The 57671-nt window shown below is 56.4% G+C and carries 52 protein-coding genes (1 of these 52 cut by a window edge); 36 read left to right on the forward strand and 16 right to left on the reverse strand.

The window, feature by feature from the left end; all coding sequences use genetic code 11:
- The 18 genes from F3I44_RS03830 to F3I44_RS03915 form a co-directional block, all read left to right on the forward strand.
- The coding region (locus F3I44_RS03830; protein WP_223817518.1) for a type VI secretion system Vgr family protein at window positions 1-1143 on the forward strand (1143 nt) is incomplete at its 5' end.
- Between the two features lie 2 nt (window positions 1144-1145).
- Window positions 1146-1940 carry a DcrB-related protein gene (locus tag F3I44_RS03835; protein ID WP_150015442.1) on the forward strand — a complete coding sequence of 265 codons (795 nt, stop codon included), beginning with the start codon at window positions 1146-1148 and terminating at the stop codon, window positions 1938-1940.
- A 3-nt stretch (window positions 1941-1943) separates the two neighbouring features.
- On the forward strand, window positions 1944-3203 hold the full coding sequence (locus F3I44_RS03840; RefSeq protein ID WP_150015443.1) for a PAAR domain-containing protein: 1260 nt from the start codon (window positions 1944-1946) through the stop codon (window positions 3201-3203).
- On the forward strand, window positions 3203-3460 hold the full coding sequence (locus F3I44_RS03845; RefSeq protein WP_150015444.1) for a hypothetical protein: 258 nt from the start codon (window positions 3203-3205) through the stop codon (window positions 3458-3460). The genes F3I44_RS03840 and F3I44_RS03845 overlap by 1 nt, the downstream gene beginning before the upstream one ends.
- A gap of 140 nt (window positions 3461-3600) precedes the next feature.
- Window positions 3601-3960 (forward strand): immunity protein Tsi6 family protein, encoded by a 360-nt coding sequence (locus F3I44_RS03850; RefSeq protein WP_150015445.1) that lies wholly within the window; start codon window positions 3601-3603, stop codon window positions 3958-3960.
- Window positions 3961-4101: 141 nt separating this feature from the next.
- Window positions 4102-5193 carry an ADP-ribosylarginine hydrolase Tri1 gene (tri1, locus tag F3I44_RS03855; RefSeq protein WP_150015446.1) on the forward strand — a complete coding sequence of 364 codons (1092 nt, stop codon included), beginning with the start codon at window positions 4102-4104 and terminating at the stop codon, window positions 5191-5193.
- Between the two features lie 101 nt (window positions 5194-5294).
- A complete protein-coding gene (locus tag F3I44_RS03860) occupies window positions 5295-5555 on the forward strand; it encodes a hypothetical protein (protein WP_150015447.1) in 261 nt (86 codons plus the stop codon).
- A 389-nt stretch (window positions 5556-5944) separates the two neighbouring features.
- On the forward strand, window positions 5945-6907 hold the full coding sequence (locus tag F3I44_RS03865; RefSeq protein WP_150015448.1) for a hypothetical protein: 963 nt from the start codon (window positions 5945-5947) through the stop codon (window positions 6905-6907).
- Complete coding sequence (locus F3I44_RS03870; protein WP_150015449.1) at window positions 6907-7488, forward strand: hypothetical protein; 582 nt, start codon at window positions 6907-6909, stop codon at window positions 7486-7488. Before F3I44_RS03865 ends, F3I44_RS03870 begins: the two co-directional genes overlap by 1 nt.
- 268 nt (window positions 7489-7756) lie before the next feature.
- Complete coding sequence (gene dgcN, locus F3I44_RS03875; protein ID WP_150015450.1) at window positions 7757-8764, forward strand: N-acetyltransferase DgcN; 1008 nt, start codon at window positions 7757-7759, stop codon at window positions 8762-8764.
- A 1-nt stretch (window position 8765) separates the two neighbouring features.
- A complete protein-coding gene (gene dgcA, locus F3I44_RS03880) occupies window positions 8766-9731 on the forward strand; it encodes an N-acetyl-D-Glu racemase DgcA (RefSeq protein WP_150015451.1) in 966 nt (321 codons plus the stop codon).
- Window positions 9732-9746: 15 nt separating this feature from the next.
- Window positions 9747-11609, forward strand: a complete 1863-nt coding sequence (locus tag F3I44_RS03885; protein WP_150015452.1) for an ABC transporter ATP-binding protein — start codon at window positions 9747-9749, stop codon at window positions 11607-11609.
- Between the two features lie 25 nt (window positions 11610-11634).
- Complete coding sequence (locus tag F3I44_RS03890) at window positions 11635-13176, forward strand: glutathione ABC transporter substrate-binding protein (RefSeq protein ID WP_150015453.1); 1542 nt, start codon at window positions 11635-11637, stop codon at window positions 13174-13176.
- An 80-nt stretch (window positions 13177-13256) separates the two neighbouring features.
- Window positions 13257-14189: an ABC transporter permease gene (locus F3I44_RS03895; protein ID WP_150015454.1), complete on the forward strand. Its 933-nt coding sequence runs from the start codon at window positions 13257-13259 to the stop codon at window positions 14187-14189.
- On the forward strand, window positions 14186-15070 hold the full coding sequence (locus tag F3I44_RS03900; protein WP_150019297.1) for an ABC transporter permease subunit: 885 nt from the start codon (window positions 14186-14188) through the stop codon (window positions 15068-15070). The genes F3I44_RS03895 and F3I44_RS03900 overlap by 4 nt, the downstream gene beginning before the upstream one ends.
- Before the next feature lie 2 nt (window positions 15071-15072).
- The gene (locus tag F3I44_RS03905) at window positions 15073-16116 is read left to right on the forward strand and encodes a P1 family peptidase (protein ID WP_150015456.1); all 1044 of its coding nucleotides are present in this window, start codon (window positions 15073-15075) and stop codon (window positions 16114-16116) included.
- Window positions 16113-16934 (forward strand): M55 family metallopeptidase, encoded by an 822-nt coding sequence (locus F3I44_RS03910; protein WP_150015457.1) that lies wholly within the window; start codon window positions 16113-16115, stop codon window positions 16932-16934. Before F3I44_RS03905 ends, F3I44_RS03910 begins: the two co-directional genes overlap by 4 nt.
- A 346-nt stretch (window positions 16935-17280) precedes the next feature.
- Complete coding sequence (locus F3I44_RS03915) at window positions 17281-18189, forward strand: LysR family transcriptional regulator (RefSeq protein WP_150015458.1); 909 nt, start codon at window positions 17281-17283, stop codon at window positions 18187-18189.
- A gap of 253 nt (window positions 18190-18442) precedes the next feature.
- On the opposite strand, the gene ychF is transcribed toward F3I44_RS03915, so the two are convergent.
- Window positions 18443-19534, reverse strand: a complete 1092-nt coding sequence (gene ychF / locus F3I44_RS03920; protein WP_013357612.1) for a redox-regulated ATPase YchF — start codon at window positions 19532-19534, stop codon at window positions 18443-18445.
- A gap of 108 nt (window positions 19535-19642) precedes the next feature.
- Entirely contained in the window at window positions 19643-20230 is a 588-nt protein-coding gene (pth, locus tag F3I44_RS03925; RefSeq protein WP_010245882.1) for an aminoacyl-tRNA hydrolase, read from the reverse strand.
- Window positions 20231-20485: 255 nt separating this feature from the next.
- On the opposite strand from pth, the gene ychH reads away from it, so the two are divergent.
- Window positions 20486-20761 carry a stress-induced protein YchH gene (gene ychH, locus F3I44_RS03930; RefSeq protein WP_107319595.1) on the forward strand — a complete coding sequence of 92 codons (276 nt, stop codon included), beginning with the start codon at window positions 20486-20488 and terminating at the stop codon, window positions 20759-20761.
- Here the strand turns inward: ychH and F3I44_RS03935 are convergent.
- The 4 genes from F3I44_RS03935 to lolB form a co-directional block, all read right to left on the reverse strand.
- Window positions 20758-21909 carry a GGDEF domain-containing protein gene (locus tag F3I44_RS03935; RefSeq protein ID WP_150019298.1) on the reverse strand — a complete coding sequence of 384 codons (1152 nt, stop codon included), beginning with the start codon at window positions 21907-21909 and terminating at the stop codon, window positions 20758-20760. The two genes, ychH and F3I44_RS03935, sit on opposite strands and share 4 nt — an antisense overlap.
- A gap of 211 nt (window positions 21910-22120) precedes the next feature.
- On the reverse strand, window positions 22121-23068 hold the full coding sequence (gene prs / locus F3I44_RS03940) for a ribose-phosphate diphosphokinase (RefSeq protein WP_003850825.1): 948 nt from the start codon (window positions 23066-23068) through the stop codon (window positions 22121-22123).
- Window positions 23069-23204: 136 nt separating this feature from the next.
- Entirely contained in the window at window positions 23205-24062 is an 858-nt protein-coding gene (gene ispE / locus F3I44_RS03945; RefSeq protein WP_150019299.1) for a 4-(cytidine 5'-diphospho)-2-C-methyl-D-erythritol kinase, read from the reverse strand.
- Window positions 24059-24682 carry a lipoprotein insertase outer membrane protein LolB gene (lolB, locus tag F3I44_RS03950; RefSeq protein ID WP_150015460.1) on the reverse strand — a complete coding sequence of 208 codons (624 nt, stop codon included), beginning with the start codon at window positions 24680-24682 and terminating at the stop codon, window positions 24059-24061. Before lolB ends, ispE begins: the two co-directional genes overlap by 4 nt.
- A 216-nt stretch (window positions 24683-24898) precedes the next feature.
- Between lolB and hemA the strand changes: the two genes are divergently transcribed.
- From hemA to kdsA, 6 genes are read left to right on the forward strand one after another with little or no spacing between them, the layout of a single operon-like run.
- The gene (gene hemA / locus F3I44_RS03955; RefSeq protein ID WP_150015461.1) at window positions 24899-26155 is read left to right on the forward strand and encodes a glutamyl-tRNA reductase; all 1257 of its coding nucleotides are present in this window, start codon (window positions 24899-24901) and stop codon (window positions 26153-26155) included.
- Between the two features lie 43 nt (window positions 26156-26198).
- Window positions 26199-27281 carry a peptide chain release factor 1 gene (gene prfA, locus F3I44_RS03960; RefSeq protein ID WP_150015462.1) on the forward strand — a complete coding sequence of 361 codons (1083 nt, stop codon included), beginning with the start codon at window positions 26199-26201 and terminating at the stop codon, window positions 27279-27281.
- Entirely contained in the window at window positions 27281-28114 is an 834-nt protein-coding gene (prmC, locus tag F3I44_RS03965; RefSeq protein ID WP_150015463.1) for a peptide chain release factor N(5)-glutamine methyltransferase, read from the forward strand. Before prfA ends, prmC begins: the two co-directional genes overlap by 1 nt.
- Before the next feature lie 23 nt (window positions 28115-28137).
- A complete protein-coding gene (locus F3I44_RS03970; protein ID WP_150015480.1) occupies window positions 28138-28530 on the forward strand; it encodes a SirB2 family protein in 393 nt (130 codons plus the stop codon).
- 1 nt (window position 28531) lies between these two features.
- Window positions 28532-29341 (forward strand): invasion regulator SirB1, encoded by an 810-nt coding sequence (sirB1, locus tag F3I44_RS03975; protein ID WP_150015464.1) that lies wholly within the window; start codon window positions 28532-28534, stop codon window positions 29339-29341.
- Between the two features lie 25 nt (window positions 29342-29366).
- The gene (gene kdsA, locus F3I44_RS03980) at window positions 29367-30221 is read left to right on the forward strand and encodes a 3-deoxy-8-phosphooctulonate synthase (RefSeq protein WP_033732390.1); all 855 of its coding nucleotides are present in this window, start codon (window positions 29367-29369) and stop codon (window positions 30219-30221) included.
- 59 nt (window positions 30222-30280) lie between these two features.
- Here the strand turns inward: kdsA and chaA are convergent, their stop codons facing one another.
- Entirely contained in the window at window positions 30281-31372 is a 1092-nt protein-coding gene (gene chaA / locus F3I44_RS03985; RefSeq protein WP_150015465.1) for a sodium-potassium/proton antiporter ChaA, read from the reverse strand.
- 373 nt (window positions 31373-31745) lie between these two features.
- Here chaA and chaB point away from each other — a divergent pair, with 373 nt between their 5' ends.
- Entirely contained in the window at window positions 31746-31976 is a 231-nt protein-coding gene (chaB, locus tag F3I44_RS03990) for a putative cation transport regulator ChaB (RefSeq protein ID WP_150015466.1), read from the forward strand.
- Window positions 31977-32201: 225 nt separating this feature from the next.
- The gene (locus F3I44_RS03995; protein WP_190285886.1) at window positions 32202-32876 is read left to right on the forward strand and encodes a gamma-glutamylcyclotransferase; all 675 of its coding nucleotides are present in this window, start codon (window positions 32202-32204) and stop codon (window positions 32874-32876) included.
- 94 nt (window positions 32877-32970) lie between these two features.
- Here F3I44_RS03995 and F3I44_RS04000 read toward each other — a convergent pair whose 3' ends face one another.
- The 8 genes from F3I44_RS04000 to F3I44_RS04035 all read right to left on the reverse strand — a co-directional run bounded on the left by F3I44_RS04000 (window position 32971) and on the right by F3I44_RS04035 (window position 41977).
- Complete coding sequence (locus tag F3I44_RS04000) at window positions 32971-34398, reverse strand: serine/threonine-protein kinase (protein ID WP_150015468.1); 1428 nt, start codon at window positions 34396-34398, stop codon at window positions 32971-32973.
- Window positions 34399-34442: 44 nt separating this feature from the next.
- Window positions 34443-35396: a hypothetical protein gene (locus tag F3I44_RS04005; protein WP_150015469.1), complete on the reverse strand. Its 954-nt coding sequence runs from the start codon at window positions 35394-35396 to the stop codon at window positions 34443-34445.
- A 14-nt stretch (window positions 35397-35410) separates the two neighbouring features.
- A complete protein-coding gene (locus tag F3I44_RS04010) occupies window positions 35411-36187 on the reverse strand; it encodes a PP2C family serine/threonine-protein phosphatase (RefSeq protein WP_150015470.1) in 777 nt (258 codons plus the stop codon).
- Window positions 36184-37320, reverse strand: coding sequence for a type VI secretion system-associated FHA domain protein TagH (gene tagH, locus F3I44_RS04015; protein WP_150015471.1), 1137 nt, complete (start codon window positions 37318-37320; stop codon window positions 36184-36186). Before tagH ends, F3I44_RS04010 begins: the two co-directional genes overlap by 4 nt.
- A gap of 36 nt (window positions 37321-37356) precedes the next feature.
- Window positions 37357-38055, reverse strand: a complete 699-nt coding sequence (gene tagF, locus F3I44_RS04020; protein ID WP_150015472.1) for a type VI secretion system-associated protein TagF — start codon at window positions 38053-38055, stop codon at window positions 37357-37359.
- A gap of 13 nt (window positions 38056-38068) precedes the next feature.
- Complete coding sequence (gene tssM / locus F3I44_RS04025; protein ID WP_150019300.1) at window positions 38069-40183, reverse strand: type VI secretion system membrane subunit TssM; 2115 nt, start codon at window positions 40181-40183, stop codon at window positions 38069-38071.
- Complete coding sequence (icmH, locus tag F3I44_RS04030) at window positions 40183-41400, reverse strand: type IVB secretion system protein IcmH/DotU (protein WP_150015474.1); 1218 nt, start codon at window positions 41398-41400, stop codon at window positions 40183-40185. The genes tssM and icmH overlap by 1 nt, the downstream gene beginning before the upstream one ends.
- Window positions 41401-41485: 85 nt before the next feature.
- Window positions 41486-41977: an SH3 domain-containing protein gene (locus tag F3I44_RS04035; RefSeq protein ID WP_190285887.1), complete on the reverse strand. Its 492-nt coding sequence runs from the start codon at window positions 41975-41977 to the stop codon at window positions 41486-41488.
- 487 nt (window positions 41978-42464) lie between these two features.
- Between F3I44_RS04035 and F3I44_RS04040 the strand changes: the two genes are divergently transcribed.
- The 7 genes from F3I44_RS04040 (at window position 42465) to cobA (ending at window position 54446) form a co-directional block, all read left to right on the forward strand.
- On the forward strand, window positions 42465-43676 hold the full coding sequence (locus tag F3I44_RS04040; RefSeq protein ID WP_150015475.1) for a nitrate regulatory protein: 1212 nt from the start codon (window positions 42465-42467) through the stop codon (window positions 43674-43676).
- Between the two features lie 262 nt (window positions 43677-43938).
- On the forward strand, window positions 43939-45189 hold the full coding sequence (locus F3I44_RS04045; RefSeq protein WP_150019313.1) for a CmpA/NrtA family ABC transporter substrate-binding protein: 1251 nt from the start codon (window positions 43939-43941) through the stop codon (window positions 45187-45189).
- 11 nt (window positions 45190-45200) lie between these two features.
- Window positions 45201-46073 carry a nitrate ABC transporter permease gene (ntrB, locus tag F3I44_RS04050; RefSeq protein ID WP_150015476.1) on the forward strand — a complete coding sequence of 291 codons (873 nt, stop codon included), beginning with the start codon at window positions 45201-45203 and terminating at the stop codon, window positions 46071-46073.
- A 10-nt stretch (window positions 46074-46083) separates the two neighbouring features.
- The gene (locus F3I44_RS04055) at window positions 46084-46875 is read left to right on the forward strand and encodes an ABC transporter ATP-binding protein (protein ID WP_003853115.1); all 792 of its coding nucleotides are present in this window, start codon (window positions 46084-46086) and stop codon (window positions 46873-46875) included.
- 10 nt (window positions 46876-46885) lie between these two features.
- Entirely contained in the window at window positions 46886-50950 is a 4065-nt protein-coding gene (gene nirB, locus F3I44_RS04060) for a nitrite reductase large subunit NirB (protein WP_150015477.1), read from the forward strand.
- Entirely contained in the window at window positions 50947-53565 is a 2619-nt protein-coding gene (locus F3I44_RS04065) for a nitrate reductase (protein ID WP_150019301.1), read from the forward strand. Before nirB ends, F3I44_RS04065 begins: the two co-directional genes overlap by 4 nt.
- Entirely contained in the window at window positions 53565-54446 is an 882-nt protein-coding gene (cobA, locus tag F3I44_RS04070) for a uroporphyrinogen-III C-methyltransferase (RefSeq protein WP_150015479.1), read from the forward strand. The genes F3I44_RS04065 and cobA overlap by 1 nt, the downstream gene beginning before the upstream one ends.
- A gap of 642 nt (window positions 54447-55088) precedes the next feature.
- Here the strand turns inward: cobA and F3I44_RS04075 are convergent.
- On the reverse strand, window positions 55089-55901 hold the full coding sequence (locus F3I44_RS04075; protein WP_150012682.1) for a DeoR/GlpR family DNA-binding transcription regulator: 813 nt from the start codon (window positions 55899-55901) through the stop codon (window positions 55089-55091).
- Between the two features lie 351 nt (window positions 55902-56252).
- On the opposite strand from F3I44_RS04075, the gene F3I44_RS04080 reads away from it, so the two are divergent.
- Both F3I44_RS04080 and F3I44_RS04085 read left to right on the forward strand, forming a co-directional pair.
- Window positions 56253-57050: a GolD/DthD family dehydrogenase gene (locus tag F3I44_RS04080; protein WP_150012684.1), complete on the forward strand. Its 798-nt coding sequence runs from the start codon at window positions 56253-56255 to the stop codon at window positions 57048-57050.
- Window positions 57051-57105: 55 nt separating this feature from the next.
- Window positions 57106-57671: the 5' portion of a D-ribose ABC transporter substrate-binding protein gene (locus F3I44_RS04085; RefSeq protein WP_150012686.1), read on the forward strand. Its footprint extends 370 nt past the window's final position; only the first 566 of its 936 coding nucleotides appear in the window; it begins with the start codon at window positions 57106-57108; the stop codon falls past the right edge of the window.

Consider the following 57671-nt stretch of genomic DNA (forward strand, 5'->3'; position numbering starts at 1 on the left):
CACGGCGAGTCCTACGCGCGCATCCGCCAGGAGGTGTGGCAGGCCGAGCACCACAGCGTCAGCGGGTCGGGCACGGCCACCGGCATCGCGCCGGGCTTTACCTTCTCCATCATCAACGCGCCGCACTTCAGCGACAACGGCGGGTACCTGGTCACTTCGGCGACCTATGACTTCGCCGAGAACTCCTACGCCAGCGGCGACACCGGCGACAGTCGCCACAACATCGATTTCACGGTGCTGCCGTCGTCGGTAACCTACCGCACGCCGCCGGAGACGCCGTGGCCGAAAACGCACGGCCCGCAGACCGCGAAGGTGGTGGGCCCCAAAGGTGAATCCATCTGGACCGACCGCTACGGCCGGGTGAAGGTGAAGTTTCACTGGGACCGGCTGGCGAAGGGCGACGACACGAGTTCGTGCTGGGTGCGCGTCTCCAGCGCCTGGGCCGGTCAGGGATTCGGCGGGGTGCAGATCCCGCGGGTTAACGACGAAGTGGTGGTGGACTTCATCAACGGTGACCCGGATCGTCCGCTGATCATCGGCCGCGTGTATAACGAGGCAAGCATGCCGCCATGGGCGCTGCCGGCGGCGGCGACGCAGATGGGTTTTCTGAGCCGGTCGAAGGATGGCACGGCGGACACCGCGAACGCGCTTAGATTTGAGGATAAGGCGGGTGAGGAACACCTGTGGATCCAGGCGCAGAAGAACATGGATACGCATGTTAAAAATGATGAATCACACAGTGTTCTGAACAACCGGACAGTTTCGGTGGGTGCTAATAATGAGACTCGGGTGGAGGGCGATCATACTCTCGGGACTCAGGGAAACAGCAAGACGCTGACAACCGGCAACCGTACTGAACAGGCTTTTGCTTCTTACACAATTGCAGCCGGAGATACTTTACGGATTGAGTGTGGCCTAAGCGCAATAGAGTTAACTAAAGACGGCGCAATTAATTTCATTGGCAAAAATTTTAATCTTACCGTCGATAATAATGGTGAGATTAACACTAAGGGTGGGGAGTTACATTTAAATCCTGAAGGAGGGAGTGCTGCAACAATTGCACCGGGTAGCGGACATAAAGATAAAATAAAAACTGAAATTGAAAGCTACTTCTCATCATCAACAAAAGATAATAAAGGATAAAAATGGCCACCTATACTCTCCAGGAAGCGTCAATTCAATTGCCTGATATATTCAAAGACAGAACAATGAATCTGTTTACGCTCAGCGAAAATAATGCGAGCGAATTTACCTTTGTGGTGTCTCGCGCATCTGCTGTACATGACGATACTGTGCAAAAAGTGGCTGCGAGAATTATTGATGAGATGAGTGTCACTGTTCCCGCTTTCGTAAATGTCACATCACAACTGATCGAGATAGATAATCTACCCGCAGTTGAGCTTTTTTATCATTTTGAAAATGACGGTATTGAGATCTGGCAAAAACAATCCATTGTTTTACTTGATGATGAGGCGGGGAGGAAGAAAATTGTCTGCTATATTGGAACGTGCCCTGGGCGTTTTAGCGATTATTATGCTAAGCAATATCAGGAGATCATTGGCAGTATTAAGTTTAATTCTCTCAAATATGATGATGAGCCGGTGCCGGTCGCAGCAGATTCATCGGGAATCTTCTTTTCTTTGGATAATGATACCAAAGTGCTTACTGCACATGAAACGGTGACATTACTTTATAAGAATGTTGATTTGAGAAGAGCATTGAATGGCAGTTATTTGTTCTTTGACTCAGCGGGAAGCCCACTGCGTATCGCCGCATTAAACAATGAAGAGCCCTTACGCTATGCCTTGTGGACATCACCACACAGAAAAAACTCATCTTTAAGAGATATTCTTGGTATGGCAAAAGCCTTTCAAGGACCCGCAGATCTCGCCAGCGAACAACAAATCCTTGCGTTTCTTCAGAGACATAAGGATGTATAAATTATGGCTGAATTCAATGCTGCCAGAGAGCAGGATGAAATAGCGCATACTGCTTCCAAAGGCTGGATGATCGCCGGTCTCATTGGCGGTGCAATATTAGGTGCAGCAGCCGTTGTTGTTACCGGTGGAGCGGCTCTGGTTGTGGTATCCGCAGCAGCAGCCGGTGCCTGTGCGGCTGGAGGGGTGGGAGAAGTACTTGGAAGCATGTCATGGGCTCCGCGGCATAACACAGGCAAACTGTTATCCGGCTCGCCGAATGTTTACACCAACAGCAGAGCAGCGATACGTGCACATTTGTCCAAAGGCGACTGTGATGAGCACAGCGGCTCATCGCAACGGGTTGCTGAAGGATCAGATAAGGTTTTTATTAACAACTTTCCTGCCGCCCGCATTGGAGACCGTTTGACCTGCAGTGCGGAGATATCTGGCGGTTCCACCAATGTATTTATTGGCGGAGGCAAAGTTCAGACCGACGATATCAACCCTGAAATCCCTGGCTGGGTAAACTGGGTGATGATGGGCGTCGGTACTGCTGCCGTTGCGGTCCTGGCTTCTCCAGCTATTGCGTTACTGGGATTAGCCGGCGCAATGGGCGGCGGTTACGCTGGCGATTGGATCGGTGGCAGACTGTTCGGGGAAGACTCTGACGGACAAAAATGGTCTATGCTGGCAGGCAGTTTTGTCGGTGGGGCATTAGGTGGCAAAGGGGGTATGAAGTTTGACGGTTGGCGTGGTCGTAATAATATTAAGGCTAACAAACTTCCGTTAAATGATGAAAAAATCGCCGAAATACAAAGTATCGAAAAAACATTTAGGCCAGACCCCGAAACATATTTACCTAAGGATTATATTGATTCTCATGCAAAATCCTTTGAAAATGGCGCATCTAGAATAGTCACTAGAAAAAGTTTTGAAGATTATGGTATTGGTAAACCTGATCCGGGGAGGACGGAATTTGTTCTAACCAGGGAGCGCGCTGGACAAATGATTTCTGAATCAAAAGGAGATGTAGGAGTGATTGCAGATAAATTAGGCATTCCACAGGAACAATTGAAAAACGATAGTCTTGTTTTGATTGAATTTAAACCTACAGAGTTGTACTCTCCAAAAATGCCAACTGGTAATGAATGGGGAGCTAATAAGCAATGGATTCCGGGGGGCAAACTACCACAAGGTGATTTTGAGGCTGTAGTAAAAACCGAAGGAATGGTTAAAGGCAGAGATTATACCGCGATCGATTTATTAACAGGGGAGAAATTATAATGAGTAAAAATAAAATAGCAATGAATCCTTGGGATTTTACTCTGTATGAGTGTGAGGATAGCTCATATGTAATGAAGGTTATGTTTAGTGAAGGTGATTACAAAGTTGATGTCGAAAGGTTCTTCATTGTAACTCCATATATTGGTATCCATTCTATCGATATTGAAATGTTAAAAGATCTTTCAAAAAAAATAAGGGAAGGTACAGGGCAGTACGTAATAGATGAAATTAGCAAGGAGGATTTTGAATTAATGTAGTTTTAGTGTTTTCTATTTGATGAATAAAAAGGTCTGTTTTTGGCTTACTTTATACATTCCTTTTGTAATAAGGTAGGCCCAGTGATTTTTGATTCAAGATTTGCCTTTGCTCTTAAACAAGAAGAGTGCATGTTGGTTTTATGATGAAGAAAGAAGAATATACTGCCTTAGACTACATCAATGATGCTATTGATATCACTAATCAAAGAGCCTTAGATAAGCCTGATTTTACAGTTTTCCAGGTTGCTCTGAAACAGCTAATTTATGTAAAAAAAATATTAACTGGTGACGAGAATGATAAAAGTGTCCTGCATAGTATGAATCTGGGGAGTCTGGCTTCCAAAGAGTTTGATACAACTGACCCAGAGCTTGCTAAACATCTTTCAAATGCAAATTATATTGCCTCTCAAATAGGTGCTGGGCTAAAAGTTATCCTTCCTCATCAAAACAATCCGGAATATGAAAAGCGCAAAAAAAGATATTTAAAACCCCAGAATTAAATGGGTATTGATATATTTATGTATAAAAAGAGCGTAAGTAAATAAAATGCGGTGATAATATAAAATTTACCCCTGTTTATTTGATTTCATTTGGTTGTGTTCTTTCAATTTTTTGAGGATGTAAATTTATAAGGAGGTTCTATGATTGATCTTAGGGCTGATGATGATGCGCTTTTCATTTATGCCAGACGTTACGCTCATTTAATACCCCAGGCGTCACGGCAGTTGATGAATAGAATGTCTTATGAACAAAAACCTTTACGCGCTAAACCTGAGGACGCTCTCAAGCCAGAATGGGCGAAATCTTTACCTCAGAAAATTACTGATGAACAGGCATTAGATAAATGTCAGGGTGCTTTAATGGGGTTGGCGGTTGGAGACGCTTTAGGCACAACGCTAGAATTTATGCCAAGGGATAAAGCTCGCGTTGATGACATGGTTGGCGGGGGACCTTTCTCTCTTAAACCCGGTGAGTGGACTGATGACACCTCGATGGCGCTGTGTCTCGCTGAAACTTATATTGAAAGCAATAAATGTGATATTACATTGTTCCGACAAAAGTTACTCAACTGGTATAAGAATGGGACAAATAGTTCTAATGGCGTATGCTTTGATATAGGTAATACAACGCGCTATGCACTTGAGCAGTTTGTCCTTCATGGACCAACTTGGATGGGGAATACTTCTCCTGAAACTGCAGGGAATGCGGCATTAATTCGCCATGCACCTACTGCTATTTTCAGAAGGAAATCGTTTATTGACGGTTGGCGAGATGCGATGCTACAGAGTGAGGCTACACATTGTGCCGCAGAGTCTATAGATAGCTGTCGCTTTTTTAATGCCATGCTTCATTACATCTTAAATGGTTACAGTAAGAGTGAGAGCTTTGCTCCTCATCTTATGGGATCAACATTACGTGTATTAATCATTAATGCCGGTGAATATAAAGAAAAGCATCGAGATCAAATCCGTTCCTCTGGTTATGTCATCGACACCCTTGAGGCAGCATTATGGGCCGTCTGGCATACAGACAATTTTAAAGATGCCATTTTGCTGGCGGCAAATCTTGCTGATGATGCTGATAGTGTAGCGGCGACGGCAGGTCAGCTAGCGGGCGCATTGTATGGACTGTCAGGCATTCCTCAGGAATGGGTTAATAAAATAGTACAAAAAGACAGAATTCTTTCAATGGCAGAAAAACTGTTTCATATGGCGCCTGAAGAACAAGATTAATGATAAAATCCCATATCTGAAGTATGGGATTTTTTTGTGAATGAAAAATTTAGATAAAGGGATAAACTATCAAGTCTATGGCTTAAGAATAGGAGCGATTTTTGATTGAAGCTAAAGTTGTTGAGTCACGCCAGGGTGACTTTAATTTACTGCACTCGGGTAGTGAATGGTTTATAGGCGTTCTTATTCCAAATTTTTATCCAAATTCACATTTTGATGTTAGCAAAATATTTATATTAGATGAAAATGATCTTCTTCATAAAGATGATTATGACTATTTAATAAGGTTGGCCGAGTCTGTTCGTAAGGATTGGACCAGGTTCTCTGATAGAGAGGTTAAAAATATGAAGATCGTGAAATAATTTATAATAAATAAATTAAAAGAATGATTTTTCCTCCAGGGAAGATCGATTTTTTAGTGAGTTAATTGTTAAAGCAGGCACCAAGGCTGTTCATTTTTTCAAAAGTCATTCTTTCTCCTGGACCTATATTTATTACGGTATTTAGCTGGCGAATTAAATTAAGAAGGCAATCAGGCTATGAATGTTGATACGGACTATGCCTTTCACTTTGCGCTGCCTTTATCAAAAAAGAGATCGAACAGTACTTCTGGAAATGTTTGGTTACTTTGGTCAAAGAAGTAATGCTGCATTACCGGGTTGTGCTGACAAAAAGCCTAAATATTTTTTCCATTTCAACTTTCAATTTCTAAAAACTCTCTTTTACCATTTTGACCCTAAAAGGAGATAAAATGAACCTGCCAGGAGTGAATCCCGAAAATAACTTACCGGGTTATGACATCGCGAGAATGACCGGTTATGGGGCACCTGATTTTGATTTCAAAGCGCTGGGTGCAGCAATGGATTGTACTCGAGAGTTTTACCAGGCTGGCATCATCTATGCAGATGGCGCACAGCGTTATCTCGTTCGGCCTGGTCAGCGTCATCCTAATGGCCAAAGTGGTATCGTCACACATCTTATTGTGACCAAAACGCCTAAGCAAGCCACAGCGTCTGATACGGGCAAGTCACTTAGTGAAGCAGTAAGCGCAACCTCAATGGGAACGGAGATTGCCTCGACCGTGCTTTCCTGTGGTGCAATGATTATCACTGCTGGCGTGGCGGTTATCGGCGCTTCAGCAACACCTATAACTGCTGGCAGTAGCGGGGTGCTTGTTGCTATTGGTTATGCCGGCGCTGCCGCAACAGGCGTGCAATGTGTCAATGGTATCTACCGCGTTTATGATCTCGTCGAAAACGGTGGTCAAAACGTCGCGTGGCTGGACTCTCAGGATTGGTACGTTGCCACTTCAACATCCCTTGACCTTATTTCACTCGCCAGCGTTGGCGGTGCGTTAAAAGAAGCCCTGGCAACATGGCGAGCGATGAAATCATTCTCTTCTCTAAAAGCAACGGAGTGGCTCAGGAACTACCCAAGGCAGGACCGGGCTCGCCTGACTGAATTAATCATTAAGGCACAAAACCCTGGTATAAGTAATAAAGAGCTTAAGGCCGCCATCCGAGCAGGACTTTATCCAAAGCGGTTCCCTGTAGAGCCGGTGCAAAAAGAACTTGTTAAGCAACTCGCGCAGGTCGTCACGAGCGCAGCTGCTGTGGCTGGCAGTGCTGTCAGTGGTATTATTGCTGCTCCGGGTAACGTGCCGCGCACCGGGCGTTATGTAGTAGGAACAATCCAGTCACTGGCGGTATTTTAATGCAATTTTTATCATGGCTTATTGGGCGTAATCTCACTGAACTGCTTCAACAGGGTCGCGAAATAGATCAGCTGATTGCACGGCAGGATAATTCCGTACTTGCCCGTTCCACCACAGAGCTTGAGCGTTATTTTAAACAGCCTTCTGAGTCGCTTCCCCGGCAGAACGGCTTCCCGGTTGCACTGGTGCTGATGCTGTTACTGGTCGCATTTGCATTTAACTTGCTGACGTTTCTGCACGTTTTACCTCCGCTTACGCCACAGATACATGCGTTGAGTTTTTTTGTTCCCTCAATCGTCATTCTTGGCGCGATTCTCACCGCCAGTTATCTGCTTGCGCGAGGCAATACAGCGGGTGTTCAGGGGCTGGCTTACGTATGGGCGATGTTGGTTATATCGACCGTTTTACTCTTAAGCTACAGCGTTGTTATGGCTAGCCACTCGGGCCTGTGGCTGCTTCTGGCACTCGCTGCTTTGGTGGGTGCTCGCTGGTTACTGAATGGGCAGGCTTTCATCCTGTTTGCCATTTACTGCCGGACCCAACGCCTCGCCAGTGTGGCCCGGCAGCGTCGCATGAAATAACCTATCGTGGTTTTTAGTGCTGTTATCGCGGAATACCCCTTCCGCGACTTTCTTCTGTTTTTCTCTCAACACAATCTTTTTCCTATGACCCACCCCCTCTTTTAGTCCATTTCCTGCCCAAACCCCCTGAAAAACCCACTCATCATCATAATTACCTCTGACCATAACCTGCAGTTATACCCTCCTGCTAAACAAGCATTCGTCACCTTTCACAACGCATGAAATAGTGGTTTCAGAACCTGATCTTTTGGCTGAAACGAGAGACAACATGCTAATCCCACAACCCTATTTACTCTTTCTTGGCGATGTAACCGATCCCCTCGCGGCAAAAACGGCGCGCGGTATTCATATCTGGCGGCCTGAGCAGTGCGTTGGCGAAATTAAACTGCCGGGCTGCACGGTCAGTCTGGGTCTGGATGAACTGGACATTCCCGGCGCTAAAGCGCGCGGCGCGAAAACGCTGGTGCTGGGCACGGCCAATGCAGGCGGTTATCTGCCTGCGCACTGGCTGGAAACCATCAAAAGTGCCATCAAGGCAGGCATGAACGTTGCCAGCGGTCTGCACCATCGGCTGGTGGATGAGCCGGAACTGGTCGCGCTTGCGCAGGCTTCTGGCGTTGAGCTGTTTGATCTGCGTCATATGCGTCCGGCGCTTAATGTTGGCAGCGGCAAAAAGCGTTCAGGTAAGCGCATCCTGACCGTCGGTACGGACTGCTCAGTGGGCAAGATGTACACCTCACTGGCGCTGGAAGCGGCGATGCGTGCGCGCGGCATGAAAGCTGATTTTCGCGCCACGGGGCAGACCGGCATTCTGGTCGCAGGAGAGGGCATTGCTGTGGATGCGGTCATCGCGGATTTTATTGCCGGAGCAGCAGAAGCGCTGTCACCCGCTAATGACGACGACCACTGGGATATCGTCGAAGGTCAGGGCTCACTGTTCCATCCCTCTTATGCGGGCGTCAGTATGGGGCTGATGCACGGTGCGCAGCCGCACTGGCTGGTGATGTGTCATGAAATGGGACGTCCTCATATGCGCCATTTGCCCCACCAGCCGATGGTCAGCCTGAAGGCGTGCGTTGAAGCCAATCTGCGTGCCGCGCAGGTGACCAGTGAGTCGGTTCAGCTGGCTGGCTTTGCGATCAACACCTCCAGTTACAGTGAAGAAGAGGCGCTCGCTTATTGCGCCGAAGTCCGCGCTGAGTTCGGCTTACCGGCTACGGATCCTGTGCGTTTTGGTATTAATGAGATCGCTGCACTGCTTCAGGAGCGTGGCTGAAATGCGACAGTTGCAGATTGAGGTGGTAGAGCTGCCGCTGGCGCGACCCTTTGCAATCGCACGCGGTACCCGTACTGCCGTGACGGTCGTCCGGGTCACGCTGGAACAAAACGGATTCATCGGGCAGGGCGAATGTACCCCGACGGCTCGTTACGATGAGACGCCCGACAGCGTTCAGGCCCTGCTCGAAGCCGTACGCACTGAGGTGGAATCGGGCCTGAGCCGTCACGATCTGCAAAACCGCTTACCCGCCGGTTCGGCGCGCAACGTGCTGGACTGTGCGCTATGGCGACTTGATGCCGCACGGGCGAATCAGACGCTGTGGCAGAAGACCGCGTGCTCTCGGCCACCGTCGGTGGTGACGGCAGAGACCCTTAGCCTTGATACGCAGAAAAACATGGCTATCGCGGCGGCAGAGGCCGTCTCACGTGGTGCCATCCTGCTCAAAATCAAGCTCGACCGGGATGCGGTTCTGGAAAAAGTGGCGGCGATCCGCGAGGCGGCACCCCATGCCACGCTCATTATCGATGCCAACGAAGCCTGGTCGGGACTGGAACTGGAAAGCCTGCTGGTGGCACTTAAAGCCTTCAACATCGCGATGGTGGAGCAACCCCTTCCCGCGGGGCAGGATCATGACCTGCAACGCTTTAAGCATCCCATACCGGTCTGTGCCGATGAGAGTTGCCATACGCGGGCGGACATTGCCGGATTACGCGACCGCTACGAGATGATCAACATCAAACTGGATAAGTGCGGTGGCCTGACCGAAGCGCTGGCGATGGTGGAGGAAGCCCGGACGCTCAATATGCGCATCATGGTCGGTTGCATGCTGGGCTCGTCTCTGGCGATGGAGGCGGCATTGCCCGTCGCGGTAAATGCAGAGTTCGTCGATCTGGACGGCCCCATCTGGCTTGCCGCCGACAGTTCTCCTTTTCTGAGCTACTCCGAAGGCCGTATCTGGCTATAACTCTGCGAGGCGACGATGACGGACACACAACGTACTTCTCCTGCTACCCGCGCGGCCTCGCCATCTCCCGTGCTGGCGATTGAGGATCTCAGCGTCTCATTTCATGGACGCAGCGGTGAGAATCAGGCACTCAAAGGCATCAGCTTTGCCATTCATCCGGGCGAAATTGTCGCCGTCGTGGGTGAAAGCGGCTCCGGTAAATCGGTTACATCGCTGGCGGTGATGGGCCTGCTGTCCAGCAATGGACGTGTCGAGCGCGGCAGCATCCAGTTTCGCGATCGCAGCGGAAACCTGCACGCGTTAGAAACCCTTAACGATGCACAGCGCCGCACACTGCGTGGCCGTGAAATGGCGATGATCTTTCAGGAGCCAATGACCTCGCTGAATCCGGTCTTGCGCATTGACGATCAACTCACCGAGGCATTACGCGATCATCATCTGTGCGACAGAAAACAGGCCCATGCGCGTGCGCGTGAACTGCTGCGACAGGTGCGTATCGCGGATGTGGATCGCGTGATGAAAAGCTATCCGCACTCGCTGTCAGGCGGCATGCGGCAGCGTGTGATGATTGCGCAGGCGCTGGCCTGTGATCCGCAACTCCTGATTGCCGACGAACCGACCACTGCGCTGGATGTCACCGTGCAGGCGCGCATTCTCCATATTCTGCGTGAGCTGCAACGCGAGAAACAGATGGCGGTATTGTTTATCACCCATGATATGGGCGTGGTCGCGGAAATCGCCGATCGCGTAGTAGTCATGTTGCGTGGCGAAGTCGTTGAGCAGGGAACCGTATCTGAGATTTTTTCCGCCCCGCAGCACGCTTATACCAAAGCGTTACTGGCGGCCGTACCCAGACTCGGCGATATGCGGGAACACGCATGGCCGCAACGCTTTCTTCTGCCTGGTGCGCGGGACGCTGCGCAAAGCGAACAGCAAACCGCTCGCTATGACGTGGCACCGCTGCTGGATGTGCGTGGGCTGAAAGTCTATTACCCGATTCGCAGCGGCATTTTATCGGGCCTGACGCATCATGTGCATGCGGTGGAGCAGATTGATTTCACGCTGTGGCCCGGTGAAACCCTGGCCATCGTGGGTGAAAGCGGCTGCGGCAAATCGACCACCGGACGGGCACTGATGCGCCTCATCAACAGTGACGCTGAAAGCATTCACTTTGAGGGAAAAGAGATCTCTGATCTGAAAGAGGCAGAGTTCCAGCCGCTGCGCCGTGAAATTCAGATGGTGTTTCAGGATCCCTATGCCTCACTGAATCCCCGCCTGACAGTAGGGTTCACCATTGCCGAGCCGTTGCTGTTACATGGCAGGGTCTCTTCACTTGAACAGGCTTCTCCACAGATCGATGCGCTGCTCAAGAGCGTTGGTCTCCTGCCGGAGCACGCGCGTCGTTATCCGCACGAATTTTCTGGCGGTCAGCGTCAGCGTATTGCCATCGCCCGCGCCATGGCGCTGAAACCGAAAGTGATTATTGCGGATGAGGCGGTATCAGCCCTGGATGTGTCGATTCAGGCGCAGGTGGTGAATCTGATGATGGACCTGCAGCAGCAGACGGGCGTGGCATGGATCTTCATCTCTCACGATATGGCGGTCGTCGAGCGCATTGCGAATCGCGTCGCGGTGATGTACCTCGGCCAGATTGTGGAGCTTGGTCCGCGCCAGTCTGTCTTTAATCAGCCGCAACATCCCTATACCCGGCGTCTGCTGGCCTCCGTGCCGGTCGCCGATCCCGAGAACCGTCAGCCCCGTCTTTTCGATGACAGCGAAATTCCTTCGCCGTTACGTAAGGTGGGCGAAACGGTCACGAAAACCCGTTATCGCCAGGTTGCGCCCCAGCACTGGGTCGCTGACGGCATTGCATTTTAATTATCCTCAACGACCAGGAGAATGTATGAAAACGCTGTTTCACCGTACTTCGCTAGCCCTCGCATTGACGACGACGCTGGTCATGACTGCGCAGGCACAGGATCTGCGCATCTCCATGTATGCCGATATTACGGGACTGGATCCGCACGACACCTCGGATAATGTCAGCTACTCGGTGCAGAGCGGCATCTTTGAGCGCCTGTTCCAGTTTGATCCTCAGATGAAGCTGCAGCCCTGGCTGGCGACCGGTTATACCTCCAATGACAGTGCCACCGAATTTACGCTGACGCTGCGCAAAGGCGTCACTTTTCAGGACGGAACACCTTTTGATGCCGAGGCCGTCAAAGCTAACCTCGATCGGCTGGCAGACCAGAAAAAAGGGCTGAAGCGTAACAGTCTCTACAAAATGATCGATAAGGTTACGGTGCTGGCACCTGACCAGGTAAAAATCGATCTCAATCAGTCGTTCGGGGCTTTTATCAACACGCTGGCGCATCCTTCGGCGGTAATGTGGAGCCCGTCCGTTCTTAAGCAATATCCGGACGAAGCGCAGTTGCGACTGCATCCGGTGGGAACCGGTCCGTTTAAATTCGTCAACTGGACACCGGGAAAAGCGGTCACGCTGGCGAAGTATGACGGTTACTGGCAGCAGGGATGGCCTAAAGTCGACAAGGTGATCTTCTCGCCGAGCCCGGAAGATGCGACACGGGTGGCAGCGCTGAAATCGGGACAGGTAGATGCCATCTGGCCATTGCCGTCAGACCTGATTGCGGCAGTGAAGCAGGACAGCCACCTTTCGATTCAGCGCGATCCGAGCATTTATCTCTATTACATGGCGATCAACACGCAGCACAAGCCGCTGGCCGATGTTCGGGTTCGTCAGGCCATCAACTATGCGATTGACCGTAATCTGTGGCTGAAAGTAGCCTTTGCCGGTCTGGGCAAACCGGCCACCTCCGCCATGCCGGAAGGGGTGCAGTTCTATCAAAAACAAACCGCTCCCGACTACCGTTATGCACCTGACGAGGCTAAAGCGTTGCTGAAAGCCGCGGGCTATCCGAATGGTCTGGATCTTAAACTCTGGGTCACCAATGCCACGGCCGCCGTACGAGCCGGTCAGGTGCTGAAGGCACAGCTGGCTGCGGTGGGTATTCGTGCCACGGTCACACCGATGGATTCCGGCACGCGCAACGCGAAGCTGTGGGGCGTAAAGGATCCGAAAATGGCGGAGTTTGACCTCTATTATGGCGGCTGGTCGACCTCTACGGGCGACGCCGACTGGGCGCTGCGTCCGCTGTTTGCCACCGAATCCTGGGTGCCGACCTCCTATAACGTCTCCTACTTCAGTAACCCGGATGCAGACAAAGCGATTGCGGCCGGGCTGGCGACCGCCGATCCGGCAAAGCGCGGTATCGCCTATGCGCAGGCGCAAAAGGTGTTGTGGAAAGAAGCACCGGTGGCGTTCCTGGGCACGCCAGACAATCTGGTGGGCAAGCGCAACACGCTGAGCGGTGTTTCGATGCTGCCTGATGGCAATTTTATATTCACTCAGGCGTCCTTTAAATAAGACGGTTTCTTCTTCCTCGTCCCCTGTCCGGAACGGGTCGGGGACGAGAGGAGGCCCGTCACCTCATTTCAGGGAATGGCATGTTTGCATACATCCTTCGCCGATTGCTGGAGATGATCCCGGTTTTGCTGGTGGTCTCGTTGCTGGTTTTCGGTTTTATCAAGCTTATGCCGGGCGATCCGGCGCGCATTTATGCCGGACCGGATGCACCCATTGAGGCGGTCGAGGCGGCGCGTCAGCATCTCGGGCTTAACGATCCGCTGCCGCAGCAGTATCTGCACTGGATCGGCAGCCTGTTGCAGGGCGACCTGGGCATCACCTATCGCACCCAGCAACCGGTGCGGGAGGTGATTGGGCAGGGCTTTATGCCGACGCTGTGGCTCGCCTTAGCGGGTTTCACCTGGTCCGTCATTCTCGGGTTGTTATTTGGCGTGATGGCGGCTCTGAAGCGGGGAAAATGGCAGGACTGGACGCTGATGAGCGTGGCGGTAGGCGGCATTTCGATGCCCGCTTTCTGGCTGGGGCTATTGCTCATCCAGTTCGTCGCAATGCCTTTCGGGCTGTTCTCCGTCAGCGGCTTTAACAGGGCCAGCGATATTGTTCTGCCCGCCATTACGCTGGGTTCGTCGGTGGCGGCGGTCATGGCGCGCTTTACCCGTTCGGCCTTCCTGGAGGTGGCGCAGGAAGATTACGTGCGTACCGCAAGAGCCAAAGGGCTGCGCAATCGCCTGGTGACGTGGAAACATGTGATGCGCAATGCGCTTATCCCGGTGATTACCATGCTGGGTCTGCAGTTCGGTTTTCTGCTGGGCGGATCCATCGTCGTGGAGAGTGTTTTCAACTGGCCGGGATTAGGCTGGTTACTGATTGAGTCGATCAAAGCGCAGGATCAGCCGGTGATTCAGGCGCTGGTGATGCTGTTCGTGTTTGAGTTTATTGTGATTAACCTGCTGGTCGATCTGCTTTACGCGGTGGTCAATCCGGCCATTCGTCTGCGACAGGAGCCGAAATGAGTAGTCAATCGCTGACTGAAAACCCGCCTCAGATTATTCGTTCGCCATGGCGTGATTTCCTGCACGCCTTTGTGCGTAACCCGCTGGCGCTGGTCTCTGGCGGCTTTGTAATGCTGTTAATCGTGGTGGCGGTTTTTGCGCCCTGGCTGGCACCCTGGGATCCCATGGCACCGGACTGGATGGCGCTGTCGTCGCCGCCTTCCACGGCACACTGGATGGGAACCGACGAGCTGGGGCGCGATCTGCTCAGCCGCATTATCTATGGGGCGCGTATCTCGCTCTATATCGGCGTGCTGTCGGTGACCATCGGCATGCTGGTCGGGGTGATACTGGGCCTGTTGGCGGGCTATTACGGCGGTTGGGTCGATATGCTGATCATGCGCGGTGCCGACGTCTTATTCGCGTTTCCCGGCATGTTGCTGGCCATTGCGGTGGTGGCGCTGCTGGGAACCGGCCTGAACAATGTGATTATCTCGGTCGCGGTCTTCAGCGTGCCGGTATTTGCCCGTATCGTGCGGGCGTCGACGCTCTCTCTGAAGCAGGCTGCCTATGTTGAAGCCGTACGCTGTGCCGGTGCGCCAGACCGCATCATTATTCTGCGGCATATTCTGCCCGGCACGCTCTCCAGCGTGATTGTCTACTTCACCATGCGCATCGGCACCAGTATTCTGACGGCGGCAGGCCTGAGTTTTATCGGACTGGGTCCGGAGCCTGACGTGCCGGAATGGGGCAATATTCTGGCGATGAGCCGTAGCATGATGATGGCTGGTGCCTGGCACATGAGCGTATTCCCGGGGCTGGCGATCTTTATTACCGTGCTGGCATTTAATCTGCTTGGCGATGCGTTGCGTGACACGCTCGATCCCAAACTCAAGGGCTGACCATGGATTACCAACAACTGCAGCGCGACCTGCTGCTGGATCGCTGGCGTGACCTGCGTCAGCTTGGGCAGCCGCGAAGCGCATGCGGCCCCACTAATCGCATCAGCGATGTTGCGGGCGTGCGTGTCGGACATGACACGCTGAATGAAGGCGAAACGCAGACTGGCGTCACCGCTATCGTACCGCCGGGCGACAATCTGTTTCTCACGCCGCTGCCGTGCGGGGTTGAGGTGCTGAACGGTTTTGCGAAACCCGTCGGACTGATTCAGATAGAAGAACTTGGCTTGCTTCAGACGCCGATTCTGCTCAGTAATACGCTGGCGGTCGGCACGCTGTTTACCGCGCTGGTGCGGGATGCCATCAGTCGTAACCCGGAACTGGGCCGAACGTTGCCTACGGTCAACCCGCTGGTGCTGGAGTGTAACGATGGCTGGCTGAATGATATTCAGGCGCTGGCCATCAGTGAGGCGATGGCGCAGGCGGCGCTGCAGACGGCCTCCGCTGACTTCGCGCGCGGCAGCATCGGCGCGGGACGTGGGATGAGCTGTTTTAGCCTGAAAGGGGGGATTGGCACCGCCTCGCGGCTGATACCCTCGCTTAACGCCACGCTTGGTGTGCTGGTGCTGGCCAATTTCGGCGCACTGGAAGCCTTAACGATTGATGGCGTGCGGGCGGGCGAGATGATTGCGCCGCTGCTGGCGGGGAATGCGACGCAGCTGGATGCCGGTTCTGTCATCATCATCATGGCGACAGATGCGCCGCTGGATGCACGTCAGCTGAAGCGCATCGCGAAGCGGGCCGGTGCAGGTCTGGGACGGCTGGGCAGTTACTGGGGTCACGGCTCGGGCGATATTGCGGTGGCGTTTTCAACACAACCGCTGCCGCAACCGCCGCAGGACGACACGCTGGAGCCGCTGCTTGCCGCCGCCGCAGATGCCACTGAACAGGCTGTACTGGATGCCCTGTTGAGCGCAGAGGCCGTTACCGGCTTTCGCGGTCACCATCGCCCCTCACTGACTCAGATTCTGGACAGGTTAACCTCATGAAAATTTTTATCTCGGCCGACATTGAAGGTATTGCGGGCGTCATGCGTCCGGAGCAGTGTACACCTGGTCACCCGGAGCATCAGATCGCCCGTGGCCTGATGGAGCAGGAAGTGAATGCCGCGATTGAAGGGGCGTTCGCCGGCGGGGCAACGGAAGTGGTGGTGGCAGACAGCCATGCGCAGATGACCAATTTGCGTGCGGAAAATATCGATCCCCGCGCCCGACTGGTGCAGGGCAAACCCCGCTGCCTGTCGATGGTGGAGGGGATAGAACAGCAGCGGTTCGACGGGCTGTTTCTGGTGGGATTTCACAGCGCAGCAGGTGAATCCGGCGTACTGGCGCATACCATTAACGGTCGGGCATTCTGGCGTATCCACATCAATGGTCTGGTGATGGGCGAAACCGATATTTATGCGGCCGCCGCCGCTGAACACGGCACGCCATTGCTGCTGGTTACCGGCGACGATCAGTTACAGAGCTGGATAGCGGAACATTACCCGACGGTCGATTACGTCTGTGTGAAACGCGCTATTTCGCATACCTGCGCAGAGTCGATCAGTCCGCAGGTGGCCCAGCGTGCAATCACCGCCGCGGCAAGCGCTGCACTGCAGCATCCTTCCCAGGTGAACACGACTCGCCTCACAGCGCCTTACGCTATGCGGCTTCAGACCACTAAACCGGTGCTGGCCGACCTGTTCAGCCTGATCCCTGGCGTCACGCGCCTTGATGCCGTTACCGTGGGTTATCAGGCGGAGAAGATGGAGACGTTAATCAGCTTACTCAGTGCCTTCTCCTATCTGGCGAGTACCCAGTCGTAGCGATATTATCCCAGGGCTGCCTGCAACGTCAGCCCGTTTATCCCGCCTTTCTGTTCGCCTGATATCTGTACATATGCCTCATCCCCCGGACGAGACAGGATCGCTGCTGGCTTCAGCCTGATGAACCCACATTTCTGACCCCGCTGCACCACGGCAGCGCGAGCACCGCTCCCTGCAGAGGCTTCAGGCGGACTGCCGGATGCGGACAGGTGCGAGCCAGGTCGCTGAGCCTGCGCCGGTTTTGCGGTACAGTTTTTGCAACAGGGGAATAATTACTTTCACTCTCCGTCGGTGCAGCCTGTCGGAGAGGCCTCCGGGTCCGGTATTCCATCCAGGGTAAATCATCATGCGGCTCCGCCATATAGAGGTCTTTCAGGCCATTGTACAGACCGGCAGCATCAGCGCAGCGGCGCGCCTGCTGAATGTGTCGCAACCGAATATCAGCCGTGTGCTGAATCACGCTGAACAGCAACTGGGATTTGCGCTGTTTGAGCGACGTATCCAGGGCATGAGCGTGACGGCAGAAGGGCGACGCCTGCTGCCTGAAATCGACGATCTCTGCCAGCGCCTGCAATCCATTACCCAGCTCACCGAACAGCTACGGCGGGGTGAAGGGCAGTTGGTGCGCGTCGGCGCGGCGCACGCCTTTGGTCAGATGGTGATGGCCCCGGCGCTGGTCACGTGGCGGCAACAGATGGCCTCGGTCAGTGTCGAACTGGTCACCGAGCATTTCAGTACCTTATGCCAGATGATTCTGGAGAATCAGCTCGATTTCGCGCTGGTCTTTGGTCAGCAGGTCGATGCGGATCTGCTGGCTGAACCTCTGTTTCAGTCTTCCATGGTGGCGCTGCTACCGCGCCATCATCCCCGGCATGAACCCGTTACGCTGCAATGGTTATGTGACAATAATTTACTGATGATGCAGGCGCAGGATCCGCTTGGACGCGTCCTGCACCGTGCACTGCGTGATAAGAAACTAAATCCCGCCGTGTCGTTGTCGATCAAAACCTACTCGGTCATTGCCGATATGGTGCTCGCAGGTGGCGGCGTGGGCGTCGTGGATCTCTTCACCGCCTGCCGCTATGCCGAACAGCTAAAGCTGCTGCCCATCGCGCAACCTCTGCCGTTTGAAGTGATGCTGATCAGCCGTCGTGACCAGCCACAGTCGCAGTCGACTCTGCAACTGAAGCAGGTGATCCGTAACAGACTGTGGGAGATTGCCCGGCAGTGTGAGGTGCAGTTTATCCGTAGCTGAATACGTGCCATTTCAGGTGAAGAGCAGGTGAGAGGGGACGCGCAGGTTGCAACGGGTTCGTTTGCTGACTTGTGCGAAGAATGAGCGGGGCTGGAACAATATTTTTTTAAGATACTCATTACGGCGTTGCCGGAATGAGCGGACAGGCAATATTGATACAGCATCAAAAAGAAAAACCCACGCAGTTGCGTGGGTTTTAAGGTGTCTGTCAGATTTCATGGGGTTGCTAAAACCTCATGAAACAACAACCCAATCAGACGTTGAACAAAAAGTTCATCACATCGCCATCTTTCACGATGTACTCTTTACCTTCTGAACGCATCTTTCCAGCTTCTTTCGCGCCTTGCTCGCCTTTATAGGCGATAAAGTCTTCAAACGCGATGGTCTGGGCGCGGATAAAGCCTTTCTCGAAGTCGGTATGGATTTTACCGGCTGCCTGTGGGGCAGTTGCGCCAACCGGGATGGTCCAGGCACGCACTTCTTTCACGCCAGCGGTGAAGTAGGTCTGCAGGTTCAGCAGCGAGTAACCGGCGCGGATAACGCGGTTCAGGCCCGGCTCTTCCAGTCCCAGTTCCGCCATGAACTCTTCACGATCTTCATCTTCCAGCTCGGCAATGTCCGACTCAACGGCGGCGCAAACCGGTACGACGACTGAACCTTCTGCTTCGGCGATAGCGCGAACCTGATCCAGGTACGGGTTGTTCTCGAAACCATCTTCATTGACGTTGGCAATGTACATCGTTGGTTTCAGGGTCAGGAAGCTCAGATAGCGAATGGCCGCTTTGTCGTCGGCATCCAGATCCAGTGAACGCAGCATGCCCGCTTCAGAAAGATGCGGCAGGCACTTCTCCAGCGCAGCCAGCTCGGCTTTGGCATCTTTGTCGCCGCCTTTGGCTTTCTTCTGCACGCGCTGTATCGCACGTTCACAGGTTTCCAGATCGGACAGCGCCAGTTCGGTGTTGATGACATCAATATCTTCCGCCGGGTTCACTTTCCCCGCAACGTGGATGATGTTGTCGTTTTCAAAGCAGCGCACCACGTGGCCGATCGCTTCGGTTTCGCGGATGTTGGTCAGGAACTGGTTGCCCAGGCCTTCACCTTTGGACGCCCCTTTTACCAGGCCCGCGATATCGACGAATTCCATGGTAGTCGGCACCACGCGCTGCGGCTTAACAATCTCAGAAAGCTGGTCGAGACGCAGGTCAGGCATGGGTACCACGCCGGTGTTTGGCTCAATGGTACAGAACGGGAAGTTAGCCGCTTCGATGCCCGCTTTAGTCAGCGCGTTAAACAGAGTGGATTTACCGACGTTCGGCAGGCCCACGATACCGCATTTGAATCCCATGGTTTGATACCCTTTATAACTGGATGGACAGCGCGCCAGAGGGCGGACTGTCGGAGACGAATGGAAAAATTTCGCGCATTATACACGGAATCGCAACGATTCGGGCGTTTAAGCAGGCTTGAAGGCGTGCAGCCGGTTCATTGCCTTAATGCGATCCTCTTTCAGCCACAGTTCGGTGCAGCGCGCCGCCTCATCAATGGCATCATCAATCAGCTTCTGCTCACTGGCGGGCGGCTTGCCCAGCACAAATCCGGTCACCTTGTTGCGATCGCCGGGATGCCCGATACCGATGCGCAGCCGATGAAAATTATTGTTGTTGCCCAGCTTGCTGATGATGTCTTTCAGGCCGTTATGGCCGCCATGGCCGCCGCCCTGCTTGAATTTCGCCACACCGGGCGGCAAATCGAGTTCATCATGCGCCACCAGAATCTCTTCTGGCGCAATGCGATAAAAGGTCGCCATTGCCGCCACCGCTTTACCACTCAGGTTCATAAAGGTGGTCGGCACCAGCAGGCGCACATCCTCGCCGGCTATCGCCAGGCGGGCGGTATAGCCATAGAATTTGCCTTCCTCTTTCAGTGACTGATTGTGGCGCTCAGCCAGTAGATCCAGATACCAGGCACCCGCATTGTGGCGTGTGGCGGCGTATTCAGCGCCCGGATTGGCCAGTCCCACAATCAGTTTAATGCTGCTCACAATGATTATCCTGCTGTTATCGCGAAAGGGCGTTAGTTTACTTCGCCACAGGCGAGATGACAAAGCACACGCATCGAAATGGTTCAGAACGGTGATTAATCATTTTCTATCTGAATCAACAGGCTGCATTCAGGACCAGGCCATTCTTTATAGCTGATGTGTGATCCAGTCCGCAACGTGGACCCCAGCCATTGCCTAAACTTATGGCACTTAACATTGTGTGCGGTTATTTACTCATATGGATGGAGGTGCAGCATGAAACATCAACACTGCCGCGTAGCGGGTAACAGCTTGATGGTACTGGGATTAGTCACAATGGTGCTGGGTGTTGGGTTTTCAATTATGAACCAGCTGCCGACACTCGATTTGCCGCAGTTTCTGGCGCAGGGCGCGATTCTGAGCATCTTTATTGGCGCACTGATGTGGCTGGTGGGCGCGCGTATCAGTGGCCGTGAAAAAATTGAAGATCGCTATTACTGGCTGCGTCACTATGACAAGCGCTGCCGCCGGTCACACAATTCCCACCACTAACTGATGGCTGCCGGGACTGGATGCTGCGCAGTGCAGTTCCGGCCACTGGCTTTCGCGTGATAGAGCGCTGCATCTGCCAGCGCCAGTAAACTCTCAAAATCCTGCTGGCCTTGCGTGACCGTGGCAAAGCCAATGCTGACTGAATAAGCTATGTCATTGGGTTGCGATGTACAGACCGCCAGCCGGATCGCCTCACACCACGCCTCTGCATCCCGTGCTCCAGCCGGAATGATGGCCGCAAACTCTTCTCCGCCCAGTCGTGCAAAACGCCCCTCAGCCGGTATCAATTCTCTGACTATTTCGCAAAAGTGAATCAAAATCTGGTCGCCCTGATGATGGCCATATCGATCATTGATGCTTTTAAAATGATCGAGGTCGAACAGTATTGCGCTGAACGGCCGGTTCTGACGGCGGCAGCGCGCCACAATTTTTGTGGCTTCAGTAAATAAGGCGCGACGATTCCAGACGCTGGTCAGCGGATCGTGCAGGGAAGTGTGTTTTAACGCTATCTGCATCCGCTCATTCACCATGGCCAGAATGGTAAACGTCAGGCCGATGACAAACAGAATGGATTCCAGAATCACGTAAACTGAAAAGTCTGACCCGCCAATCGCTCCGGGTTGCGTGCTGGGCATGGCGCTATCCAGAAACAGGCGCGCCAGATGAAACAACAGGTGGATCCACAGCAGCAACTGGGCAGGCCAGAAAGTGGCTTTCAGCGTGTCACGCGCCTGCCAGACCAGCTGGATCAGTGCGGCGGTATAGGCGACGCAGGCGATGCACAATACCAGTACCCGTTTGGGTAAGCTGTAATAAAACGCCGGAAAGCAGCAGAGGAGTGCCCAGAGCAGCGCACCCAGTAGCCAGTGCGTACCGATAGGTTTACCGCAGAAGCGCCGGAACGCATTTAATAATCCGCCATAAGCGAGCATCACTAACACATTGCCGACCGCAACCGGCAGGAAATGCAGGCCGCTGCTGCGCAGGCTGCTTAAGAATACGGCAATCAGGGTGAAAACCAGTGACAGGCAGGTGAAGCCAAGAACGCGGTCATAGTGCGACCCGACCCAGGCAAAAACCATAATAATGCTCAGAAACCCCAGCACGTAGAGCTCGCAGACAAACAATGTGTAGATATCGAGGCTCATGGTGGCTGAATTCAGATGAGAAATGCGCTGCAAATTACCATTTAATGCTAAAAGGCAGAAGCGGGGGAGCACTGCGTTTTAGTAAAAAAGTGGGTGGCGTTGAAAATAGGGGATTAAAAGGAAATTTATCGGGGAAAAATCAGAAAAAAAAGCGCGTTAATCCAGACGGCAGAGATAAAAAAACCGGGCACAGGGCCCGGTTCCGCGAAGATTAATGCTCGAACATCGCCGAGATAGATTCTTCGTTACTGATGCGGCGAATCGCTTCGGCCAGCATGCCAGATAAGGTCAGTGTGCGCACATTCGGCAGTGACTTAATCTCGTCTGAAAGCGGGATGGTATCGCAGACGATGACCTGGTCGAGTACAGATTTACGCAGGTTTTCAACCGCATTGCCGGAGAAGATCGGATGCGTCGCGTAAGCAAACACGCGTTTGGCACCACGTTCTTTCAGCGCTTCAGCCGCTTTGCACAGCGTGCCGCCGGTGTCGATCATATCGTCGACCAGCACGCAGTCGCGGCCAGCAACGTCACCAATGATGTGCATCACCTGAGAAACGTTCGCGCGAGGGCGGCGTTTATCGATGATAGCCATGTCGGTGTCGTTCAGCAGTTTAGCGATAGCACGGGCACGTACTACGCCACCAATATCGGGAGAAACAACAATCGGGTTTTCCAGACCGATCTGCATCATATCTTCCAGCAGGATCGGGCTGCCAAATACGTTATCAACCGGGACGTCGAAGAAGCCCTGGATCTGCTCGGCGTGCAGGTCAACCGTAAGAACACGGTCAACACCGACGCTGGAAAGGAAGTCTGCCACTACTTTAGCGGTAATAGGCACACGCGCGGAACGCACACGGCGGTCCTGACGGGCATAACCAAAGTAGGGGATGACTGCGGTAATACGACCAGCAGAAGCACGACGCAGCGCGTCGACCATCACAACCAGTTCCATCAGATTATCGTTGGTGGGAGCACAGGTGGACTGGATGATGAAAATATCACCACCGCGTACATTTTCATTAATCTGTACGCTCACTTCACCATCACTGAAACGGCCTACTGCGGCGTCTCCCAGGCTGGTGTAAAGGCGATTGGCAATACGTTGTGCTAGTTCCGGGGTGGCGTTACCAGCAAATAGCTTCATATCAGGCACGAGAAGAACCTCAGGCTTTGCGTCCAGAGAATGAACGGTATGACTGTAACCGGCGCGTACGGTCATAGACGTTCACACGGGTGTGTTAATGCGAAACGTGCAGTGTCTGGAACGGGGTGACACTGTCACGCATTCGCTAATCGCCTCGCAGGGTACGCTGTAGCGGCGAAACGTTAACGCCCCGGGCTACAAATCCGCGTACCCCATTCGGGGCAAGCTCCAGCACCTGGCGGGCGGCGGACTCGGTGTCAAATTCAGCAAACACACAAGCGCCTGTGCCAGTCAGGCGTGACGGCGCGTATTCTAGCAGCCAGGAAACAAGCGCATCAACCTCACGAAAACGTTTTCTTACCACTGCTTCACAATCATTGGTGAAGGGTAAGGCTAAAAGCGTCGATAAACTGCGCGATGGCGTATCCCGCGTCAGCCCGGGGTCATTGAATACCACGGGTGTGCTGATGTTCACACCGGGATGGGCGACAAGATACCACTTTTCTTCCGGCGCTGCGGGCTGAAGTTGTTCACCCACGCCCTCTGCAAAGGCCGCAAAGCCGTGCACAAAGACCGGTACATCCGCGCCCAGCTTCACGCCGATTGCCGCCAGCTCATCTGGTGTGAAGCCGGTTTGCCACAGATGATTCAGCGCCACCAGCACGGTCGCCGCATCAGAAGAGCCGCCACCGATGCCGCCGCCCATGGGCAGCCTTTTCTCGATAGCAATCTGCGCACCCGCGCGTGCGGGCAGGCGATGGTTATCCTGTGCCGCCTGTTTCAGCATGTTTGCGGCGCGGACAATCAGGTTGTCCGCATCTGCCACGCCCGGCACCGGCGTTAATAGCTGAATAGCGTCGCTGTGATCGACGCTAATCTGCAGTTCATCCCCGTAGTCGAGAAACTGAAACAGCGTCTGCAGGTTGTGATAGCCGTCGGGACGACGGCCAGTGATGTAGAGAAAAAGATTCAGTTTTGCCGGGGCAGGCCAGTGGGTGATCATTGAACGGTCCAGCCGTCCATACGCAGTTTAATCCGCTGGTCACCCTCTTTCAGCTCCAGGCTGGACGGCAGCGGCGGCGTAACCTTGCTGTCGTAGCCCGCAATCGAAACCTGCCAGTTCTGACCGTCGCGGCTGTAGTTGAGGCTGCTCAGCTGATAGCTATCATTGAGCTGATAATCCGTGGCATCGCCTGGCAGACCCATCATCCACTGACGCAGATTGGCCAGCGGAATGTTCATGCCGGTCAGTTGCGAGATCATTTTCTGCGCATCGTTGCTGACGTAGCGCTTGCCTTTGTTATCGACGATCTGCACCACCGAGCCCTGTGCATCGAGCTGCAGTTCAGTGCTGCCAAGCGGATTTGTCAGCAGCAGGCGATAGCGATCGGGCGCGGTCTGCTGCCAGTTGAAGCGGGCGTAGACTTTCTGCTTGTCAGAGAGGTAGGCAAAGGCACCGCGGGTCTGGTAGTGCGTGACCTTTGAGACCGCCTGCTGATGCTGTTGCCACTGTGGCGCGGTAACGCTGGGGCCGGGACCTTGCGGTTTGTTGACGCTACAGGCCGCCAGCAGCACGCTGGCAAGGGGCAAAAGGCGCAACAGATTGCGTGGTGAATTAAGCATCAAGTGGTCATCTCCTCGGACACATTTATTATTCGTAACGGATAACGCTAACCGTCCCGGTTTTAACCGTCAATGCTGTTATGCAGCAAATTGAGCACGAACAGGTTAATCTTATTACAGTCATAGCCTTTGTATGGCTTTTCTTGATCTGCCGCATCTTGTAGAATGCGCCTCACAAAACCCTGACATTATTGGGACATCCCAACCAAAACCGCCATGACGCTGCTCGCTCTCGGAATCAACCACAAGACTGCCCCCATTGCTCTGCGCGAACGCGTTACGTTCGGGCCGGAGACGCTCGAGCAGGCGCTGAACAGCCTGTTATCGCAGCCAATGGTGCAGAGCGGCGTGGTGTTGTCCACCTGTAACCGGACGGAACTCTACCTGAGTGTAGAGCAGCAGGCCGATTTACAGGCGCGTCTGGTGAGCTGGTTATGCAATTATCATCAGCTGGATGAAGAGGATGTGCGTAACAGCCTCTACTGGCATCAGGATAACGACGCGGTCAGCCACCTGATGCGCGTCGCCAGCGGACTCGATTCACTGGTGCTGGGCGAGCCTCAGATCCTCGGTCAGGTGAAAAAAGCATTTGCCGACTCCTCACGTGGCCATGCGCTGAGCAGTGAGCTGGAACGCATGTTCCAGAAAACCTTCTCTGTTGCCAAACGCGTGCGCACGGAAACGGATATCGGTGCCAATGCGGTGTCAGTGGCGTTTGCCGCCTGTACGCTGGCCCGTCAGATCTTCGAATCCCTCTCATCCGTTAATGTGTTGTTGGTTGGCGCGGGTGAAACCATCGAGCTGGTGGCACGTCATCTGCGTGAACATCAGGTCAAAAATCTGATCATCGCGAACCGTACCCGCGAGCGTGCCGAAGCGCTGGCATCGGAAGTCGGTGCAGAGGTAATCACGCTGGCGGAGATTGATGCCCGTCTGGCCGAAGCCGACATTATTATCTCCTCAACCTCCAGTCCGCTACCGATTATCGGCAAGGGGATGATGGAACGCGCGCTAAAAGCGCGACGTAATAAACCCATGCTGCTGGTCGATATTGCGGTGCCGCGCGACGTGGAGCCGGAAGTCGGCGATCTGCCTAACGCCTATCTCTACAGCGTGGATGACCTGCAGGCGATCATCGAGCAGAACCTGGCGCAGCGCAAAGCGGCCGCGGTTCAGGCGGAAAGCATCGTGGTTCAGGAAAGCAGCGAATTCATGGCGTGGCTGCGCTCACAGGGCGCGGTGAATACCATCCGTGAATATCGTTCTCAGGCGGAGGATATCCGTGCTGAGCTGGAAGGCCGTGCGCTGCAGGCGCTGCAGCAGGGTGCCGATCCGCAGAAAGTCATGCAGGAACTGGCGCACAAGCTGACCAACCGTTTAATACATGCGCCAACCAAATCACTTCAGCAGGCCGCCCGCGATGGCGATAATGAACGCCTGCAGATTTTACGCGACAGCCTGGGTCTCGATTAGGCACACCGCTGTCGCCACCTGTTTACGGGAATCCCACATTTAAATGAAAACCTCTATAGTTGCCAAACTGGAAGCCCTGCAGGAGCGCCACGAAGAAGTGGAAGCGTTGCTGGGCGATGCTGGTGTCATCGCCGATCAGGAGCGTTTCCGTGCGCTGTCACGCGAATATGCTCAACTGACTGATGTAACCCGTTGCTTCCGCGACTGGCAGCAGGTTCAGGACGATATCGAAACGGCGCAGCAGATGCTGGACGACCCTGAAATGCGTGATATGGCGCAGGAAGAGTTGCAGGAAGCGCGTGAGAAGAGTGACGTGCTGGAGCAGCAGCTTCAGGTGCTGTTACTGCCGAAAGATCCCGACGATGAGCGCGCCTGTTTTATCGAAGTGCGCGCCGGAACGGGCGGCGATGAAGCCGCGATCTTCGCCGGCGATCTCTTCCGCATGTACAGCCGCTATGCCGAAGCGCGTCGCTGGCGTGTGGAAATCATCAGCGCTAACGAAGGTGAGCATGGCGGTTACAAAGAAGTGATTGCCCGCGTCACCGGCGACGGTGCCTATGGCCGCATGAAGTTCGAATCAGGCGGACACCGCGTACAGCGCGTGCCGGAGACCGAATCTCAGGGGCGTATTCATACTTCAGCCTGCACCGTGGCCGTGATGCCGGAAATTCCGGAAGCGGAACTGCCGGAAATCAACGCCGGTGACCTGAAGATCGATACCTTCCGCTCATCCGGTGCAGGTGGTCAGCACGTTAACACCACCGACTCCGCGATCCGTATTACCCACCTGCCTACCGGCATCGTGGTGGAATGTCAGGACGAACGTTCTCAGCATAAAAACAAAGCCAAAGCGCTGGCGGTACTGGGTTCGCGTATTCACGCTGCTGAAATGGCGCGTCGTCACGCTGCTGAAGCCAGTACCCGCCGCAACCTGCTGGGCAGCGGCGATCGCTCTGACCGTAACCGCACTTATAACTTCCCGCAGGGCCGCGTGACCGACCACCGTATTAACCTGACGATCTACCGTCTGGATGAAGTGATGGAAGGCAAACTCGACAGCCTGATCGAGCCGATTGTGCAGGAGTACCAGGCGGATCAGCTGGCGGCACTGGCTGGTCAGGATTAATGGATATTCGTCACTGGCTGAAACAGGCTGTCGCCACGCTGTGCGGGGGTGACAGTCCGAAGCGTGACGCAGAGATCCTGTTAGGCTTCGTGACCGGGAAATCGCGCAGCTGGTTAATTGCCTTCGATGAAACGGTGCTCAGCGATGTGCAACTCGCACAGCTGGATAGCCTGCTGGCGCGGCGTGCACGGGGTGAACCGGTGGCGCATCTGGTAGGCGAACGCGAGTTCTGGTCGCTGCCGTTACGTGTCAGTGACGCCACGCTGATCCCGCGCCCGGATACCGAACTGCTGGTTGAACAGGTGCTGGCACATTTGCCCGCGACACCCTCGACCATTCTGGATATGGGCACCGGCACCGGGGCAATTGCGCTCGCGCTGGCCAGCGAGCGGCCCGACTGTCAGGTGACCGGCGTGGATCGCATTGAAGCCGCCGTTAAGCTGGCGGGCAATAATGCAGAACAGCTCAACCTCTCTAATACCACCTTTCTGCTCAGTCACTGGTTCCAGGCGCTCACACCGCAGCGCTTTACGCTCATCGTCAGCAATCCACCCTATATTGATGCCAGCGATGCGCATCTGGAGCAGGGCGACGTGCGTTTCGAACCGCGCAGCGCGCTGGTGGCAGATGAAGCGGGACTGGCCGATCTGCGCACGCTGATCGAGCAGGCGCCCGCGTGGCTGCTGCCGGATGGCTGGCTGCTGCTGGAACATGGCTGGCAGCAGGGTGAGGCAGTGGCTGCACTGATGCGGAATAATGGCTATCACGCCGTTGAAACCGTCAGGGATTACGGTGGTAATCCGCGTGTGACGCTGGGTCAGTTCCCTTCATAAAAGCGCTTTGAAAAGGATTTATGATGTTTGCTTTTTATCCCCTGATTAAAAATCTGCATATCTTAACGGTTGTGCTGACCGTGACGCTGTTCCTGCTGCGGTTTTACTGGCTGCGCCGTAGTTCGGCGATGATGACAAAGCGCTGGGTCCGCATTCTGCCGCACGTTAACGATACCCTGTTACTGGTGACCGGCGTCCTGCTGGTGGTGATTACCCACTTCTATCCCTTCACGCCGCAAGGAAGCTGGCTGACGGAGAAGCTTTTAGCGGTTATCATCTACATCGCCTTAGGATTTGTGGCATTGAGTCGCCGTCCACGCACTGATCGCACCCGCTGGATCGCTTTTCTGGTGGCGTTAATCGCCCTGGTGACCATCATTACGCTGGCGCTGACCAAAATGCCGTTATGGGGATAGCATGACCTCGACCGAACAATTAGATTTCAGCCAGACACCGCTGTGTGAAGCGGTGATTGGTGCCACGCTTGCCATCCGCGCCGATTTCCCGGCGGTGTCGGTGGAAGCGCAGCTTGCGGCGTTAGTCGCCGAAGCGCGTGAGTATGTCAGCGACATCGAAGATGCTGACATGCAGCTCGAAAAGCTGCTGGAGCTGTTCTATCGCCAGTGGGGATTTTGCGGTGCCAGCGGCGTCTACAAACTTTCTGATGCGCTCTGGATCGACAATGTACTGAAGACCCGCCAGGGCACCGCCGTGTCACTGGGCGTGATTCTGCTGCACATCGCCGCCGAGCTGGAACTGCCGCTGATGCCGGTGATCTTCCCGACCCAGCTGATTCTGCGCGCCGACTGGATTGATGGCGATAAGTGGATGATCAACCCGTTCAACGGTGAAACCCTTGACCGGCATACGCTGGAAGTGTGGCTGAAAGGCAATATCAGCCCTACGGCGCGTCTGTATGACGATGATCTCGACGAAGCCAAAACCGTGACCGTGATGCGCAAAATGCTCGACACGCTGAAAGCGGCGTTGATGGAAGAGCAGAAGATGGAGCTGGCGCTGAACGTCAGTCAGGTGCTGTTGCGTATCGATCCGGATGATCCTTATGAAATCCGCGATCGCGGTTTGATCTACGCGCAGCTGGAGTGCGAACATATCGCCCTGAGTGATTTAAACTATTTCGTTGAGCAGTGTCCTGAAGATCCGGTCAGCGAAATGATCAAAGTTCAGATTCACGCAATCGAACAAAAACAGGTCACGCTGCACTAAGCGGACCCACTGAAAAGGAAAGGGCATGACACAGAAAGTCGTGAGTATTGGCGATATCAACGTTGCAAACGATCTGCCATTTGTACTGTTTGGCGGGATGAACGTGCTGGAGTCGCGCGACCTGGCGATGCGCATCTGCGAGCACTATGTCACCGTGACAAATAAACTCGGTATTCCTTACGTGTTTAAGGCGTCGTTTGATAAAGCGAACCGTTCCTCGATTCACTCTTACCGTGGCCCTGGCCTCGAAGAGGGAATGAAAATTTTCCAGGAGCTGAAGCAGACGTTTGGCGTGAAGATTATCACTGATGTCCATGAAGCGGCACAGGCGCAGCCGGTCTCCGAAGTGGTGGATGTGATCCAGCTGCCGGCCTTTTTGGCACGTCAGACTGACCTGGTGGAAGCGATGGCGAAGACCGGCGCGGTCATCAACGTCAAGAAGCCGCAGTTCGTCAGCCCGGGTCAGATGGGCAACATCGTAGATAAGTTTGCAGAAGGTGGCAACGAGCAGGTTATCCTGTGCGATCGCGGCAGCAACTTTGGCTATGACAATCTGGTTGTCGATATGCTGGGCTTTAACGTGATGAAGAAAGTCACCAAAAACAGCCCGGTGATTTTCGATGTGACCCATGCGCTGCAAACGCGCGATCCGTTTGGCGCGGCTTCAGGTGGTCGTCGTGCGCAGGTGGCTGAGCTGGCGCGTGCTGGTATGGCGGTCGGCATTGCCGGTCTGTTCATCGAAGCGCATCCGGATCCGGAACATGCCCTGTGTGATGGCCCATCTGCATTACCGCTGGATAAGCTGGAACCGTTCCTGGTACAAATGAAAGCGATTGATGACCTGGTGAAGAGCTTCCCGGAACTCGATACCAGCAAGTAAGTTTGCTGCAAAAAAAGAGCGATTAATCGCTCTTTTTTTTCGCCTGAAATTCAGTGACGTTACAGCATGATAGTCATCAGATAGCCAATAAACAGCGCCAGATGCGCAGCACCGTTCAGCACATTGGTGCGGCCGGTTGAGAAGGATATCTGACAGAGGATCAGCGATGCCATCATAATCACCATCTGCGGCGGCTCCAGCCCGAATATCAGCTCCTGTCCGGTCAGCGTGGCGATAATGGTCACCGCAGGCACCGTCAGGGAGATGGTAGCCAGCACCGAACCAAAGAACAGGTTCATGGCGCGCTGCACCTGATTCATCAGCACCGCCTTAATCGCGCCCAGGCCTTCAGGAGAGAGGATCAGCAGGGCCACCAGGAAACCGGTGAACTGTGCCGGTGCATTCATCTCCGTCAGCAGGCTTTCCAGCGTATTGGCGTTCATTTTGGTCACGGCAATAACGGCAATCAGATGCACAATCAGCCAGACGGTGTGCCAGATGCTGCTGTGAGCTGAAGGTTTACCATGGTGCGGATCACCATCATCGCTATCATCTTCATGCTCATAGACAAACAGGCTCTGATGCGTTTTGGTCTGAATCAGCAGGAAAACGCCATACATCGCCGCGGAAATCGCCGCAATCAGCAGGGCCTGCGTCACCGAGAAATTTCCGCCCGGCAGCGCGTTGGGAAACACCAGCACCAGAATCGCCAGCGGGAAGATAGCGATGAGATATTGTTTTACGCCCGCCAGATTAACGTACTGCGTCGCAAATTTATTACCGCCCAGCAGCAGCGCAAAACCCACCAGCCCGCCGGTCACAATCATCACTATCGAATAAAGCGTATCGCGCATCAGCCCGGGTGCAGCATCGCCGGTCGCCATCAGCGCGGAGATCAGGCTCACTTCCAGAATCACCACCGACAGACTCAGGATCAGCGAGCCATAAGGCTCACCCAGCCGGTGGGCAAGCACGTCAGCGTGACGCACCACGCTGAATGCGCTGCTCAGAATGGCAACCAGCGCCAGTAAGTTAATCCCGACTACGACCGGAAATGAGGTATTTGCACCAAAAAAATAGAGTATACCCAGCGTGATAATGGGAAATATCAGCGAGAATTCCTTGTGACGTGTTTTTTCATGTGAAGGCATTCACCGTCCTCTCTGGTTAATGATTATCCGGACGCAGCGGATGCTGCTGTTAAAAATATAATCAGTTTTAGGGCAGGGCGCAGTTTATCTTTTCACCGGCCCGGGTGGGAAAAATTTACTGCTTTTTACTTAAATGCAATAAATTGCCGAAGGGGTATTAACCGGGTGTTATCTCAAATATTGCAAGGTTAATCAGGCTACAACAATTATGACTTATGCACCTATCTGGTCTCGTTTTGCCGAAAAACAGGCTTATCATTGTCATTTGCAGGGCGAGATTCTGCTTTTTAATCTGAAGCACTGATAAATCGCTGTTTGAATTTTTGCTGTCCTGCGCCAGGCTTAGTGTGAATTTATAAACTGAGGAGCCGCTATGCCTTACGCTAATCGAGCTGACTTACCTGACAATGTAAAACACGTACTACCTGCGCACGCGCAGGAGATCTATCAGCAGGCCTTTAACAGTGCATGGGATCAGTATAAAGAGGCTGAAGATCGCCGCGGCGATGACTCACGGGAAGAGGTGGCGCATAAAGTCGCCTGGGCCGCCGTGAAGAAAGAGTATGAAAAAGGTGATGATGATAAGTGGCATCCTAAAAAATAATTCCCCTGCTAGCCTGTTCATGACAAAGGGCCAGGATAATCTGGTCCTTTTTTTCGTCTGCGCTATCAGGTTTATCTGGTTTTTTTTAACCTGCGACCGGAATCACGCTTGAAACCCCGCGTGTAAATAGATTACTGTCAATTTGATGATCGAAACGCGGTGCCTTTTAGGCATCATGGTACAGGAGCCATTCTGCAGGACGCTATTGAAGTTGAGGAGGTCGCATTGCTTACCCGGGAATTTCTGTTAAAAGCGGATTGTAAAACGTCATTCGGGGATATCGATGAGACGCTGCTCTGGAGTTGCGAGCAGCGCGCGGCTTCTCTGGCAGCCACGCTGGCCTGCCGTCCCGATCATAGCCCGGTCTGGATCTTTGGTTACGGCTCGCTGATGTGGAACCCGATTTTTGAGGCAGATGAAGTCGCATCCGGTTCGCTGGAAGGCTGGCATCGCGCTTTCTGCCTGCGGCTGATTGCCGGACGTGCCACCGCCACACATCCTGGCCGCATGCTGGCACTGAAGCAGGGTGGCCGCACCACCGGACTGGCGTTTCGTCTGCCGGAAGCGCGGTTACATGAAGAACTGGCGCTGCTGTGGAAGCGAGAGATGATCACCGGCTGTTATTTACCAACATGGTGTGAGTTACAGCTGGAGGATGGCCGCAGCGTCACTGCGCTGACCTTTATCATGGACCCGCGCCATCCGCTTTATGAATCAGACTCCTGCCCGGAGGCAATTGCACCTTTGATTGCCGCCGCCAGCGGCCCCCTGGGATCGAATGCACAGTATCTGTTTGCGCTGGAAGAAGAACTGACCCGGCGCGGCATGGAAGAAGAGAGTCTGAGCCGGTTGGCGCATCAGGTGCGGACGCTGCAGCAATCCTGCCTCAGGCAGGCCTGAATCCCGACCGGCATAGCAAAAGGGCGCGTTCTTATGACGCGCCCTTTATTATCTGCACCGCTGACAGCCGCGACTCACCTGTTAATCCGGTTGCCTAATTGCCAGGATTAATCAGCCAGGTGCCCGGCTTATCAATCGTCAGGGATTGCGTGTGCATCTCACTGCCATTTTTAACGTCAATTTTATACTGTCCCGCCGCCAGATTCAGCGCGGCAAATCCGCTGCTGCCAGGTTTGACCTCAACCGGCTGTCCATTCAGCACCACGCTTTCACCGCTCTCCAGCTTAAGATAAACCGTCGCCAGCGCGGCAGGCACGGCAGCTGCTGGCGAGGTTGATGTGGGTGCCTGCGTCGCAGCTGCCGGATTGTTAACGACATCCGGTGTGGCACTGTGGCGGTTAGAAAGCCAGACGGTGACGACCACGGCCAGAAGCGCCACGGCAGCCAGCCCCAGCAAGCCAGGCGACAGCCGTCGCACCGTGCGCGGCGTTACCGGCTCCGCTGACGCCGCAGCGTGATTCATCGTCATCACCACTGGCGGGGCCGCTTCAACCGGCTCCTCGACGGGCAGCGCGGGCGGCTCGCCCGGCACCGGGAAGCTGTTCACTACGGCTTCCACATCACTGACCGGCAGATCAATCAGCGCCGCAAAGGCGTCAATCGTTTGCGGACGATCGCCGGGCTTCATCGCCAGCGCGCAGTCAATGGCATGCAGCAGCGGCAGCGAGTAGCCTTCTGGCTGACGTTCCACCAGCGGCTGATAATTATCTTCAATACAGCGCACCACACTCACGGGCGGTGGATTGCCGGTAATCAGGCTGTGCAGCACCGCGCCCAGCGCGTAAATGTCAGTCCACGGTCCCTGTTCGACTTCACCTTCTTCGCTGTACTGCTCAATCGGCGCAAAGCCGGGTTTGAGCATGATTTCGGTTTCGTCAGAGAGGTTGCCAATCTCTTTACGCGCCGAGCCGAAGTCCAGCAGCACCGGCAGCTGGTTCTCCTGAATCTGGATATTGTCGAGCGAGATGTCACGATGCAGATAGCCGGCCTGATGGATGGTGCTGATGGCCCCCAGCAGCGGCGGCAGCAGGCGACGGATCCAGGCTTCAGAGATGGAGGCCGGGCTGGTCAGTTGCCACTCTTTCAGCGTCATCCCGCTGTAGTAAAGCGTGCCCATATAGGCCGTGCCGTTCTGCTCCCAGAAGCGCAGCACGTGCAGCAGACCGGGATGATTAAAGCGGGCCAGCAGACGCGCTTCCTGAATAAAGCTGGTCAGCCCGGCATTAAACAGCTTCTGGAAACGTTCACCGCGCAGCTCCAGCGTTAAGTCGGCGGCACGGACAGCCAGCGACACGGGCATATACTCTTTAATGGCAATAGTACGTTCAAGCTGGTGATCCCACGCGCGATAGACGATGCCGAAGCCGCCGCCTCCGATCACTTCCTTGATCTCAAATTCATTAAAACGGTATCCGTCAGGCAGGGCATTCGGAACGGTTTTCGGATTATCATTAGCCGACATAGTGAACTCTCTGTACACGGCCTGGTCGTCAGGCTGCGCGGTAATTAATTGATGTTACGCCAGGCACCAATGGCAGGATCAACCAGATCCGCGTGCAGGGTGTCGATGAGTAACACATTCACTTTTTGCTGTGGCATGAAATAGGGCGCCCACTGGCTGCGCAATGTATCGACTCGCGATTTCACAGCGTCAGCATCCTGCTGCGCAGCATTCTTATCCATCTTTATTAACAGCGCACCATTGAAGCGCCAGACATGCTGTCGGGCATCAAAAGGCAGCACCAGCCAGCTATCCGGCGTATCCGGGCGTGTCACAATCATGCGCTGATTATTGGCAGCAATGACTTCCAGCTTGCTGTCCGGAATCGTCAGATTGGCGATGGGGTAACCCTGATAAAAGGTAACCGCAACCGGCGTCGGGTGATCCGCTGTCGCCAGCGTCAGTTCACTTTTGCCTTCTGCCCAGCCGTCCGGCGAGCACTGCTGCTTGCTGACATCGGGAATAAACAGGGTCTGCGCATTGTCATCCCAGGCGGTACGGAAATGGCAGCCGCTGGGGAGATCAAAATGTTGCAGCGGCGTGCTGTTGGCGGGCCGTGACAGGTCGAGCGCGGCGGCATTGCTGTCACTGGCGCTGGCTGTTGCATCCGCCATCACAATCGGCCGCCAGTTCTGCAACTTGCTGGCGCTGCCGCTGGCCAGTACGCCACCCTCTTTATTGGTCATCTGCCAGGGCAGTTCGTCCAGTAAGCCGCACTGATTTGCGAGCAGGGTGCCCACGCGCGGTAAAAAGGTGGTCAGTACGGCCGAATCCTTACTTTTGCCGGAGACGATACGCAGCGGCAGCGTCTCTTTACACCAGTCGTCAGGCGCTTTACTCACCACATTATCGATATAAACCTCCAGCGCCAGGCTGGGGGAGTAGACCACACGATAATTTTCAGCCTGGGCGTTAAAGGCAATCAGCAGAGTGATGATGCCGGGCAACCACAGTTTCATAAGGATCCTTGGAATCAAAAACGAGGCGGCAGAAAGCGCGCCGAATCAGCCAGTGAATAGAGCAGTGTTGCCTCTTCCGGCTCACCAATCCAGACCGCCAGTGCGCTGAGATTGTCTTTGTTAACGTTGCGGCTCACCGCCTGCTCCATCAGAGCCAGCCACTCTTCGCAGGCATTCACCATGCGCAGCGCCTGTTCCATTTCACCACTGGTCAGATTCAGCCAGAAGCCATCGGTGCAGACCAGAAAAGCGTCCCCATCCTCCAGCGCAATCTCCTGCGAAAAGCTGACTAAGCGAGGCGGCTCAGCGCCGAGCGCATTATAGAGTAAATTACTGTTAATGCCGGTATTTTCATAGCCCGCTTCTTTCAGCTGCTGGGCCAGACTGTGGTCACGGGTCACCTCGTGAAGCACGCCCCGCCGGAAGTGGTAAACCCGGCTATCACCAGCATGTGCCCACCATGCACGCTGTTTCTGGCGGTCAATAAACAGGGCTGCCAGCGTGGTGCTCATGCGGGAATATTTCGGATTTTTACCCTGTGCCTCATGCAGCGCTAAGCGGCATTGTTCGATCGCCTGATGGGTACTTTCCGGCGTAAAGTCGGTGTGCGCCTGTATCTGGCTCAGCAGGGTGTCGCGCACCAGCTGTGCCGCCATCTCACCGCCGGGCAGACCGGCCACGCCATCGCAGACTACAAAACAGGCTTTTCGCGCATCCAGTTCGGCACCCGTGCGATCCTGATTCTCATCACGTAGCCCCTGCTGGCAGCGGCTGGCAAAAACGATTTTCATGCGTCGTCCACCCGCGTCTGAGAGTCTTTATACTGATTCACTTCCATGTCATAGGCATGAAGGAAAGCTTCACCAAACAGCGTATGGAAATCATCTTCGATCTCACCAGCCGTACGCTGGTAATTACGCATGAAGTAGTCCCATAGCGCCGCTTTCTTCGCGGTGGAAAATGGTAGTTTTGACACCAGGCCATCGGCGCGCGCCTGCTCCTCCAGTCGCTGCGGATTAAAAGATTGCAGCATCGCCGCGATAATGGCGCGAATGCCGGCAATCATGCCCAGCTGGTGGGCCTGCAGATCGACCAGCGCATCCCGCACTGCCTGTTCCGGCGGCATAAATCCGGGCATCTGACTCTGATACATCTGCATCAGCACGGTTTTGCCGGAGGGCAGGATCTTAAACGGGTTGTTGGCCTCATTCAGAATCATGGTCATGTCCGCTTTCACGCCCCGTTTGAGAATGGATCGTGATGAGAGCAGCGCCACGGTGCCCTGAGAAAAGAGGCTCAGCATCCGGCCGGTAATGCGCATCTGCTCTTCGTCAATCTGCGTGGCGTGCCCGTTGCTCAGCCCCATGCCGTCCAGCAGGGCGGCGATCAGCCGATCCTGATCCACCGGCTGTGCCGCCAGCACCCGGCGCGGCTCACTGGCCTGCGGATCGATCGCCAGCCGCGCATCACTGTGACGCTCGTGACGTGAAGGCGGCACGTCGTTGACCAGCAGCCGATCCTCAACCTCATGATGTTCGTGAATGCCCAAAGGATTCGCGGGCTGGGCGCTGTCACCGGCAAACAGCGCCAGGGGATCGCTCTGCGCGTTCTGGCAGGCGGGATCGCGCACTTCCAGCGCATAATCACCGATGCGCAATGCGTCGCCGTGCTTCAGCAGCACCTGCATGCCGCGACCCAGCGTAATGCCGTTATGTTCGACCGGCGTGACGCTGCCCTGGTTGGTCAGACGGCACTCGCCGTCATGCGACAGGTGAACCAGCGCCTGTAGTCGCGAAATAGCCCGCGTCTCATCCGGCAGCACCAGATCGTTGTCCTGACTGCGGCCAATGGTGCCGCCAGGCGGTTGAAACGCGACGCTTCTGACCGGAACATCCGTAGTGCATTGCACGATGGTAAATTGCATGAGTTATCCCAGATTTAACGGCAAACGCATCCGGCCTCACTCGAACATCGGAGGATAGAGGCCATTACGTCCCGGCTGTGCACCTGCCGCCGGGTTAAACAGTAACGAAAACAGTTGCGCCGTGAGGTTGCCGCTGTGCTTGTGGGTCGCATGGGCAAAACCATCACTGCGGTTACTCCACCAGTAGCTCATATGCTGCTGAGGGTCGAAACGTTCGGCCACTTCACGCCAGCTCAGCGTGCAGGGCAGATCCTGAAAACCGATCACATCCATAATCTCTGAGGGCTTCCTGGTGGGCACCAGCAGCGGCGACAGCGCCTGGATCTGCTGCTCTAACTGTTCGCCGTCCAGTGGCGTCTGAACCGCCCGCAACAGGGTCGCGCCCAGATCCTGAAACCAGTCACCAGAGATGGTCAGCTGAGCCGGATGCCACTGTGCCAGCGGAAAGCTGTGCAGTGCCAGTAGCGGCCAGGCGCGCCCGACGCGGTCACAGGAGGGCAGCAGACAGCCCATCTGCACGTGTGGCCGGGTCGCGGTCACCGGCAGGACAAAGTTCCATACTGGCGCATGAAGAAAGTTCGCGCTGTAAGACCAGGCCTGCTGATGCCAGTGCATTAATCCCTGCTGGAACCAGTGATTCCACGGGCTAATCTGTTGCTCACTCAGACGACGGTGCAGAAAGTCACCGGTCGACGGCAGCTTGCCATACCAGCCGGGGGCGGTGTAAGCAGCCATGTTCACCTCACCATTACTCGCTTTGCGAGTGTGATCGCGCAGCCGGGTGCAGCGGTGCTGCCGCCAGCACGCTGCCCGCCTGGCCCGCGATTTTAAGATTGTCTGCCAGCTTGCGCATCATCAGTGCATTGTCACGCGCATAAGGCGATGACTGAATCTGCTGATCCAGCAGCTGGCTCAGGTGCCAGTCGAGCTGCTGCAGATCGCGGGCGCTTACCGTATCGGGCAGCGAGCGCTGTAAGTTTTGCAGCAGCCAGGCCCGTAAAAATTCGCCATCGTAATTGCGCGGTTGATAGAGCATCTGATACGCGCGCAGCGCATTGCGGCTGTAGGCGTTATCATCACCCGGATCGTTGCGCAGAATGTTGGTGATCTGCTGGGCCACGCGCGGCAGCAGCAAAGACTTAAGCGCATTTTGATAAAGTACCCAGGCGGCATCGCTGACCTGACTGCCGCGATATAAGCCTGCCCGCATAGTAAGCGGCGGATTATCGAGAGAAAAACGTTCCGACAGCGGCAGCTTCACCAGGTTGTTAAGAAAGGGTAGCAGATCAAAAATATTATCAGCAGGCTGATGAATCACCTGCTGACTCTGCTCACGAATAGCGGGTACGCGCGCGGCCACCTGTTGCAGATAGTGCTGATTCTGGTAGTAGCTGATGCTCCACAGGCTGGAGGCGATCAACAGCGCGCCTGCCAGCACGCCGTAGCCAATCCAGTGGAACAGCTGATTGCGATACTCCCAGCGGCGATTACTGCCCGCCAGTCCGCTCTCTTTAAAGATCAGATCGCTCAGCAGGTCACGAATAAAGAAGCTCTGGCCTTTGTTGCCGGGAATCGGACTATTGCGGTTAACGCTGTCCCAGGCGGCAATTGAATGTTCGCCCGCCTGACGTAACTGGAGTTTACGGCTCAGTTCACCCATCACCCGATCAAACGGCAGGCCTTCCTGCGTGCCGCTGGTAAAGAAGAGGCCGCGCGGGCTCCAGGCAACGGCATCCTGATGATCAGAAAAAACGATATCCAGATACTCGTTCAGCAGCGGACGCAGTGAGGCGAACTCCTGCGGGAAGAGGAAGCATTCAGCGCGCTCATTCAGATCGCGCTCCTGAGTCATCTGCTCCGCCAGCTGCTGCTGAAGCTGCTCTTCCAGCCGCTGAAACTGCTGGCCAAAATGACGATGCCAGTCATCTCTGTGCGGCTTGCTCGTCTCCCGGTTAAACGTAAAGCCCCAGATAGCGTCACGCCGCGCTTTATCGATGTTGCCGAAGTAGCTCATAAAGCCTTTCAGCAAATCAGTTTTGGTGACCATCACATAGACCGGGAAGTGAATCCCCGTCTGCTGATGCAGTTCCGCCATGCGCTCGCGCAGCGCGCTGGCCTGGGCAAAACGCGCTTCGGCGGAATCGCTCAGCAGATCGGCCACGCTGATGGTCATGATGACACCGTTAATCGGCTGGCGGGTGCGATAGCGTTTCAGCAGATTGATAAAACTGTGCCACTCCGCGGCATCGCGCACGCGCTGGCTCTCCTGCAGCGCATAACGCCCCGCGGTATCAATCAGCACTGCGCTGTCGGTAAACCACCAGTCGCAGTTGCGGGTGCCGCCGACGCCACGAATCGCCTGTTTACCCAGCGTATCGGTCAGCGGGAAATCGAGGCCCGCATTAAACAGCGCGGTGGTTTTACCCGCACCGGGCGCACCCATCACCAGATACCAGGGCAGCTGGTAGAGATAATTGGCATTAAAGCGCGCAAGCAGATTGCCGCTGTGACGCCGGCCAAACTGGGTGCGTTTTAGCTGCATCGCTGCTTCGCTGAAGCGCTGATTAAGCCGCTCTTCAGTCATCTGACGCTCCGCCGGATCGTCGTTGCCCGCCAGCTGAAGCTGGGTGAGTAAGCGGCTGTTAAACCAGGCACGATAAAGTGACGGGATCAGCTGGAACAGGATCCAGAGAAAATAGAGAGCGCTCACGGTGAGCTGGCGAGGCAGCACCGGTTCCAGGGGACGCGACTCGTTCCATGTCCAGAACGGCCCCAGCATCCAGACCAGGCAGCTCAGCGCCGTGACGCCAATAAAGCTCCACAGCAGGCGATGCGTTAACAGCAGACGAAGGGAAGCGCGCATTATTGTGCTCCTTGATGATTACTGAGCGTTTCAGGCGCGGCAAACAGGGTGATCTCAACGCGGCGGTTACGGGTGCGGTTTTCGCTGCTGTCGTTGGGCAGCAGCGGGTCACTGTCGCCGCGGCCTTCAGAGCGTACCGTATGACCATCCTCCAGCTGCAGCTGCAACAGCTGGGTGATTGCGCGGGCGCGGGCGAATGAGAACTCGTAGCTGGAGGCAAAACGGTTGTTATCCACCGGATGATCGTCGGTAAACACTGACACCAGAATGGTGCCTTTCACATCTTTCATCGCGGTTGAGACGCGGGCCAGCAGCGCGCGGCCTACCGGATTGATGACCGTGCCTTGCTCGGCAAAAAGTTTGTCTGCGGGGATAATCACTTTACTGCCAAAAGCACCATCGCTGACTTCTAGCTGTCCGGCAGCGATCACATCGTTCAGTCGCTGACGCAGATCGAGCAGCGCCTGCGGAGAAGAGGGACGGCGGCCCGCAGTAATCTGCGGCAGCGGAGTCTGGTAGAGGGTACGCAGCAGCGGTTCGGCAGCGTTGCCGAGCCGCCAGTTCAGTCCGCTGTAGATCAGGCAGCCAATGAGCGCGACCAGCATGGCGCAGGCCCAGAGCGGCACCATCGGGCGGGCGAGGGTACTGACGAGCGGATGCACCTCGACCAGCGGAGGTTGCGGCGTCTGTCGCTGGGCGCGTGTCTCGTCAATCAGGCTTTTCAGGCGCTTACGGATACCGTCGCACTGGGCGCGGCCATTTTCACTGCCGCGATAGCGGCCTTCATAGCCCAGCAGCAGGCAATATTGCACCACTTCCAGCAGCCAGAGGTGTTGTTGTGGGCTTTGTGAAATGCGCGACAGCAGCTGAAAGAATTTCTCGCCGCCCCAGCTTTCATTGTGAAAGGTCACCAGCATGCCGTTGCCCGACCAGACGCCACGCGTGCCCCAGGGGGTTTGCGCAGCGGCTTCGTCCAGCGCGCTGCAGATGCAGTAACGCGCGCCGATAATCATCTCAAACGGCAGCCCTGCCTGTTTACAGCGTTGTTCAAACTGGCGGATTTCATCGATCAGAGACTGGCGCAGACCCGCAGGGTCATCATGGGTGGCTGCCCGACGAATTTGCACCACCGCATTCAGCAGTGGCGCCGCAGCCTGAAGTAATAGATTCTCATTGCCTGAGGGGGTCGCCTCACGCGCAGGGGATTCCACAGTCATTAATTCGTGATCTTCCAGCCAATGGCAAATCCCTGTACCCGCAGCACAGGAGGGTGCTGCGGGCAATATGCGCCGGATTTCATATTCAGTCTAAGATCCAGGTCGCGGTATCGTTAGTCCGACAGGCTTTACTCGCGCCGCCGACGGCCACGCAGACCTGTTTCGCTTTGCGCGGGCGGGGACGATCGCTCTGCACTGTGGCATCGTAACGACTGCTCTCTACGCCCGCTTTTAACGGTACATAACCAATTAACGGGCCATCAGCCTGGTCAGCAATCGCCAGCCAGCTGTGCTCCACATTACCTAATACTTCAAACGGTTTACCCGTTTCGAGATAGCGAACGACTTTGCCGCCGTAATCCGGCGAGGTCATGACCGAGGCACCATAGAGCGCCCGCCAGGTCTGATTGACCGGCTCAAATTCAGTCGGTGCCACGACAGCGTGTCGATGGACCAGTTTGACGCCGTTAATTTCGCTGGTGACCAGCGTATCGTCAGTGACGGGCGGCGGCGGGGCCTTACAGCCTGCCAGGGTAAGCACCGCCAGCAGTGTTAACGCAAGACTCTTTTTCACCATGTTCCTCGTGATCTCATCAAAGTATCTGCATATTGCCAGGCCCGATGCATGAGGCGCTGTTTTTCGCGCCGCATCGTGCCAAAAGTCTGTTGTTCAAAAAAAGTTCAGATTACATCAGGATAGTTACGCGTTTAGTCTACCTAAGACTTTTGAGAATTCAAACCATTGCACCCACTGGCGATGCGTGATAGCAGGCGCTTTAGGGGCGGGCTGCGATATAAGAAAAGCGCCAGACAATGTGATAGTTAAAGCGAACTGTATTATCGCAGTGACAAACTGGTTGAGAACAGTGCCGCGCATTCTGACATGCAATGGATCCGATTGGAAACTATTAAGCCTTTCTAATCGTTGGTTACCGATAAAATTTATCTCTTCACCTAAAGAATCTTATCAAAATCAGAATTTACGCGCCGGATACGCCCGCCTTTTTTCCGGAAAGCGGCACGCCTTTTGCTTCAGAAAGGTTTTAACGGCGGAAAGGTGAAACATGGATGCTCTGACCTGGCTGCAGGCATCGCGTGACAGCGATATTGCCAGCCTGCAACGACTGCTTGAGACCGGCGAGCTGATGGCCGCCGTCAGTGAGCTGGTACATCGGCTGCAGCGGGAACGCGGCGCAAACAATCTCTGGATCTGCTCCGGTGGCACGCTGTTCAGCGCCGAGCGTGACGCCCGTCAGCAGGAGGTCAGCGCCGGTCTGCACCATTTTTATCAGGCACTGCCGCCTGCCACCGCACAACCCGGTTTCAGTCGATTCTGCAACCTGATTGCAGCTGCCCTGCAGGCGCTGGCGGGATTACCGCTGCTGCGTCAGCAAATCAGCCAGCATGAGCGGGATCAGGCTGCGGCGATGGCGGCGTTTAATCAGGTTATCCGCACCTTGCTTAATCTGGTGTTTGAGGCAGCCGACACTGCCAGCGATCCCGATATCTCGCGTGCACTGATCGCGCTGTTCAGCTTTATGCAGGGCAAAGAGCTGGCAGGACAGGAGCGGGCCATCGGCTCAGCCGGCTTTGCGGCGCAGCACTTCACGTCTGAGCAGCGCAGCCAGATGGTGGCGCTGATTGCGGCTCAGGAGCAGAGCTTTACGACTTTTCGGGAGTTTGCCGACAGCGCCGCCTGTGAACGCTGGCAGCCAATGTCTCAGGCCAGCCGGGATATCGAACGGCTGCGGCGCATCGCCTGCACCGGTAGCCAGTATGATGAAACCGGCGCGCTGGAGTGGTTTTCCCTGCTCTCCGAGCGGCTGGACCAGATGAAAACCCTGGAGGATGCCCTGACGGCCACGCTGATGCAGCGCTGTCGTGAGGCGATAGAGCAGGCGCAGCAACAGGCGGCATCGCCTGTCGTGCAGGGCGACAGCAACTTCGCGCTCTACATCTGCGGGGCTGACTGGCTGCCCGGCGCGTCAACGCTCAACAGTGACGGACTGGCCCCGCAGCTCGGGCGCTCGGTGCTGTCGCTGATTGGTGAGCAGTCGCAGCGACTGCAGCAGCAGGCGGATGAGCTGGCATCGATGCGCGCGTCACTCGACGAGCGACGAGTGATTGATCAGGCCAAATACTGGCTGATGCAGCAGCAGGGTTTCACCGAAGAGGCTGCCTGGCAGGCGCTGCGCAAAAGCGCCATGAATCAGAATAAGCGTGTACTGGAGATCGCGCAGGCAGTGCTGGCCGTTGCGAAGACCCTGAGCAACTAACCCGGACGAGGTAGCTGCACAACCTTTGTGCGTGATCTGCGTCAGAAACGTGCAAAAAAGGTTAATTATTCAGCAGTGCATCACCGTATGCCAGATTTAACGCGGCTTCAGCGATCTGGCACACCCTTTGCTTTAACCTTACAGAGAGTACGCATTGCTCCCGCCAATGGCGGTGGGGTCAGTGCTTTGGATAAAGGCGTCCATCCGCAGGCTTCGGCTTGTCGGAGGACGCCTTTTTTTATTTCTGTTCAGGGGCAACATGATGAGCAAAACGCCATTATCACTGACACGACGTCAGGCGCTGATCTCCGGTGCGGCGCTGGGTGCGGCCTGGATCGTGCCGGGATTACGAAATGCGGTCTGGGCAGCAGGCTCCGATGCGCCAGAAAAGGCGCAGGTGCGGGTCGGCTTTATTCCGCTTACCGATTGCGCGCCGGTCGTTATGGCGTCGGTAAAAGGCTTCGATAAGAAGTATGGCCTGACATTGCAGGTCAGCAAAGAGGCGAGCTGGGCGGCGGTGCGCGACAAGCTGACCTCCGGCGAACTGGATGCGGCTCATGTGCTTTACGGCATGATCTACGCGCTGCAACTGGGTGTCGCGGGGCCGCAGCACGACATGGCGAACCTGATGACGCTCAATCACAACGGCCAGGCGATCACCCTGTCGAACCAGCTGAAAGCCAGTGGCGTTACCGATGCGGCCAGCCTGAAAAAAGCCGTTGATGGCAGCCCGAAAGGCAGCCTGACCTTCGCCCACACCTTTCCTACCAGCACGCACGCCATGTGGCTCTACTACTGGCTGGCCAATGCCGGCATTCATCCGTTTGACGATGTGCGCACCGTGGTCGTGCCGCCGCCGCAGATGGTGATGAACATGAAGATTGGCAACATGAGCGGCTACTGCGTCGGCGAGCCGTGGAACCAGCGTGCCATCAGCGACAACATCGGCTTTACCATCGCCACCAGCCAGCAGATCTGGCCGGAGCATCCGGAAAAGGTGCTCGGCACCCGCGCGCAGTGGGTGAAAGAGAACCCCAATACGGCCCGCGCGCTGACTGCCGCGGTGCTGGAGGCGGCGCGCTGGATCGATGCCTCAGACGATAACCGCCGTGAAACCGCGCAGGTGTTAGCCGGTCGAGCCTGGATCAACACCAAAGTGGAGACGCTGCAGGGGCGGATGCTCGGTCAGTATCAGAACGGGCTGGGACAGTCGTGGCAGGACGCGCATCCGATGCGCTTCTTCGACAACGGCAACGTCAGTTTTCCGTGGCTCTCGGATGGCATGTGGTTCCTGACCCAGATGAAACGCTGGGGACTGCTCACCAGCGATCCCGATTACCTTGCCGTGGCCCGCCAGATCAACCGCATCGACATCTATAAACAGGCCGCCAGCGCCGTCGGGCAGATTGCACTGCCCGCCAGTGAGATGCGCAGCAGCACCCTGATCGACGGTAAGGTCTGGGATGGCAGCAATCCTGCCGCCTACGCCGCCAGTTTCGCTATCAAACGTTAAGAGAGGTTGCTATGAAAACTGACGCGCGCGCCCTGGCGCAGCCGGTACAAACCCCCGGCAGTGCCACCGTTATTCCGTTACAGATCACCCCGAAAGCCGCCGTGCGTCCGGCACGGCTACGTCCGTTTTTGCAGCGCTGCATCCCGGCTGCGGGCGGCCTGCTGCTGATGTTGCTGGTGTGGCAGATCGCCGCCTTGTCCGAACCCTCGTTTCCCTCGCCTTATGCGACCTGGCAGGCCGCGCAGGTGCTGTTCGCTGACCCGTTCTACAGCAATGGTCCCAACGATCAGGGCATCGGCTGGAATGTGCTGGCCTCCCTGCAGCGCGTCGCCATCGGCTTCGGCCTGGCTGCGCTGGTGGGCATTCCGGCCGGTTTTCTGCTGGGGCGCTTTACCTTTATGGCGCGGATGTTCAATCCGATTATTGCCTTACTGCGTCCGGTCAGTCCGCTGGCCTGGCTGCCAATTGGACTGCTGCTGTTCCAGCGCGCCGAACCGGCCGCCAGCTGGACCATTTTCATCTGTTCGATCTGGCCAATGATCATCAACACTGCCGAAGGGGTGCAGCGCATTCCGCAGGACTACCTCAACGTGGCGCGGGTGTTACAGCTCTCGGAATGGACGGTGATGCGCCGGATTCTGCTGCCCGCCGTGCTGCCTGCGGTGCTCACCGGAGTGCGTCTCTCTATCGGCATCGCGTGGCTGGTGATTGTGGCCGCCGAAATGCTGACGGGCGGGCTGGGGATTGGCTTCTGGATCTGGAACGAGTGGAACAACCTCAACGTGGCAAACATTCTGATCGCCATTCTGATTATTGGTGTGGTCGGGCTGCTGCTGGAGCAGGGGCTGATGCTGCTCGCGCGTCGTTTCAGCTGGGAAAAATAAGGAGAACATCATGCAGCAACACATTATTCGCGTTCAGCAGGTGAGTCAGCGTTTTAACACCGCCAGCGGCGAGTTTCTGGCGCTGGACAACGTCAGCTTTGATATCCACGAAGGCGAAACCCTGAGCCTTATCGGCCATTCCGGCTGCGGCAAATCGACGCTGCTCAATCTGATTGCCGGATTAACCCGTCCCAGCAGTGGTGTGCTGCTGTGCGATAACCGCGAAATTACCGGACCGGGTCCCGAGCGTGCGGTGGTGTTTCAGAACCATTCGCTGCTGCCGTGGCTGACGGCATTTCAGAACGTCGAACTGGCGGTGCAGCAGGTGTTTAAAGGGCGCTTCAGCAAAGCGGAGATGCGCGACTGGATCGAACACAACCTTAATCGGGTGCAGATGAGCCACGCCATGCACAAGCGGCCTGGCGAAATTTCCGGCGGCATGAAGCAGCGCGTTGGCATTGCCCGGGCGCTGGCGATGAAGCCGCGCGTGCTGCTGCTGGATGAGCCATTTGGCGCACTGGATGCCTTAACCCGCGCTCACCTGCAGGACAGTGTGATGCGCATCCAGCAGGAGCTGAACACCACCATTGTGCTGATCACCCATGACGTGGATGAAGCGGTGCTGCTCTCCGATCGGGTGTTGATGATGACCAACGGCCCGGCGGCGCAGGTCGGCGAAATACTTACGGTCGACCTGCCGCGTCCGCGGTCGCGGGTCGCGCTGGCGGATGAGCCGCGCTACCACCAGCTGCGCCAGAAAGTGCTGCATTTCCTCTATGAAAAACAGACCACGGCAGCCTAAGGAACACATTATGAAGCAACGGTTGCTGGTGATAGGTAATGGCATGGCGGGCATGCAGATGGTGGAGAGCCTGCTGCAGCGTGCGCCGCTGCGTTACGCCATCACGGTCATTGGCCGTGAGCCGCACGGCAACTACAACCGCGTGCTGCTGTCGCCGGTGCTGGCGGGTGAAAAGTCCTTCAGTGACACCGTCATCCACGACCGCGACTGGTATCAGCGGCACGGCGTGACGCTGCTGACCGGTGAAACCGTGCAGCAGGTCGATCTGGCCGCGCGTACGGTGCAGACCGATCAGCGCCAGCTCGGCTGGGATCGGCTGGTGTTTGCCACCGGTTCACAGCCCCGTCTGCCCGCGATCCCCGGTATTGATGCCGGTCACGTACTCGGTTTTCGCAGCATCGCCGACGTCCGGCAACTGCTGGCGGGTCAGGGACCGGTGGTGATCCTGGGCGGCGGCTTTCTCGGCATTGAAGCGGCGGCGGCACTCTGCGCCCGTGGCCGCGAGGTCACGCTGGTGCATCACAAACCCTGGCTGCTGGACCGCCAGCTGGATGCCAAAGCGGGCGAGCTGCTACTGACGGCATTAGCGCAGCGCGGTATCCACTGCGTACTGAACAGTGGCATCACGGCGATTGACGAGGCGGGCGTGACGCTGACCTGCGGGCGTCGCTGCGCCGCCACGCAGGTAGTGATTGCCATCGGTGTTCAGCCTGAGGTGACGCTGGCGCTGGCGGCGGGCTTACCGTGTCAGCGCGGGATTATTGTTGATGGTCAGCTGCGCAGCGCCATTCCTGATGTTTACGCGGTGGGCGAGTGCTGTGAAATCGCGGGTGAAACCTTTGGCCTGGTCACGCCCTGCCTGGCGCAGGCAGAGATTCTGGCGGCGCAGCTGGCCGCATCGCCGCTGGCGGATTTCGTCAGTGAGCCGCTGGCGACGCGACTTAAGGTCAGCGGCATTTCGCTGTTCAGCGCAGGTGATGTCAGCGAGGCACCGTCCATCCGCAGTTTTGATCCGATCTCCGGCGACTATCGCCGACTTTTTCTCCGTCAGGGTCGCCTCTGTGGCGTGCTGCTCTCTGGCGATACCCGGCAGGGCGCGGCGTGGCTGGAACGTCTGCAGCGCGCCGAGCCTGTCACGCTCGATACCCTATTCGATCACGATCAACCTGAACCGCAGCCACCGGCTGCAGAGAGTCCTGAGATGAGTAAACCGGTTTTAGCCGTGATTGGTCACGGCATGGTCAGTCACCACTTTCTTGAACAGCTGGTTGCCCGCGAACTGCATCGGCACTATCACATCGTGGTTTACGGCGAGGAGCGTCAGCAGGCTTACGACCGCGTGCACCTGTCGGACTATTTCAACGGCAAAACGGCCAGCGATCTGTCGCTGGTCGGCGCGGACTTTTTTGCCCTGCACGGTATCGAACTGCGCAGTGGCTGCACGGTTGTAGCCATTGATCGCCAGCAGCGCAGCCTGCGTGACAGCGCGGGCAGTGAGCTGGCGTGGGATAAGCTGGTGCTGGCGACCGGCTCACGCGCGTTCGTCCCGCCGGTGCCGGGTCATGATGGTGAACGCTGCTTTGTCTATCGCACGCTGGACGACCTTGATGCCATTGCCGCCTGCGCCCGCCATAGCCAGCGCGGTATCGTGATTGGCGGCGGCCTGCTGGGTCTGGAGGCGGCGAATGCGCTGCGGCAGCTCGGGCTGGAGACGCACGTTGTGGAGTTCGCGCCACGTCTGATGGCAGTGCAGCTCGATGAGGGCGGGGCGCTGATGCTGCGCCAGAAGATCGATGCACTGGGCGTCACCGTTCACACCGCAAAACAGACCGAGCTGATCGCGCAGCAGCCCGATGGCAGCGTGGTGCTGCACTTTGCTGACGGCGGCCATTTACCCGGCGATCTGGTGCTGTTCTCCGCGGGAATCCGCCCGCGCGATGAGCTGGCGCGTGAGGCGGGCCTGACGCTGGGAGCGCGCGGCGGCATTGAGATTAACGATCGCTGCCAGACCAGCGATGATGACGTGTTTGCCATTGGGGAATGCGCGCTGTGGAACGGCCAGATCTTTGGCCTGGTCGCGCCGGGATATCAGATGGCACGGGTGCTGGCCGGGCATCTGGCGGCTGAATCCGCCGCATTCAGCGGCGCGGACATGAGCACGAAACTGAAACTGCTGGGTGTGGAGGTGGCGTCGTTCGGTGATGCCCATGGCCGCACGCCGGGCAGTCAGCATTATCACTGGACCGACGGGCCAAAAGGCGTTTACAAAAAAATCGTGGTCTCTGCGGAGGGCACCCGACTACTGGGCGGCGTACTGGTCGGGGACAGCAGCGATTACGCCACGCTGCTGCAGATGATGCTCAACGATTTACCCTTGCCTGCCGCGCCGGAGAGCCTGATCCTGCCTGCGCTGGCCGGCGCGCCGAAAGCGCCGGGCGTTGCGGCATTGCCCGACAGCGCTCAGGTCTGCTCCTGTCATAACGTCAGCAAAAGCGACATCTGCGCAGCGGTGAAAGGCGGATGCGGTGAGATGAGTAGCATCAAGAGCTGCACCAGAGCGGCCACTGGTTGCGGCGGCTGTGCGGCACTGGTGAAGCAGGTGATGGAGTTTCAGCTGGAAACTCTCGGCGTCGAGGTGAAAAAAGATGTCTGCGACCACTTCAGCTATTCCCGCCAGGAGCTTTATCACCTGGTGCGGGCCGGTGAGTTCAGAACGTTTGATGCGCTGCTGGCCTCACACGGCAAGGGTCAGGGCTGCGAAGTGTGCAAGCCATTGGTGGGGTCGATTCTTGCCTCCTGCTGGAACGACTATCTCCTGAAACCGGCGCACCTGCCGCTGCAGGATACCAACGACCGCTATTTCGCCAACATCCAGAAAGATGGCACCTATTCCGTGGTGCCGCGCGTTCCGGCGGGAGAAATTACGCCGCAGGGGCTGATCGCCATTGGTGAAGTGGCCGCGCGTTATGACCTTTACACCAAAATCACCGGCGGGCAGCGTATCGACCTGTTTGGCGCGCGGCTCGATCAGCTGCCCGCTATCTGGCAGACGCTGCTTGAGGCCGGTTTTGAAACCGGCCACGCCTACGGCAAGTCGCTGCGCACCGTGAAATCCTGTGTCGGATCCACCTGGTGCCGCTACGGCGTGCAGGACTCGACCGCCTTCGCCATCACACTGGAGAACCGTTACAAGGGACTTCGCGCCCCACATAAAATCAAGATGGCGGTTTCGGGCTGTACCCGCGAGTGTGCGGAAGCGCAGAGCAAAGATATCGGCGTGATCGCCACCGAAAAGGGCTGGAATCTCTATGTCTGTGGCAATGGCGGCATGAAGCCGCGCCATGCCGACCTGTTTGCCAGCGATCTCGACGATGCCACGTTGCTGCGCTATGTCGACCGTCTGCTGATGTTCTATATCCGAACTGCCGATCGGCTGCAACGCACCAGCGTCTGGCTGGACAATCTGGAAGGGGGGCTCGAATACCTGCGTCAGGTGGTGATTGAGGACAGCCTTGGGTTGGGTGCAACGCTGGAGCAGGAGATGCAGCGGGTGGTGGAGGCGTATCAGTGCGAGTGGCAGACCACGCTGGCGGATCCGTCGCGGCTCGCGCTGTTTACGCCGACGATCAACAGCGAGCAGCCCGATGAAACCCTGCACTACAGCCGGGTACGCGGTCAGCGGCAGCCTGAAGCCTTGGCTGCGCGTCCGCTGCTGCAACTGCCCGCCGGGGCGTGGAGCGCAGTCTGCGCACTGGAGGCGATTCCGCCTGAAGCAGGGATTGGGGCGCGGCTCGGCAGCGAACGTGTTGCGCTGTTCCGCTTTGGCGACGCGCTCTATGCGCTGGAGGATCGTGAGCCTGGCAGCGACGCCAGCGTGCTGTCGCGCGGGATTCTGGGTGATGTCGGCGGCGAGCCGGTGGTGATCTCTCCGCTCTACAAGCAGCGGGTGCGGCTGCGTGACGGGCAGAGTCTGGATAATCCGCAGCATCAGTTGCGCTGCTGGCCGGTGAAGCTGGAAGCAGGGCAGATCTGGCTGGCAAACCGTCCGCAAAATCCGCTGGCGCAGGCATCATGAACAGCACCTGTCCCTATTGCGGCGTTGGCTGTGGCGTCTGCGTCACGTCGCAGGGTAATCATCAGGCAACGGTGACTGGCGATCCGCACCATCCCGCTAACGCAGGCCGGTTGTGCGTTAAGGGCGCGGCGCTGGGCGAGACGCTGACGCCACAGGGGCGTCTTCTTACCGCTCAGGTTAACGGCCAGCCGGTCAGCTTTGATGCGGCGCTGGATGCGGCAGCGGCGGGATTGCGTGCGGTGATCGATCAATATGGTCCGCAGGCGGTGGCGTTTTATGGCTCCGGGCAGTTGCTGACCGAGGATTACTACGTTGCCAATAAGCTGATGAAGGGCTATATCGGTGCCGCCAATATTGATACCAATTCGAGGCTCTGTATGGCATCAGCCGTAGTCGGCTATAAGCGGGCGCTGGGAGCGGATGCGGTGCCCTGCTGTTATGACGATCTGGAACAGGCGGATCTGGTACTGCTGGTAGGGTCCAATGCCGCCTGGGCGCATCCGGTAGTCTGGCAGCGGCTGATGCAGGCGAAGCAGCAGCGACCGGCGATGCGCATAGTCGTTATCGATCCACGCCGCACGGCCAGTTGCGATCAGGCCGATCTGCATCTGCCGCTGCGTCCCGGCAGTGATGCGGCGCTGCTTTCCGGTCTGTTGCACTGGCTGGCGCAGCAGGATGGCCTTGATAGCAGCATGCTGCCGCACCTGAATGGCGTGAGTGAAACCCTGGCCGCCGCCGCGCAGTGGGATGTGGCGCGGGTCGCAGAGACCTGTGATTTAACGGAACAGCAGGTGACGCACTTTTTCCGGCTGTTCAGCCAGCACGATCGGGTGCTGACGCTGTGGTGCATGGGGATCAATCAGTCAACCACCGGCAGCGATAATAACCAGGCGATTCTGAATCTGCATCTCCTGACGGGCAAAATAGGCCGTGCGGGCTGCGGGCCTTTTTCGCTGACCGGACAGCCAAATGCCATGGGCGGTCGCGAAGTGGGCGGTCTGGCGAACCAGCTGGCGGCGCACATGAATTTTACAGACGAGGATTGCGATCGGGTGCAGCGTTTCTGGCGCAGTCCGGCGATGGCCCGCCAGCCGGGGCTGACCGCGCTGGATCTCTTCAGCGCGATTGCCGAAGGTGAGGTGAAGGCGGTATGGATTATGGGCACGAATCCGGCGGTATCGATGCCGGAGGGAAACCGTGTGGCGCAGGCGCTGGCGGCCTGTCCGCTGGTCATTGTCTCGGATGTGATGGCGCAGACTGATACCAGCGCTTTTGCCGATATTCTGCTGCCCGCCCAGGGCTGGGGCGAGAAGAACGGCACAGTCACCAATTCAGAGCGACGTATTTCGCGGCAGCGCGCCTTTGCCGCCGCACCAGGTGATACCCGGCCTGACTGGTGGCTGCTGGCGCAGGTGGCGCAGCGGTTGGGGTTCCGTGAGGGATTTAACTGGCAGCATCCGTCGGAGATTTTCTGCGAGCACGCGGCGCTGTCGGGGTTTGAGAATGACGGTCAGCGGGCGTTTGATATCAGCGGGCTGGCGCAGTTGAGCCAGGCCGAATGGGATGCGCTGCGTCCGGTTCAGTGGCCGGTAAATGCTGCTCATCCGCAGGGCTGTGCGCGGTTGTTTGGCGATCGCCGCTTTTTTCACCCGGACGGGAAAGCCCGGCTGCTGGTCCCGGCCACGCCCGCCTTAACCCGGCGTGATGCGGCTTATCCGCTCTTGATGAACAGCGGTCGGGTGCGCGATCAGTGGCATACCATGACGCGCACCGGGCTGGTGCCGCGTCTGATGCAGCATTGTGATGAGCCATTTGTGGCGCTGCATCAGGCTGACGCTGCGCAGTATGGCGTGACGGCAGGCGGTCTGGCGCGGGTGCAGTCGGTGCAGGGCTGGATTAGTGCGCGGGCGCGCACTGATGCCGGGATGCGGCGCGGCGAGCTGTTTGTGCCGATGCACTGGAACCGGCAGTTCAGTCAGCAGAGTCACGTCGATATGCTGGTCGCCGCCCGCGCCTGTCCGTTTTCAGGGCAGCCTGCGCTGAAGCAGACGCCGGTGCGGATCCTGCCGTTGACGGTGAGCTGGCAGGGCTGGCTGTGGCAGCGCGGGATTGAGCGGCCCGCAGGCTTGCGTTACTGGTCGCGCGTACCCTATCCGGCGGTGCAGCGCTATGCGGTCGCAGGCGAGGGATTACCGCAGGTGTGGCTGGCGGAGCATGTCGATTTGTCAGGCCTGGATCTGCAGCTCGCCACTGGCAGCGGCAATGATTACCGGCTGCTGGCATGGCGTGATGGGGAGTTGCAGCTGGCGTTTTATGCCGGATCCATGTTGCCATCGATTGATAGTGCATTTGTCGCGGCGGTCTTTGCGGATGCGCCGCAGGACGCTGCCGGGCGGCACAGCGTGCTGGCGGGTCAGGCGATGCAGCGCAGCGCAGCAGGCCGGATTATCTGTAGCTGTATGGGGGTGGGCGAGCAGACAATTTTGCAGGCGGTGGCGCAGGGGTGTCGTACCACTCAGGCGCTAGGCCGGAAGCTGAAGTGCGGTACGCAGTGTGGCTCCTGTATTCCGGAGCTGAAGCAGTTGTTGCTGTCCGACGTGGTTGTGGAGGAATGATGACGCGAGCGATTGATTCTCTGGATAAGTTACTGGCCCCGGTCGGTGTGGCAAAGCAGCAGGGTGCGGTGTGGCTGGTGGGCGCAGGCCCTGGCGATGTGGAGTTGCTGACGGTGAAGGCGTTGCGGTTGCTGCAGCGGGCTGAAGTGGTGGTGTATGACCGGCTGGTGAGTGAAGCGGTGATGGCTGAAGTGCCGGAGAGCGCGTTATGCATTGACGTGGGTAAGCAGCCGGGGAAGCACGGGCTGAAGCAGGCGCAGATTAATCAGCTGCTGGTGGATCTGGCGCGCAACGGGCGGAATGTGATCCGGCTGAAGGGGGGCGATCCCTTTATTTTTGGGCGCGGTGGCGAGGAGATGGTGAGTCTGCAGCAGGCCGGGATCCGCTGTGAGGTGGTACCGGGCATTACAGCGGCGGTGGGCTGTGCGGCGGCCAGCGGGATTCCGCTGACGCATCGGGACTGTGCGCAGTCGTTGCGGTTGATTACCGGCCATGGCCGGAGTGGCGAGCCGCAGCTGGATGCAGTCGCACTGGCGGCGGTGAATCAGACGCTGGTGTTCTATATGGGATTGAGCTGGAGTGCGTCGATCAGTACGCAGTTGCAGGCGCAGGGGCGCGATGCCGGGACGCCGGTGGCGATTATTGAGAACGGCACCCGGCCGGATCAGCGGGTGTTGATTACCACGCTGGGAGGGCTGGCGGAGACGGTGGCGCAGGAAAAGCCGGTTTCGCCGTCGCTGCTTGTGGTAGGTGAGGTCGTGCGGTTCTATCGGGCGGATTTGCAGGTGCGGGATGATGTGACGGAGAGCCGATGCGATGTGCAGGAAGTCGGGTGTGTCGTGCAGGAAGTACGATGCGTCGTGCAGGAAAAGCCTGCCTGATCGCAAAGGAACCCCGCATCCCTGCGGACTGGGCTCGCCATCCCTGGCTCGCACACTTTGCTCTTCAGGCAGGCCATTCCTGCACTGTTGGCAATAGTGCGGGGTTTTGCGGTGAGGGTCTGGAATCAGGTGCAGGCAGGTCTGGGTAAGAAGGCAGGAAGGGTTTGAAGAGTCGGTGTGTCGTGCAGGAAGTACGGTGCGTCGTGCAGGAAAAACCTGTCTGATCGCAAAGGAATCCCGCATCCCTGCGGACTGGGCTCGCCATCCCTGGCTCGCACACTTTGCTCTTCAGGCAGGCCATTCCTGCACGGCTGGCGATGGTGCGGACGTTTTGCGAAAGCGGGTCTGGAATCAGGTGCAGGCAGGTCTGGGTAAGAAGGCAGGAAGGGTTTGAAGAGCCGGTGCGTCGTGCAGGAAGTACGTTGCGTCGTGCAGGAAAAGCCTGCCTGATCGCAAAGGAATCCCGCATCCCTGCGGACTGGGCTCGCCATCCCTGGCTCGCACACTTTGCTCTTCAGGCAGGCCATTCCTGCACGGCTGGCGATGGTGCGGGTTTGCGGCAATGCCCGCGCTTTCATGCGCCTGAAATTCTCGTTTCTCAGTGCCTGGAATCACTCACGGCACTTCGGTACGGAAGTTCAATTACATCGCCCGCTTCAGCGGCAGCGGAGCCACCAGCACTTTCACGCCCAGGGCCTCAAACGCTTTGACCTGCATGGGGCTGATGCCGCTGTCGGTAATCAGGTAGTGGATGTTGCTCCAGTCACAGGGCAGCGCGAACATAGAAACCTTGTCGATTTTGCTGGAGTCTGCCACCACGTAAACCGTGCTGGCGGATTTGATCATCGCCAGTTTTACCTTGATGTCCGTTTCGCTGGGGAAGCTCAGGCCCAGACGCGGTGAGATGCAGGCGGTAGCCAGAAAGAGTTTTTCGGCCAGCACATTTTCGAAAAAGCTGGCCGCTTTCTCGCCCGAGGTGGAGAGCGTCGGAAACTTAAAGGTGCCGCCGGTCAGCAGGATGTTGATACCCGGCTCGCCGCCCAGTTTCAGGGCGATATTGACCGCCGTGGTCACCACGGACAAACGGCGGATGTGGCTGATGGCGTCGGTAATCGCGGTAGTGGTAGTACCGGAATCGAAAATCACCGTGTCGCCATTTTCGATATGCTGCGCCGCCAGTCGGCCAATTGCCTCTTTCTCTTCCAGATGGATCTGCCGCTCCAGCAGCATCGCGCCGGTATTCTGCTTGCCCGTCATCAGCGTTGCGCCACCGTGGTAGCGCTGCACAAACCCCTGTTTTTGCAGCATGCGCAGGTCGCTGCGTAATGTGGCTTCGGTCAGTCCAAAGGTCTCGGTCAGCGCTTTGACCGTGACCGTACCATCCTCACGGATCATCTCCAGAATTTTCTCGCGGCGTTGCTGCATGTCAGCGAACTGCTCACTTTTGCTTTTCAATCGAAATGCTCCCTTTTTCATTAACCTGATGGCTTGGGCGAACAAGGTCTCTGTGGCTGAGTTTAACGCGCCATTTTTATGAATGCGAGATGACCTGACAGACCTGTCGTTTTCGAACGAAAATAAATAATCAGCAGGTTATTGAATCTCTCAGGCTTTCCCGATTGCAGCAGGACAGCTTTATTTCGGGACTGGAAGCCAGATCACGTCTTTTCAATCAGATATGCCGCTTTGAACAGCAGATGGTCGAAATTTGATCTGCTCCACATATCATTTCTTTTCGATAGCTTATATTTTTGTTCGAAAATGATTGGATTGTTCGTATCAGCAAAAATCAGGGGGAAGAGTGGGATGAGTGGTGAATATGACGTAAACCTGCGCTACGGCGTGGATACCGCAATGAATCTGGCCGGTAAGGTGGCGGTGGTGACCGGCGGACTGGGCGGCATCGCCATGGCGACCAATGGCATGCTGCTGGAGAAGGGCGCGCGTCTGGCACTGCTCTATCCGCCGTTTGAAGCGGAGAAAGTTGCCAGTCTGCAGGCGGACTTCGCAGCCGATCGGGTGCAGTTTGTCTGCTGTGATGTCACCGAGCCCGCGTCGGTGGAAAAGGCGTTTGACGCGGTGGTTTCCCACTATGGCCGCCTCGATATTCTGGTCAACTGCGCAGGCTACGTGATGCTGCAGCCGGTAATTGAGACTGATTTTGCCGAGTGGCAGAAGCAGATCGCGGTGAACCTCACCGGGCCTTTCCTCTGCTCGCAGGCGGCCGCACGGCTGATGATTCGTGCCGGTGCGGGCGGCAAGATTATTAATATCGCCTCCCAGGCGGCGTCCATCGCCATCGATAACCATGTCGCCTATACCTCCGCCAAAGCGGGCCTGCTGGGCATGACCAAAGTGATGGCTAAAGAGTTTGCTCCGCATCGCATCAACGTGAATACCCTGTCGCCCACCGTGGTGCTTACGCCGATGGGTGAGAAAGCCTGGCGCGGCGAGAAAGGCGAGCAGATGAAAAAGCTGATCCCGCTGGGGCGCTTTGCCTATACCGATGAGATCGCCGCCGCCGTGCTGTTCTTCGCCAGCAACGGTAGCGACATGATTACCGGTGCCGATTTGATGATCGATGGTGGCTTCACCATCTGGTAAGGCCAATCCAACACCCGGAACTTCATCCCCTGCCATAACGATAAGAGAGAACATCATGAAAAACCGTACCCTGCTGTGTAGTGCCGTGGCTGCCTGCCTGGTCTCTCAGGCGGTGTTTGCCGCCGAAAAAGGCACCATTATGATTCTGGTTAACTCACTCGATAATCCCTACTACGCCTCTGAAGCCAAAGGTGCCGATCTCAAAGCGCAGTCGCTGGGCTACAAAACTACGGTGCTATCGCACGGCGAAGATGTGAAGAAGCAGAGCGAACTGATCGATGCCGCTATTGGTAAGAAAGTGCAGGGTATCGTGCTGGATAACGCCGACTCCACCGCCAGCGTGGCGGCGATCAAAAAAGCCAAAGATGCCGGCATTCCGGTGGTGCTGATCAACCGTGAAATTCCGGTAGATGATGTGGCGCTGGCGCAGATTACCCACAACAACTTCCAGGCCGGTTCAGATGTGGCCAACGTCTTTGTCGAAAAGATGGGGGAAAAGGGCAAATACGCCGAGCTGGCCTGTAACCTGGCCGACAACAACTGTGTGACTCGCTCAAAATCGTTCCATCAGGTGCTGGATCAGTATCCCGACATGCAGAGCGTGGCGCGACAGGATGCCAA

The organism is Pantoea sp. F_5, assembly GCF_008631595.1.
In the GTDB taxonomy this organism is placed as follows: domain Bacteria; phylum Pseudomonadota; class Gammaproteobacteria; order Enterobacterales; family Enterobacteriaceae; genus Pantoea; species Pantoea gossypiicola.

Excerpts from the sequence above, each read along its gene's own strand:
- F3I44_RS03835 (WP_150015442.1), top strand. The coding sequence starts at position 1,146 with ATGGCCACCTATACTCTCCAGGAAGCGTCAATTCAATTGCCTGATATA.
- F3I44_RS03840 (WP_150015443.1), top strand. The coding sequence starts at position 1,944 with ATGGCTGAATTCAATGCTGCCAGAGAGCAGGATGAAATAGCGCATACT.
- F3I44_RS03845 (WP_150015444.1), top strand. The coding sequence starts at position 3,203 with ATGAGTAAAAATAAAATAGCAATGAATCCTTGGGATTTTACTCTGTAT.
- F3I44_RS03850 (WP_150015445.1), top strand. The coding sequence starts at position 3,601 with ATGATGAAGAAAGAAGAATATACTGCCTTAGACTACATCAATGATGCT.
- tri1 (WP_150015446.1), top strand. The coding sequence starts at position 4,102 with ATGATTGATCTTAGGGCTGATGATGATGCGCTTTTCATTTATGCCAGA.
- F3I44_RS03865 (WP_150015448.1), top strand. The coding sequence starts at position 5,945 with ATGAACCTGCCAGGAGTGAATCCCGAAAATAACTTACCGGGTTATGAC.
- F3I44_RS03870 (WP_150015449.1), top strand. The coding sequence starts at position 6,907 with ATGCAATTTTTATCATGGCTTATTGGGCGTAATCTCACTGAACTGCTT.
- dgcN (WP_150015450.1), top strand. The coding sequence starts at position 7,757 with ATGCTAATCCCACAACCCTATTTACTCTTTCTTGGCGATGTAACCGAT.
- dgcA (WP_150015451.1), top strand. The coding sequence starts at position 8,766 with ATGCGACAGTTGCAGATTGAGGTGGTAGAGCTGCCGCTGGCGCGACCC.
- F3I44_RS03885 (WP_150015452.1), top strand. The coding sequence starts at position 9,747 with ATGACGGACACACAACGTACTTCTCCTGCTACCCGCGCGGCCTCGCCA.
- F3I44_RS03890 (WP_150015453.1), top strand. The coding sequence starts at position 11,635 with ATGAAAACGCTGTTTCACCGTACTTCGCTAGCCCTCGCATTGACGACG.
- F3I44_RS03895 (WP_150015454.1), top strand. The coding sequence starts at position 13,257 with ATGTTTGCATACATCCTTCGCCGATTGCTGGAGATGATCCCGGTTTTG.
- F3I44_RS03900 (WP_150019297.1), top strand. The coding sequence starts at position 14,186 with ATGAGTAGTCAATCGCTGACTGAAAACCCGCCTCAGATTATTCGTTCG.
- F3I44_RS03905 (WP_150015456.1), top strand. The coding sequence starts at position 15,073 with ATGGATTACCAACAACTGCAGCGCGACCTGCTGCTGGATCGCTGGCGT.
- F3I44_RS03910 (WP_150015457.1), top strand. The coding sequence starts at position 16,113 with ATGAAAATTTTTATCTCGGCCGACATTGAAGGTATTGCGGGCGTCATG.
- F3I44_RS03915 (WP_150015458.1), top strand. The coding sequence starts at position 17,281 with ATGCGGCTCCGCCATATAGAGGTCTTTCAGGCCATTGTACAGACCGGC.
- ychF (WP_013357612.1), bottom strand. The coding sequence starts at position 19,534 with ATGGGATTCAAATGCGGTATCGTGGGCCTGCCGAACGTCGGTAAATCC.
- ychH (WP_107319595.1), top strand. The coding sequence starts at position 20,486 with ATGAAACATCAACACTGCCGCGTAGCGGGTAACAGCTTGATGGTACTG.
- F3I44_RS03935 (WP_150019298.1), bottom strand. The coding sequence starts at position 21,909 with ATGAGCCTCGATATCTACACATTGTTTGTCTGCGAGCTCTACGTGCTG.
- ispE (WP_150019299.1), bottom strand. The coding sequence starts at position 24,062 with ATGATCACCCACTGGCCTGCCCCGGCAAAACTGAATCTTTTTCTCTAC.
- lolB (WP_150015460.1), bottom strand. The coding sequence starts at position 24,682 with ATGCTTAATTCACCACGCAATCTGTTGCGCCTTTTGCCCCTTGCCAGC.
- hemA (WP_150015461.1), top strand. The coding sequence starts at position 24,899 with ATGACGCTGCTCGCTCTCGGAATCAACCACAAGACTGCCCCCATTGCT.
- prfA (WP_150015462.1), top strand. The coding sequence starts at position 26,199 with ATGAAAACCTCTATAGTTGCCAAACTGGAAGCCCTGCAGGAGCGCCAC.
- prmC (WP_150015463.1), top strand. The coding sequence starts at position 27,281 with ATGGATATTCGTCACTGGCTGAAACAGGCTGTCGCCACGCTGTGCGGG.
- F3I44_RS03970 (WP_150015480.1), top strand. The coding sequence starts at position 28,138 with ATGTTTGCTTTTTATCCCCTGATTAAAAATCTGCATATCTTAACGGTT.
- sirB1 (WP_150015464.1), top strand. The coding sequence starts at position 28,532 with ATGACCTCGACCGAACAATTAGATTTCAGCCAGACACCGCTGTGTGAA.
- kdsA (WP_033732390.1), top strand. The coding sequence starts at position 29,367 with ATGACACAGAAAGTCGTGAGTATTGGCGATATCAACGTTGCAAACGAT.
- chaA (WP_150015465.1), bottom strand. The coding sequence starts at position 31,372 with ATGCCTTCACATGAAAAAACACGTCACAAGGAATTCTCGCTGATATTT.
- chaB (WP_150015466.1), top strand. The coding sequence starts at position 31,746 with ATGCCTTACGCTAATCGAGCTGACTTACCTGACAATGTAAAACACGTA.
- F3I44_RS04000 (WP_150015468.1), bottom strand. The coding sequence starts at position 34,398 with ATGTCGGCTAATGATAATCCGAAAACCGTTCCGAATGCCCTGCCTGAC.
- F3I44_RS04005 (WP_150015469.1), bottom strand. The coding sequence starts at position 35,396 with ATGAAACTGTGGTTGCCCGGCATCATCACTCTGCTGATTGCCTTTAAC.
- F3I44_RS04010 (WP_150015470.1), bottom strand. The coding sequence starts at position 36,187 with ATGAAAATCGTTTTTGCCAGCCGCTGCCAGCAGGGGCTACGTGATGAG.
- tagH (WP_150015471.1), bottom strand. The coding sequence starts at position 37,320 with ATGCAATTTACCATCGTGCAATGCACTACGGATGTTCCGGTCAGAAGC.
- tagF (WP_150015472.1), bottom strand. The coding sequence starts at position 38,055 with ATGGCTGCTTACACCGCCCCCGGCTGGTATGGCAAGCTGCCGTCGACC.
- tssM (WP_150019300.1), bottom strand. The coding sequence starts at position 40,183 with ATGCGCGCTTCCCTTCGTCTGCTGTTAACGCATCGCCTGCTGTGGAGC.
- icmH (WP_150015474.1), bottom strand. The coding sequence starts at position 41,400 with ATGACTGTGGAATCCCCTGCGCGTGAGGCGACCCCCTCAGGCAATGAG.
- F3I44_RS04035 (WP_190285887.1), bottom strand. The coding sequence starts at position 41,977 with ATGGTGAAAAAGAGTCTTGCGTTAACACTGCTGGCGGTGCTTACCCTG.
- F3I44_RS04040 (WP_150015475.1), top strand. The coding sequence starts at position 42,465 with ATGGATGCTCTGACCTGGCTGCAGGCATCGCGTGACAGCGATATTGCC.
- F3I44_RS04045 (WP_150019313.1), top strand. The coding sequence starts at position 43,939 with ATGAGCAAAACGCCATTATCACTGACACGACGTCAGGCGCTGATCTCC.
- ntrB (WP_150015476.1), top strand. The coding sequence starts at position 45,201 with ATGAAAACTGACGCGCGCGCCCTGGCGCAGCCGGTACAAACCCCCGGC.
- F3I44_RS04055 (WP_003853115.1), top strand. The coding sequence starts at position 46,084 with ATGCAGCAACACATTATTCGCGTTCAGCAGGTGAGTCAGCGTTTTAAC.
- nirB (WP_150015477.1), top strand. The coding sequence starts at position 46,886 with ATGAAGCAACGGTTGCTGGTGATAGGTAATGGCATGGCGGGCATGCAG.
- F3I44_RS04065 (WP_150019301.1), top strand. The coding sequence starts at position 50,947 with ATGAACAGCACCTGTCCCTATTGCGGCGTTGGCTGTGGCGTCTGCGTC.
- cobA (WP_150015479.1), top strand. The coding sequence starts at position 53,565 with ATGACGCGAGCGATTGATTCTCTGGATAAGTTACTGGCCCCGGTCGGT.
- F3I44_RS04080 (WP_150012684.1), top strand. The coding sequence starts at position 56,253 with ATGAGTGGTGAATATGACGTAAACCTGCGCTACGGCGTGGATACCGCA.